Source organism: Rothia endophytica (genome assembly GCF_039543885.1).
Lineage (GTDB): Bacteria > Actinomycetota > Actinomycetes > Actinomycetales > Micrococcaceae > Rothia > Rothia endophytica.
Genome location: NZ_BAABKP010000001.1, coordinates 1,321,763 through 1,379,433 on the forward strand (window position 1 = coordinate 1,321,763; position 57,671 = coordinate 1,379,433).

Annotated in this window: 45 protein-coding genes, 6 tRNA genes, 1 pseudogene and 1 riboswitch (2 of these 53 running past the window's edge); of the genes and pseudogenes, 16 read left to right on the top strand and 36 right to left on the bottom strand. The window is 54.4% G+C overall.

What is annotated here, in order from left to right:
• The 5 genes from ABD982_RS05930 to ABD982_RS05950 form a co-directional block, all read left to right on the top strand.
• A protein-coding gene (locus ABD982_RS05930; RefSeq protein WP_345445543.1) for a restriction endonuclease subunit S crosses the window boundary here: on the top strand, nucleotides 1–585 show its 3' portion. 576 nt of this gene lie to the left of the window's left edge; the window shows 585 of its 1,161 coding nt (coding positions 577–1,161); its start codon lies beyond the left edge, outside the window; it ends in the stop codon at nucleotides 583–585.
• Between the two features lie 4 nt (nucleotides 586–589).
• Nucleotides 590–2,338 (top strand): AAA family ATPase, encoded by a 1,749-nt coding sequence (locus tag ABD982_RS05935; RefSeq protein ID WP_345445545.1) that lies wholly within the window; start codon nucleotides 590–592, stop codon nucleotides 2,336–2,338.
• Nucleotides 2,339–2,615: 277 nt separating this feature from the next.
• Nucleotides 2,616–3,368, top strand: coding sequence for an HNH endonuclease (locus ABD982_RS05940; protein ID WP_345445547.1), 753 nt, complete (start codon nucleotides 2,616–2,618; stop codon nucleotides 3,366–3,368).
• Nucleotide 3,369: 1 nt separating this feature from the next.
• On the top strand, nucleotides 3,370–6,516 hold the full coding sequence (locus ABD982_RS05945) for a type I restriction endonuclease subunit R (RefSeq protein WP_345445549.1): 3,147 nt from the start codon (nucleotides 3,370–3,372) through the stop codon (nucleotides 6,514–6,516).
• Between the two features lie 138 nt (nucleotides 6,517–6,654).
• On the top strand, nucleotides 6,655–7,656 hold the full coding sequence (locus ABD982_RS05950; RefSeq protein ID WP_345445551.1) for an Abi family protein: 1,002 nt from the start codon (nucleotides 6,655–6,657) through the stop codon (nucleotides 7,654–7,656).
• Between the two features lie 858 nt (nucleotides 7,657–8,514).
• Here the strand turns inward: ABD982_RS05950 and ABD982_RS05955 are convergent.
• From ABD982_RS05955 to pnuC, 11 genes are all read right to left on the bottom strand, one after another.
• Nucleotides 8,515–8,649, bottom strand: a complete 135-nt coding sequence (locus tag ABD982_RS05955) for a hypothetical protein (protein ID WP_345445553.1) — start codon at nucleotides 8,647–8,649, stop codon at nucleotides 8,515–8,517.
• 12 nt (nucleotides 8,650–8,661) lie between these two features.
• The gene (gene hisF, locus ABD982_RS05960) at nucleotides 8,662–9,423 is read right to left on the bottom strand and encodes an imidazole glycerol phosphate synthase subunit HisF (protein WP_345445555.1); all 762 of its coding nucleotides are present in this window, start codon (nucleotides 9,421–9,423) and stop codon (nucleotides 8,662–8,664) included.
• A 75-nt stretch (nucleotides 9,424–9,498) separates the two neighbouring features.
• Nucleotides 9,499–10,344: an ATP phosphoribosyltransferase gene (gene hisG, locus ABD982_RS05965; protein ID WP_251379911.1), complete on the bottom strand. Its 846-nt coding sequence runs from the start codon at nucleotides 10,342–10,344 to the stop codon at nucleotides 9,499–9,501.
• A 17-nt stretch (nucleotides 10,345–10,361) separates the two neighbouring features.
• Entirely contained in the window at nucleotides 10,362–10,625 is a 264-nt protein-coding gene (locus tag ABD982_RS05970; protein WP_251379910.1) for a phosphoribosyl-ATP diphosphatase, read from the bottom strand.
• Nucleotides 10,626–10,712: 87 nt separating this feature from the next.
• Complete coding sequence (locus ABD982_RS05975) at nucleotides 10,713–12,086, bottom strand: threonine/serine exporter family protein (protein WP_345445558.1); 1,374 nt, start codon at nucleotides 12,084–12,086, stop codon at nucleotides 10,713–10,715.
• A 157-nt stretch (nucleotides 12,087–12,243) separates the two neighbouring features.
• Nucleotides 12,244–13,407 carry a thermonuclease family protein gene (locus tag ABD982_RS05980; RefSeq protein ID WP_345445560.1) on the bottom strand — a complete coding sequence of 388 codons (1,164 nt, stop codon included), beginning with the start codon at nucleotides 13,405–13,407 and terminating at the stop codon, nucleotides 12,244–12,246.
• Nucleotides 13,408–13,654: 247 nt separating this feature from the next.
• Nucleotides 13,655–14,128: a 6,7-dimethyl-8-ribityllumazine synthase gene (gene ribH, locus ABD982_RS05985; protein ID WP_345445562.1), complete on the bottom strand. Its 474-nt coding sequence runs from the start codon at nucleotides 14,126–14,128 to the stop codon at nucleotides 13,655–13,657.
• A gap of 33 nt (nucleotides 14,129–14,161) precedes the next feature.
• Nucleotides 14,162–14,788, bottom strand: a complete 627-nt coding sequence (locus tag ABD982_RS05990) for a GTP cyclohydrolase II (RefSeq protein WP_345445564.1) — start codon at nucleotides 14,786–14,788, stop codon at nucleotides 14,162–14,164.
• Nucleotides 14,781–16,094, bottom strand: coding sequence for a 3,4-dihydroxy-2-butanone-4-phosphate synthase (ribB, locus tag ABD982_RS05995; protein WP_345445566.1), 1,314 nt, complete (start codon nucleotides 16,092–16,094; stop codon nucleotides 14,781–14,783). The genes ABD982_RS05990 and ribB overlap by 8 nt, the downstream gene beginning before the upstream one ends.
• Nucleotides 16,095–16,099: 5 nt before the next feature.
• Nucleotides 16,100–17,179 carry a bifunctional diaminohydroxyphosphoribosylaminopyrimidine deaminase/5-amino-6-(5-phosphoribosylamino)uracil reductase RibD gene (gene ribD, locus ABD982_RS06000; RefSeq protein ID WP_345445568.1) on the bottom strand — a complete coding sequence of 360 codons (1,080 nt, stop codon included), beginning with the start codon at nucleotides 17,177–17,179 and terminating at the stop codon, nucleotides 16,100–16,102.
• Nucleotides 17,179–17,886, bottom strand: a complete 708-nt coding sequence (pnuC, locus tag ABD982_RS06005) for a nicotinamide riboside transporter PnuC (protein ID WP_345445570.1) — start codon at nucleotides 17,884–17,886, stop codon at nucleotides 17,179–17,181. The genes ribD and pnuC overlap by 1 nt, the downstream gene beginning before the upstream one ends.
• A gap of 144 nt (nucleotides 17,887–18,030) precedes the next feature.
• A riboswitch (FMN riboswitch) is annotated at nucleotides 18,031–18,164 on the bottom strand.
• A gap of 206 nt (nucleotides 18,165–18,370) precedes the next feature.
• Here pnuC and ABD982_RS06010 point away from each other — a divergent pair.
• From ABD982_RS06010 to ABD982_RS06020, 3 genes are all read left to right on the top strand, one after another.
• Nucleotides 18,371–19,732 (top strand): MFS transporter, encoded by a 1,362-nt coding sequence (locus ABD982_RS06010; RefSeq protein ID WP_345445572.1) that lies wholly within the window; start codon nucleotides 18,371–18,373, stop codon nucleotides 19,730–19,732.
• A 115-nt stretch (nucleotides 19,733–19,847) separates the two neighbouring features.
• Nucleotides 19,848–24,650, top strand: coding sequence for a DEAD/DEAH box helicase (locus ABD982_RS06015; protein WP_345445573.1), 4,803 nt, complete (start codon nucleotides 19,848–19,850; stop codon nucleotides 24,648–24,650).
• A gap of 348 nt (nucleotides 24,651–24,998) precedes the next feature.
• Nucleotides 24,999–25,691, top strand: coding sequence for a DUF6318 family protein (locus ABD982_RS06020; protein WP_345445575.1), 693 nt, complete (start codon nucleotides 24,999–25,001; stop codon nucleotides 25,689–25,691).
• A gap of 4 nt (nucleotides 25,692–25,695) precedes the next feature.
• Here ABD982_RS06020 and ABD982_RS06025 read toward each other — a convergent pair whose 3' ends face one another.
• Together ABD982_RS06025 and rpe are read right to left on the bottom strand one after the other, a co-directional pair.
• Complete coding sequence (locus ABD982_RS06025; protein WP_345445577.1) at nucleotides 25,696–26,499, bottom strand: tetratricopeptide repeat protein; 804 nt, start codon at nucleotides 26,497–26,499, stop codon at nucleotides 25,696–25,698.
• A 70-nt stretch (nucleotides 26,500–26,569) separates the two neighbouring features.
• A complete protein-coding gene (gene rpe, locus ABD982_RS06030) occupies nucleotides 26,570–27,235 on the bottom strand; it encodes a ribulose-phosphate 3-epimerase (RefSeq protein WP_345445579.1) in 666 nt (221 codons plus the stop codon).
• A 163-nt stretch (nucleotides 27,236–27,398) separates the two neighbouring features.
• Here rpe and ABD982_RS06035 point away from each other — a divergent pair, with 163 nt between their 5' ends.
• Nucleotides 27,399–28,751, top strand: a complete 1,353-nt coding sequence (locus tag ABD982_RS06035; RefSeq protein WP_345445581.1) for a Na+/H+ antiporter family protein — start codon at nucleotides 27,399–27,401, stop codon at nucleotides 28,749–28,751.
• Nucleotides 28,752–28,985: 234 nt separating this feature from the next.
• Here ABD982_RS06035 and ABD982_RS06040 read toward each other — a convergent pair whose 3' ends face one another.
• The 18 genes and pseudogenes from ABD982_RS06040 to ABD982_RS06125 all read right to left on the bottom strand — a co-directional run bounded on the left by ABD982_RS06040 (nucleotide 28,986) and on the right by ABD982_RS06125 (nucleotide 42,908).
• The gene (locus ABD982_RS06040) at nucleotides 28,986–30,674 is read right to left on the bottom strand and encodes an RsmB/NOP family class I SAM-dependent RNA methyltransferase (RefSeq protein WP_345445787.1); all 1,689 of its coding nucleotides are present in this window, start codon (nucleotides 30,672–30,674) and stop codon (nucleotides 28,986–28,988) included.
• A gap of 2 nt (nucleotides 30,675–30,676) precedes the next feature.
• A complete protein-coding gene (locus ABD982_RS06045) occupies nucleotides 30,677–31,603 on the bottom strand; it encodes a methionyl-tRNA formyltransferase (protein ID WP_251380160.1) in 927 nt (308 codons plus the stop codon).
• A gap of 18 nt (nucleotides 31,604–31,621) precedes the next feature.
• Nucleotides 31,622–32,248 (bottom strand): peptide deformylase, encoded by a 627-nt coding sequence (gene def / locus ABD982_RS06050; RefSeq protein WP_345445583.1) that lies wholly within the window; start codon nucleotides 32,246–32,248, stop codon nucleotides 31,622–31,624.
• Between the two features lie 39 nt (nucleotides 32,249–32,287).
• Nucleotides 32,288–33,202, bottom strand: coding sequence for a cytochrome (locus ABD982_RS06055; protein WP_345445585.1), 915 nt, complete (start codon nucleotides 33,200–33,202; stop codon nucleotides 32,288–32,290).
• Nucleotides 33,203–33,323: 121 nt separating this feature from the next.
• Complete coding sequence (locus ABD982_RS06060; RefSeq protein WP_345445587.1) at nucleotides 33,324–34,709, bottom strand: glycoside hydrolase family 1 protein; 1,386 nt, start codon at nucleotides 34,707–34,709, stop codon at nucleotides 33,324–33,326.
• 159 nt (nucleotides 34,710–34,868) lie between these two features.
• Nucleotides 34,869–35,342: pseudogene (locus ABD982_RS06065) on the bottom strand (CapA family protein); the annotation flags it as partial.
• A 138-nt stretch (nucleotides 35,343–35,480) separates the two neighbouring features.
• Entirely contained in the window at nucleotides 35,481–35,933 is a 453-nt protein-coding gene (locus ABD982_RS06070) for a CapA family protein (RefSeq protein ID WP_345445589.1), read from the bottom strand.
• A gap of 71 nt (nucleotides 35,934–36,004) precedes the next feature.
• Nucleotides 36,005–36,811: an MOSC N-terminal beta barrel domain-containing protein gene (locus ABD982_RS06075; RefSeq protein ID WP_345445591.1), complete on the bottom strand. Its 807-nt coding sequence runs from the start codon at nucleotides 36,809–36,811 to the stop codon at nucleotides 36,005–36,007.
• 37 nt (nucleotides 36,812–36,848) lie between these two features.
• Nucleotides 36,849–38,315 carry a DASS family sodium-coupled anion symporter gene (locus ABD982_RS06080; protein WP_345445593.1) on the bottom strand — a complete coding sequence of 489 codons (1,467 nt, stop codon included), beginning with the start codon at nucleotides 38,313–38,315 and terminating at the stop codon, nucleotides 36,849–36,851.
• Between the two features lie 100 nt (nucleotides 38,316–38,415).
• Nucleotides 38,416–39,168 (bottom strand): succinate dehydrogenase/fumarate reductase iron-sulfur subunit, encoded by a 753-nt coding sequence (locus ABD982_RS06085; RefSeq protein WP_345445595.1) that lies wholly within the window; start codon nucleotides 39,166–39,168, stop codon nucleotides 38,416–38,418.
• Nucleotides 39,165–41,105, bottom strand: a complete 1,941-nt coding sequence (locus ABD982_RS06090; protein WP_345445597.1) for a fumarate reductase/succinate dehydrogenase flavoprotein subunit — start codon at nucleotides 41,103–41,105, stop codon at nucleotides 39,165–39,167. Before ABD982_RS06090 ends, ABD982_RS06085 begins: the two co-directional genes overlap by 4 nt.
• A 14-nt stretch (nucleotides 41,106–41,119) precedes the next feature.
• The gene (locus tag ABD982_RS06095; RefSeq protein WP_345445599.1) at nucleotides 41,120–41,833 is read right to left on the bottom strand and encodes a succinate dehydrogenase cytochrome b subunit; all 714 of its coding nucleotides are present in this window, start codon (nucleotides 41,831–41,833) and stop codon (nucleotides 41,120–41,122) included.
• Between the two features lie 313 nt (nucleotides 41,834–42,146).
• Nucleotides 42,147–42,218, bottom strand: a tRNA-Val gene (locus ABD982_RS06100).
• A gap of 1 nt (nucleotide 42,219) precedes the next feature.
• A tRNA-Cys gene (locus tag ABD982_RS06105) sits at nucleotides 42,220–42,293 on the bottom strand.
• Nucleotides 42,294–42,343: 50 nt separating this feature from the next.
• Nucleotides 42,344–42,416: transfer RNA gene (locus tag ABD982_RS06110), tRNA-Gly, on the bottom strand.
• A 201-nt stretch (nucleotides 42,417–42,617) separates the two neighbouring features.
• Nucleotides 42,618–42,693, bottom strand: a tRNA-Gly gene (locus ABD982_RS06115).
• 47 nt (nucleotides 42,694–42,740) lie between these two features.
• Nucleotides 42,741–42,812 (bottom strand) — tRNA-Val (locus ABD982_RS06120).
• 23 nt (nucleotides 42,813–42,835) lie between these two features.
• Nucleotides 42,836–42,908 (bottom strand) — tRNA-Gly (locus ABD982_RS06125).
• A gap of 219 nt (nucleotides 42,909–43,127) precedes the next feature.
• Here ABD982_RS06125 and ABD982_RS06130 point away from each other — a divergent pair.
• The gene (locus tag ABD982_RS06130; RefSeq protein WP_345445601.1) at nucleotides 43,128–43,697 is read left to right on the top strand and encodes a GNAT family N-acetyltransferase; all 570 of its coding nucleotides are present in this window, start codon (nucleotides 43,128–43,130) and stop codon (nucleotides 43,695–43,697) included.
• Nucleotides 43,698–43,934: 237 nt separating this feature from the next.
• On the opposite strand, the gene zapE is transcribed toward ABD982_RS06130, so the two are convergent.
• On the bottom strand, nucleotides 43,935–44,987 hold the full coding sequence (gene zapE, locus ABD982_RS06135; protein WP_345445603.1) for a cell division protein ZapE: 1,053 nt from the start codon (nucleotides 44,985–44,987) through the stop codon (nucleotides 43,935–43,937).
• 134 nt (nucleotides 44,988–45,121) lie between these two features.
• Here zapE and ybaK point away from each other — a divergent pair, with 134 nt between their 5' ends.
• Entirely contained in the window at nucleotides 45,122–45,616 is a 495-nt protein-coding gene (gene ybaK / locus ABD982_RS06140) for a Cys-tRNA(Pro) deacylase (protein ID WP_345445605.1), read from the top strand.
• Here the strand turns inward: ybaK and ABD982_RS06145 are convergent, their stop codons facing one another.
• Complete coding sequence (locus ABD982_RS06145) at nucleotides 45,617–46,849, bottom strand: alpha/beta hydrolase family protein (RefSeq protein WP_345445607.1); 1,233 nt, start codon at nucleotides 46,847–46,849, stop codon at nucleotides 45,617–45,619.
• 208 nt (nucleotides 46,850–47,057) lie between these two features.
• Between ABD982_RS06145 and msrB the strand changes: the two genes are divergently transcribed.
• The 3 genes from msrB to ABD982_RS06160 all read left to right on the top strand — a co-directional run bounded on the left by msrB (nucleotide 47,058) and on the right by ABD982_RS06160 (nucleotide 49,352).
• Nucleotides 47,058–47,480: a peptide-methionine (R)-S-oxide reductase MsrB gene (msrB, locus tag ABD982_RS06150; protein WP_251379869.1), complete on the top strand. Its 423-nt coding sequence runs from the start codon at nucleotides 47,058–47,060 to the stop codon at nucleotides 47,478–47,480.
• Between the two features lie 87 nt (nucleotides 47,481–47,567).
• Nucleotides 47,568–48,875 (top strand): HRDC domain-containing protein, encoded by a 1,308-nt coding sequence (locus tag ABD982_RS06155; protein WP_345445610.1) that lies wholly within the window; start codon nucleotides 47,568–47,570, stop codon nucleotides 48,873–48,875.
• Between the two features lie 3 nt (nucleotides 48,876–48,878).
• The gene (locus ABD982_RS06160; RefSeq protein ID WP_345445612.1) at nucleotides 48,879–49,352 is read left to right on the top strand and encodes a QcrA and Rieske domain-containing protein; all 474 of its coding nucleotides are present in this window, start codon (nucleotides 48,879–48,881) and stop codon (nucleotides 49,350–49,352) included.
• A 78-nt stretch (nucleotides 49,353–49,430) separates the two neighbouring features.
• Here the strand turns inward: ABD982_RS06160 and dxs are convergent, their stop codons facing one another.
• A complete protein-coding gene (gene dxs / locus ABD982_RS06165; protein WP_345445614.1) occupies nucleotides 49,431–51,407 on the bottom strand; it encodes a 1-deoxy-D-xylulose-5-phosphate synthase in 1,977 nt (658 codons plus the stop codon).
• A gap of 324 nt (nucleotides 51,408–51,731) precedes the next feature.
• On the opposite strand from dxs, the gene ABD982_RS06170 reads away from it, so the two are divergent.
• Nucleotides 51,732–53,261, top strand: a complete 1,530-nt coding sequence (locus tag ABD982_RS06170; RefSeq protein WP_345445616.1) for an alanine/glycine:cation symporter family protein — start codon at nucleotides 51,732–51,734, stop codon at nucleotides 53,259–53,261.
• An 82-nt stretch (nucleotides 53,262–53,343) separates the two neighbouring features.
• A complete protein-coding gene (locus ABD982_RS06175; protein ID WP_345445617.1) occupies nucleotides 53,344–53,961 on the top strand; it encodes a mismatch-specific DNA-glycosylase in 618 nt (205 codons plus the stop codon).
• A gap of 87 nt (nucleotides 53,962–54,048) precedes the next feature.
• Here the strand turns inward: ABD982_RS06175 and acnA are convergent, their stop codons facing one another.
• Both acnA and ABD982_RS06185 read right to left on the bottom strand, forming a co-directional pair.
• The gene (acnA, locus tag ABD982_RS06180; RefSeq protein WP_345445619.1) at nucleotides 54,049–56,724 is read right to left on the bottom strand and encodes an aconitate hydratase AcnA; all 2,676 of its coding nucleotides are present in this window, start codon (nucleotides 56,722–56,724) and stop codon (nucleotides 54,049–54,051) included.
• 380 nt (nucleotides 56,725–57,104) lie between these two features.
• A protein-coding gene (locus ABD982_RS06185; protein WP_345445621.1) for a class I SAM-dependent RNA methyltransferase crosses the window boundary here: on the bottom strand, nucleotides 57,105–57,671 show its end. 924 nt of this gene lie beyond the right edge of the window; the window shows 567 of its 1,491 coding nt (coding positions 925–1,491); the start codon falls outside the window, past its right edge — the gene reads right to left on this strand; its stop codon occupies nucleotides 57,105–57,107.

Consider the following 57,671-nt stretch of genomic DNA (forward strand, 5'->3'; position numbering starts at 1 on the left):
TGGGCTTTTGAACAGTCTGAAACTTCAGTTCCATTGAGATACATAGCTCAGTTCATTACAAGTGGGTCTCGTGGTTGGGGTGATTACGTTGGCAGCGTAGGTAGCCCATTCATGCGGATAACTAATTTGCGGCGTGATTCCGTTGAACCTGATTTATCGAATTTGTTGTATGTAGATACGGCCAGACTACCTAATAATGAGGGAAAGCGGTCCCAACTTCAGGTTGGAGATATCATAATTTCCATCACAGCCGATTTAGGGTCGGTGACAGTTGTAGATGAACGTATCGCAGGTGGCTACGTTAGCCAACATCTTGCTTTGGTTCGCATTGATGCTGAAAAGTACGACCCACATCAGATTGCTGAAGCAATTTTGAGCAGTAAGATAAAAAATCAAATCGCTCAAAAATCTTACGGTGGAACAAAAATGCAATTAAGCCTCATGGATATTAATGATTTAATAATTCCAATATCTAATAACCACCATTCAAATAATACACCTTCATTCAAAAAAATATATAAAGTTATTTTCGAAAAAAGAAAATCGATTTTAAATAAAATCTATTCCCAAACACTAGGAAAATAGAGCAGTGACAAATATAAATTTTGAAAATGTTTTTGACATTCGCGATTTAACTACGAAACATGAGGGAGAACTTATAGGAAATACATTCTATTACGAATATGATAACTGGAATGATTTTGGATATCATTGCTTATATAGAATAGCTTACTGCTTTCCTGACAATTATAAGCACGTTGGGTACGATAAGATTTTTAACATTGGAGTGGTAAGAATAGCATTTAAAGACCAGTTGAAACATAAAAAAAATGATTTGATTAGAGAAATGATAAACGGCGAAAAAGAAGGCTTGTTATCATACGGTTCTAAAACCTACTATGAAAACATTATCAAGCTAGAAAATATGGGGCTAATAAATTCAAATGATTTTTTTGATTTTATGCATGATATCGCCTATAATATTAATTTTGCCACAGAAAGTTTTCCAGAGTACAATTCCCCCGAAGACATGTACTGGTCACGTCCTTATGGCAGAACAAATCAACCATTCGAAAACCCACTTAATAATTCACTGTTACGCGATGAAAGTGCCGCCGATGAATATATAAGAAATAGCAAAATTGCAAACCGTAAATCATATTTTCCCGACTACATTATCAAGATTAATAATGACTTAGTTGAGGATGACATTGAACTTCGCCCTAGAAAGTCTCTTGCCGATGAAGTTCTAAACAAAAGTGTCTACTGCATTATAGGAAAAAATGGTGTAGGGAAATCTACACTTCTAAAGAAAATTTATAACGATTTCAATAAATCGAATATTATATTTTCAAACCAGGATGGGGTAATACAACAAAGCAAAATTTATTTTGTATCATTGTCTCCTTTTGAAGCTGCACTCGCTGAATCGGAAAATAAAAAATACTTTGGCCTCCAGATGCAGCAAGAAGCTCTTAGCCAAGATATCTATAATTTACTATCAGATAACTTGAAGAAAAAATTTGGCCCAGATTTTCAAATATCTGAAGATTCTTCTTATGTCTCAAAGGATATTTTTTTCAACCGATTCATAACGTCTATTACTGATATTTGCTTCAAAAACAACTCTGACAGATGGATAATTTTACTGAATAAAATTGTTCCATCTTGGGCTAGGTATGAAGATGTTTTTGACAAGTCTCAACGTGTATTTTTAAAGGCTAAGGAAAATGAATATAATAGTATTGGTGAATATTTTAGTAGGCAGCCTGCCGGAATAAATTTGGAAAATGATAAAAAGGCGATTAAAGATTTTTACGATAACCTTTATTCCTTGATGTATAGCCAGAGTAGCGGAATATCCTTCATAATTTTGGTACTAACATTTATATTCTCAACTATTTCTGAAAACTCAATCATCCTATTCGATGAGCCCGAAAATCATCTTCACCCACCTATGCTATCTAGTTTAATTGATGCTGTTTCTTGGGTCTGTAATGATACTAATTCCGTTGCGCTCATAGCAACTCATTCGCCTGTTGTTGTTCAGCAACTAACAAGACAAAATGTTTTTATCCTAGAAAACAACTCAGACAACGAATTCAAAATATCCCACACTAATCCAACAATCAATACATTTGGTGAAAATATAGGAAAATTAAATAGAATTATTTTTGCATATGAAATTGATAAATCTGGATACTATGGCAGGATTAAAGAATATTATACACAGCTAGATAGGAACCAAGAAATAATTAATGTGCTCCTTGAGAATTCAGGAATTGAAGGGAAGGCATTGATATCTGAGAGGGAAGTATTTTTTGATAAAGATAAATAAGTTAATCCCAGATTGGGACTTGAAATACTTCATTAGTTTAAATGGTTACTCTATCGATAATTTTACATATAATTTCAATGTCTCCGACTTGAAAAAAACCAGGTCAAATAGAAAGTATTATATAGAACCAGCATATCTCAAGTCACTATATACATTAATTAAGTTCCAGGAAAAGTGGTACCTTCAATTTTTTAAAGATTTTCCCAGCAATATTTCGACTCCGATGAAATCCTGTGGCATTGATATTGAGTATACAGAGATGGTGAAGAAACACGGAGTGAAAACAGGAAAATTAGTTAAATGCAATACTTCGTCTGATGAAAACGATTTCTCGGATTTTATGGAGTATCTATACAATAGATTTAAAGGTGATTATTTAAGAAAGCTTCACCAATACACTCGAAATGGAAAATGCAGCTACTGTCAGATTTCCCGAGCAAACACGCTAGATCATTTTTTACCAAAAAATGACTTTCCGTTACTCTCTGTCTCTCCTTGGAATCTAATTCCTGCTTGTTCTGAATGTAATTCAAAAATATTGAGTAGGAATAATAATTTATCCAATTTGATGCTTATTCACCCGTTTTTTATTGATACTGATTGGTCAGACTGCCTAAGTTTTACCCCGTCAGAGCATTTCTTTGAGCTAACAGGTTATACCTCGAACAACTACTTAAAAAATCATATATCAACCTGTGGCCTGCAAGAAAAATGGAATAACCTAGCCCTTTCTGAAATATCAGAGCTTAGAGAAATTTACCAAAGTTTTATTTCAGTAGATAAATCTAGTATTGCATATAAACAAATTATGAACTACATTGATCATCAAAAATCTTCGCGGAAGATTGTTGAAAAATTACTTTTTTCAAGCATTGACGAGCATATTAAACATTTCTTCGGCATGATAACCGGAGTTAATTTTATGACAGAAATCGATGTAGCTACCAGTAATGCGGACCTCGAAATTATCAAAATTAAAAGTATCATAAATGATGTTGACCCTTCATTGAGAGAATTTATTGATTTTTAAAATGTATTATCAGTATCTCGAACGTCCTCTCCAGCAAGACATCTGCGCCTACCTGGCCGCTCACGGGTGGGTGCACTCCCCCAACTCCGCAGGCTACGACGCTAGGCGCGCCCTCTACCCCGCCGACGTCCTCACCTGGCTACAAACCAGCGACCCCAAAAACTACGCCACCCTCATGAAACCCGGCACAGACCCCACTATCCGGCAAGCCCAAGAAAACCGCCTGCTCGACCGGCTCGTCACCAAACTCGCAGCCCCAGAAGAACAAGGCGGCGGAACCCTCAACGTCCTACGCAAAGGCTTCAGCGTACCCGGCGCACGCCGCCCCTTCCACCTGCTCGCCTACCCGCCCCAAGACAGCCGCAACCCCGAACTCACCGCCCTCTACCACAAGAACATCCTGCGCGTCGTCGAAGAAGTCCGCTACAACCCAACAGACGAAACCGCCCGCATCGACCTCGTCCTCTTCATCAACGGCTTACCCGTAGCCACCATCGAAATCAAAAGCGAATACACCCAAACCCTCCAAGACGCCATCAACCAATACCGCACCGACCGCACCCCCACTACCTCGCCCCTGCTCCAAGAACACCGCGGCGCCCTCGTCCACTTCGCCCTCTCCCAAGACGAAATCGCCATGACCACCAAACTGGCAGGAAAAGCAACCAACTTCCTCCCCTTCAACCGCGGAGCCAACGGCGGCGCAGGCAACCCCATCATCGACGGCAAACTCGCCACCAGCTACTTCTGGGAAGAAATCCTCGAGCCCAACACCTGGATCACCATCCTTACCAAATTCATCTACACCAACCACCAAAAAATTACCGACCCCCTCACAGGCAAAACCACCTCACTCAGCCACATCAGATTTCCCCGCTACCACCAGTGGCGAGCCGTCACCAAACTCGTCCAAGCAGCCCGCACCGAAGGCGCAGGGCACAAATACCTGGTGCAACACTCAGCAGGCTCCGGTAAAACCGACTCCATCGCCTGGACGGCCCACCGGCTCTCCAACCTGCACACCCCAGACGGCGAGCGTGTCTTCGACTCCGTCATCGTCATCGCCGACCGGCAGGTACTCGACCAGCAGCTCCAGGACGCCATCGACCAGCTCGTCACCACCGCCGGCACCTTCCAGCCCATTACGCGCGGCAGCGGCGACTCAAAATCTAAACAGCTCGTCGAAGCGCTAACCACCGGCGTGCCCATCATCGGCGTCACTCTGCAAACCTTCCCCTTCGCCCTGGCAGAAATGACGAAGGAGGGCGGTCAGCTCGCCGGTAAGCACTTTGCCATTATTGCTGACGAAGCCCACTCTTCTCAGTCGGGTAAGGCCACTGACTCTATCAAGGAAATGCTAAACACCGAGATTGACGCCGGTATCGAAGAGTCAGACCCCGAAGCTGACCAGGTGGCTCTGACCAAGATGGCCCAGCGTGTGGTGGGTGAGGGCCACCAGGTGTCCTTCTTTGCCTTCACCGCAACACCCAAGGCTAAAACCCTTGAGGTCTTTGGGCGACGGGCCGACGGCACCGGCCCTCACCAGCCCTTCGACCTCTACCCCATGAAGCAGGCCATTGAAGAGGGCTTCATTCTTGACGTGCTCAAGAACTACACCACCTACCAGATGGCAGCCAAAATCGCCCAGAAGAACGAGGACAGCGGGGCAGACGAAGAAATCGACATCCGCAAGGGCACTAAGAGTCTCATCAACTTTGTGGAGCTGCACCCCACCAATGTTGCCTCCAAGGTAGCGGTGATTCTTGAGCACTTTGAGGGCCGAGTCAAGCAGGAACTCGGCGGTAAAGCCAAAGCCATGGTGGTGACGTCCTCGCGCGCTGCTGCCGTACGCTACCAGCGGGCTTTTGAAAAAGCTATCGCCGAGAAAGCCCTGCCGCTCAAGACCCTGGTTGCTTTCTCCGGTGAACTGCCCGACCCCGACGTTGAGGTAGTGCCCGGGGTGGATACACCCACCGTGACGGAAGCGTCCATGAACCCTGACCTCAAAGGCAGGAACCTGGCTGAGGTCTTCAACCAGGACGGCCAGCATATCCTGATCGTGGCCAACAAGTACCAGACGGGCTTTGACCAGCCCCTCTTGGTTGCCATGTACGTTGATAAGAAACTATCTGGTATCACCGCAGTGCAGACCCTCTCCCGCCTCAACCGCCGCGCTGACGGTAAAGAGAACACCTTCATTCTGGACTTCGTCAACGACCCCGAACAGATACGCGCCGCCTTCGTCGAGTACTACGAGGACGCCCGCATCGAGACCGAATCAGACCTCGACCTGGTTGCCAAACAGGTCGACAAGCTCGACGCGGCCGGTATCTACAACCGGGCAGATGTGGAACAGTTCTGGGAAAAGTGGGTTGCCCCCGGTGCCCGGCAGGCGTCCTTTGACTCCCTCATCTCCATACCCGTGCAGCGGTTTGTGACGCGCTGGCGGGCAGCGCAGGAAGGGGTTGATGGTTCTGCTGACCGAGCCGCCCTTGAGGTACTGCTGGAGTTCCGCTCAACCCTCGCCCAGTACGTGAAGTCCTACGCCTTCTTCTCGCAAATTTTCAACTTCGGCGACCCCTACTACGAGAAACTCTCTGCCTTCGCTGACCTGCTCGCGCGCAAGCTGCGCCGCTTCACCCTCGATGAGGTGTCACCCGAGGTAGTGAACGTGGACGACATCGTGCTCACCCACTACCGCCTCGAAAAGCTACGTGAAGAGGAAGACTTGAAACTCTCGTCCTCCCAGGCGGCTGGGTTGCAGGGCATGACGGAGGCCGGCCTCGCCAGCATTCAGGAGCGCGAGCGCAAAGCCCGCTCTGAGCTGATTGAGAAGATTAATAAGTACTTCCACGGCCTTGATTTGAGTGACGAGCACCAGGTGGGCTTTGCTACCACCTTTGTGGCTGAGGCGGCCAAGGACGCCGGGCTCAAGCAAAGCGCCATGGCCAACACCAAGGTGGACTTCTACCACTCGAAGAATGTGCGCGTTGGCCTGGCGAATAAGCTCTGGGACTACAGCTCAGACACGGCTGACCTGATTGACCACGTGCGCAAGATGCCCGCGGAGCAGTTCGTGGAGTTCATGCTCGACATGGGCCTGTACGAGCTGCTGCGGGGCGAGAAGGTGGAGGAGATGAGCCACTAAATCTGTAAGTTACTCTTGAGAGACAATGGAACATTTCATGTGATATGGTGAAGATATCAGACACCGCCCACCTCTGTTACATGGAACCCCAAAGTTCTGCATGTATCATGTGGCGGTTTTCATTTTAAGTAGGTACTTATGGCTGAAAAAGGCTTCCTAGACCACCCAGATCTCATCGACAGACTTGAGCAACTGGGAATGCACATCAACGATAAGACTAAAGCTGAAGCAGAGCTCAGAAGACTCGGCTATCACAGCACGAGTGGCTACAGGTATCCCTTTAGAAAACTTCGAGAGCCCCTCACAGATGAGCTCATTAAACGCAGAGAGTTCCGTCATGACGAGTTTGAAGCTGGCTCAAGATTCGAAGACTCTATCGCGCTTGCCGATTTTGATACCAAGCTACGTGCCGTCATCTTGACTGGTATCTTTGACTTAGAGGTAAGACTAAGAACTGCTATTGCGCATGTGATCGCACAGAAAAATCCCAAAGGGCATCTAGATATTTCATGCCTAGATACTAACAGGTGCCTTGAACTTACTTCTTCCCAAAATGAAACATCCAAGTTTGAGGCTTGGAAAGCTCAGTACGAGAGCGATAAAAAATCCAAAAATAATGACGATTTCATAGCGCACCATACTCTTGTCTACAAGACAGAAATTCCTGTGTGGGCAGCACTAGAAAGGGTGTCCTTTGGAACCCTAATTCACTTTTATCTTTTGATGAAGGTAGAAGACCAAAATGATGTGGCAAGAAAGTTCGGGGTTCGACAAGGCACCAAGTTTGGCTCCTGGCTACTTTCAATCATGGACTTAAGAAACGACTGCGCTCATGGCGCAAGAGTTTTCAATAAGAGCATGAAGAGAAATGTATCTGTTCCTCCGAACTCTTACTTCAAAAAATATCTAAAACATATTGATAAGACACTCACAGCCGACAAAGTTTACATGCCGTGTGTCTTACTTGCCCACATGCTTAGATGCCATGAATCTGGAACTAATTGGCACAACACGTTCAAAACACAGGTTAAAAAGCTACCCCAAATATATTTGAAAGAACTATCTGAACCGCTTATTACTGCCGAACGGAACATGGGTTTTCCTAGCAACTGGCAAGAATTAGAAATCTGGAATAACTAATATTCCACATGGACCTGCACGAACTGCTTCGGGGCAAGAAGGTGGAGGAGCTGAGCCACTAGATTCGTATTTTCTGAGAATCCAGAATAAGGCTAACGGCTGTGGTGTTCTCCCCTTCCTCATCACAGAAAAGAATAGGAGCGATAGGCTGAACGTCAGTGAAGAAATATATCATTTCTAGGATAGGAGTGTAGGAAATGACTATTAGCGCTGTGAGTTCTGCGATGTATAGAGCAGTAAGAAAAGCTAAAAAGGTACTGAAGACCAGTGGCAAAACTACAACTCGTCGCTCACACACCGAACATACGCGTGGCACAGATGGGCTAACAGACGCAAAACGGAGTCTCTATGCTCTACAGGCAAAGTCTCTGCACAACAGCCTGCCCATTAAAGACCTCGAAAAGGCATTTAGCCGTCTAGCTGCAGAGAAACACTAAAGCCCTGTAGGTTTTATTTTCGAAATTCCGCTGGGAGAGGTAAGGCAAGCCTGGCTCACAGCGAAGCTGCTGGCTCGATGAAGTGAGCGAGTGCGAACGCGCGAGCACACAAGAGCGAACGAAATCCGCCGTCAGGCGGGGCGTGAGGGTCAGGCTTGCGCCTATTCCGCCCGCAGATTTATTTCCTCGCGCGCTCGGAATCTGCTGGGCTCCATCCAGCGTGAACCTGGTGCTCCTTACTCGTCGTCTCCTACCGTACTTCGTACCCCACCGCCCAGATTACTAGACCGGCCTTATATTGCGTTTATGTAGGCTCAAATGAATCTTTACATAGACTCGAAGTTAAACTTGTACATCCTCTGTACAAAATTTTGTACAGAGGATGTACAAGTTGTTAAAAGTACTAGGTGGTTTCGCTAGTTTACCAAGGGAGCTCAGCGCTTCCTTCGTCTAAAGGTTCTAGCCGAGCTTGCACAATGCTCTCACGTACTTCAGCGATAGAACTAAGGTAAAGAGTTTCCTGAGTTGCTAGCCAATCATCTTCAGTAGTCATCATCAAGATGCTTTCCTACCGCACCTCGTACCCAGCGGCGCGGATTGCGTCCTTGACTTCCCCAATGCTGACCTCGCCGAAGTGGAAAATGGACGCTGCCAGCACGGCGTTCGCACCAGCCTCAACAGCAGGTGGGAAATGTTCGGGAGCGCCAGCGCCACCCGAGGCAATCAGCGGAATAGAGACAACATCGCGCACCGCGCGAATCATGGGCAGGTCAAAACCAGCCTTAGTTCCGTCAGCGTCGATCGAGTTCAGAAGAATCTCACCCATCCCGCGCTCCTGAGCTTCAGCAGCCCATTCCAGCAGGTCAAGACCGGTATCCTTGCGCCCACCGTGGGTAGTTACTTCCCAGCCAGATGCAGTGTTACCGGTCTTCTTAGCGTCAAGGGACAGTACCAAAACCTGAGAGCCAAACCGCTCGGTAATCTCATTGATTACTTCGGGGCGATGAATGGCAGCAGTATTAATGGACGCCTTATCGGCACCGGTGCGCAGCAGACGGTCAACGTCCTCAGCGGTACGCACTCCGCCACCAACAGTCAGAGGAATAAAGACCTGCTCAGCGGTCTGCCCTACCACCTCAAAAGTAGTGGCTCGGTCGGAGGAAGACGCCGTGACATCCAGGAAGGTCAGTTCATCAGCGCCCGCCTCGTTATAGCGCTTCGCTAGCTCAACCGGGTCACCGGCATCCCGTAAGCCTTCAAATTTAACGCCCTTCACCACGCGGCCAGCGTCCACATCCAGGCAAGGAATCACACGAATAGCAACGCCCACAGCGCCACCTCACTTTCACACGAGAAATTAAGTAAAAAGGCGGCGCCCCTCAGTGAGGACGCCGCCGCAAGAGTTTTACAGGCGAGCAGCCTGGATGGCGGTCACTAGAATGCCCCTCCCACCGATGTGGTAGAGAGAATCCATCACTCGGTTAGCTGACTTGCGCGGAACCATAGAGCGCACCGCAACCCAGCCTTCACGAGACAGAGGAGAAATCGTGGGTGATTCTAGGCCCGGGGTGAGAGTAGTCGCCTGAGGGAGCAAGGATTCTTCAATGTTGTAGTCAATCATCACATACTGGCGTGCAATCAGCACACCTTCTAGACGACGCTGCAGGCGCTCCAGTCCCGCGTGGTCTTCAACGCCGGGGCGCTTAATCAGCAGAGCTTCGCTGCGCATAATAGGGTCACCAAAAGGCTCCAGACCGGCTGCGCGCATAGTGTTGCCAGTTTCAACTACGTCAGCGATCGCGTCCGCTACGCCCAGACGGATGGAGGACTCGATGGCGCCGTCCAGACGGATAACTTCAGCGTCGATACCTGAGCGTTCCAGGTAGTTAGTCAGCAGTTTCTTGTAGGAGGTCGCAATGCGCTTGCCCTTGAGTTGGGCGGGGTCAGAGAAGACTCCAGCCGGGCCAGCGAAACGGAAGGTTGATTTAGCGAAATCTAGATTGAGAGCTTCTTCTGCGTGGGTCCCAGAATCCTGTAGCAGGTCGCGGCCGGTGATTCCGACGTCGAGAGTTCCTTCGCCTACATAAACCGCAATATCACGGGGGCGCAGGTAAAAGAACTCAATCTCATTCTCTTGGTCCACGAGCACTAGTTCGCGGGAATCACGGCGCTGGAGGTAGCCAGCTTCGGTGAGCATGGTGGCAGCTGCCTGTGAGAGCATGCCTTTATTGGGGACTGCAACGCGCAGCATATTGGTTTTCCTTTTGCTTAGAGGTACGTGTAGATATCTTCGGGAGTCAGTCCCTTGGCGATCATCATGACCTGCAAATGGTAAATCAATTGTGAAGCTTCCTCAGCGAACTCAGCGTCCGACTGGAACTCAGCAGCCATCCAGACCTCGGCGGCCTCTTCAACAATTTTCTTGCCGATGAAATGGACGCCCTGATCCAGCTCTGCAACGGTGCCAGAGCCTTCGGGGCGGGTTTCTGCTTTTTCGGTTAGTTCTGCGAATAGCGATTCAAAGTTCTTCACCGTCTAACTCTAACCCCTGGCCTTAGCATGGCTCAAAGTTTGAACGGTTTGTTTCTCACATGCCGAGGTGTTCTCTTCGTTTGAAGGTTAGCGTTGCCCGCCACCATCACTCTCAACCTTAGAAAATGGCTTACTAAATACGGGCAAAATAATGTCCTGCGCATTGTACTCATCGACCATCACCTTGCTATAGGTTTGCCCTGGGTGGCTATGTTTAAACTGGGCGCGTCTGAGGGCCCACATCATTTCTGATACCAGGTACTGTCCAGCAGTGCCGCCTGCCGATAGACAGTAGGTAATCAGCAGCGCCTGCCCCAGCGTCCCCAGTGCACCTTCTACGCTAAAGAGGGTTCCCAGCATGCCTTGATAAATCATCATCCCCGGAAAAAGAGGCAAAAAGCTGACAGTCATAATAGCGTTAGAGGTTAGTTTCATCGGCTTTGCTAAGAGGACGCAGGCGCCACCTACTATGAGGGCGGCTAGAGCTGTGGCGGCGTGAGGGCTTAACCCTAGGTTAGTGATGAGAAGGTAGGTTGCCTGTGCAGCTACACCCGTTGCGGCTAAGACCAGCAACTGCCATTTTCTTCCGCCGCAGGAAATCGCAAAACCCAGACTAACGAGGGCAGCTCCCACGATGGGGTCAGTGGAAACCTCGGTTTCAGCATCCAAAAGTTTGATGAAGATAAGGTTGTCGGGGACGAACAGGCGAGAAACACCGATACCAACGCTAACGCCTGTCACCAGACCCGCTGTACAGATAATTGCATCCATTAGTCGGCCAAGAGCCGAAAGGTACCACCCTGTAATGGAGTCCTGCGCCGCTGCGTAAGCTGCGATTCCCGCCAGGTAAGCGGCTAGGGACGACACCACGATGATCGCTACGTCTGTGGTTGCCGTCAGCATGCTGAAAACCGTGGCGCTGAGCACCGCTGTAAAGCCTGCACCAGCAAACCTAAACAGGCCCGGGGCACGAGCAAAATTAACCCAGCTGTAGACCAATGAAACCAGAAGAGAAGAAATCAGAGCACCGAGAGCAGTAATCCAGGTAGCTCCAATGATTTGGCTGAAACCTATGCCAAGTAGACCAAATCCTAACATCGACCACGTCCATGAAAGCGAGTGTAACGAGCTCTGCTCTTGTTCAAGAAGTTCGATACCCTCAGCTGCACTAATTTGGTGAGTGAGAAACCGTTGCACTGTATCTTCGGTCTTTGACCGCCATTGAATGTCTAGGCCGGCGGGGGTGACTTCAAAAATCTCTGTATAGGGCAGCTGGTTCTCGCCGCGTGAATCGCTAATGATGAGTTGCCCCATCGTGACGCTCACAGTCACGCTCGTAAGACCCGCTGCTGTACTGATACCCAGGAGGGTTTTGGTGGTTGAGGCAGAGCTTGCCCCACTGCGGATGAGTGAATCGCCCACTAAAGATAAGAATTTATAGGTTTCAACGTAGTGGGTCATATTATCGAGGCTATCGCTTCTAACGCCCGATCATCAAGCAGGCTTAACCTAAGTACCACCACGGCAAGATCTACGGCTTTTATCGAGGTCAGGTAACATCAACCGGCGGTTCGAAGGTATCTAACTGGCTGAAAAACAAATATTTTCACTTTTGAGCTTAGGGACAAGGTTTCCATGTCTTACCGCCAGGGGCGTAACAGCGCGGCCCAGTGTAGTTAGGATAAGGTTCTTGAACCGGAGCTGGCTCCTGATAAGTAGGTTGAGGAGCAGGCTGGGCAGGTTCCGGGTTCGGGTTATCTGGAGCTGGAGCAGGTGCATACTCCGGCTGAACAACCTGTTCTGCTGCTACTCTGTCAGCTTCCGCTTGAGCTGCTTCGGCCTGTTCTGATGCTACTCTGTCAGCTTCCGCTTGAGCTGCTTCGGCTTGTTCTTCTGCGATTCTCTGGGCGGCGGCTTGCTGTTCAGCGGCTACTTGCTCCATTTCTGCGGCATCGTGCTGTGTATTGGTCTCACCAGCACTTCCATCATCTACAGCGGACTGAGCCGGAATTGTTTGCGCATACTTAGATTTCAGATCTTTTAACTGAATTAGTTGTTTTTGGGCAGCGAATGTAGCGCCGTAAGAAGCTAAGTGCGTAAATGCTTCGTCGGTGGGTACTTTTTCAAGAATCTCAATGAGCAGGTCTGCCTCTGATAGTAAAGAATCGAGTTCTTCCTGAGTTTGGGCACTCTCCATTCGAGACTGTAGAGCATTAATTTGTGCAGGAATCGAACATGAAATATCAGGGCTGAATAACCCAGTCTTAGTATTGATAGCCATATTTTGGGCATTAAGAACCCTGGCATAGAATTTGCTGTTGGGTTCGAATACTACCGCAGTACCAAAACCGGATCGAGCTATTTCTTCATTGACAAATTCGCCATCGAGTAAGAATACACCGGCAAGTGTTCTGTCGTATTTGTCCTTTTTCTGGACATCATATTCAAGGTGAACCTGAGTACCAGCAGGTAATTTACGCTCTAAGAACTCCGTTGCTTCAGGCCCGAGACATTGAACGGTCTTATTAGGGTGCTTTGTCTCAGGAGTATCGATGTTCAGCAGGCGGATAACTGTTGCTTTGCCTGAATCATCAACTTCAATAGTATCGCCGTCTATCACCCGTTTTACGGTAGCTGACGCAGATAAAGCCTGCGTTGTTGTTGCTGCTTGCGATGTTGCCGAAGGTTCCGGTTTTGGCTGAACCTCATCTGTAGACGAACAACCGACCAGGAGTAGTAGCGCTGGAATTACCAGTATTGCACGGCGAATACCTATTTTCATATTTCCTCTGTGACATGTGTGCTTATGTATGAAGGTTTCTGCTCAGCTAGCAGAGTAAAGCAGGCCACAATAAGCCTTCATCTACTTTAAGCCATTGCAAACAGGCTTTGTTACCAATCAGTAATATGGACAGAATATTTACACAAAATAGTGACCCGTTAACTATGTCAACCGAAACTTTACTGGCATGTTCTTCCTCCATGCCAGTAAAGTTTCGGCTTACATCCAGGGATACGTCCTGCGTCAGCTAACTGATGTTACGCAAGGCCAGCACTGTCTCTACTGCAGCGGCGAAAGCCTCGTAACCTTTATCCTCTGAGGAGCCGGGTAGTCCAGCCCTGTCGATTCCCTGTTGCTCTGTATCGCAGGTCAAGACGCCGAAGCCCACGGGAGTCTTGCTCTGCACTGAAACGGTGGTCAGTCCTGTGGTCGCAGCATCACACACATAATCAAAGTGAGGGGTGCCACCACGTACCACTACGCCCAGGGCGACCACAGCATCAAAAGATTCAGCCAGGGTAGCTGCGGCCACCGGCAGTTCAAAGGTGCCAGGTACACGCACCACGGTCGGTTCGATACCCGCGTCGGCTGCCGCACGGCGAGCGCCGTCCAGCAGTCCGTCCATAATTTGGGTATGCCAGGACGCCGCCACAACGGCGACCTTTAGTCCTTTGGCTTCTTCGGGGTTAAGGGTGGGGGCGGGTGCTCCTGCTCCGCTCATGGGGTTCTCCTTAGGGTAGTGAACAGAAAAAAGTTAGAAGGTCAGGCGGTGACGCATGCGGTCACGTTTGGTGGCTAGATAGCGAGCATTTTCGGCCCGCGGGGTGATTTCATCGGGGACCAGTTCGGTGATGGTCAGCCCCAGCTCTTCCAGTGCCTCTGCTTTGGCAGGGTTATTGGTGAGTAACCGCAACTGCCTGATACCCAGTTCCTTGATCATCACCACTGCCTGGGTGTAGTCTCTGGCATCTGCTGGCAGCCCTAGGGAGAGGTTGGCGTCCAGGGTGTCTAGCCCGGCGTCCTGTAGGGCGTAGGCCCGCAGTTTGTTAACCAGGCCAATTCCGCGGCCCTCGTGGTTACGCATGTAGATGAGAACACCGCCTTGTTCGGCCATCATTTCTAGGGCCTGTTCGAGTTGCGGGCCGCAGTCACAGCGGTAGGAGCCAAAGATGTCGCCGGTAGCGCATTCGGAGTGAATACGCACCAGTGGCGCTTGGTTTGCCTGCGAGCGGATCTGGGGCTGCCCTTCAGTGGGTAAGGCCGTGAGAGCTAGGTGCTCGCTGCCATCGGCAAAACCAAATGCCTGCATCAAGAAAACCCCGTGAGGGGTGGGAACGGTGACGGGTTCACTGGTTTGGGTGAGACCTGTTGGGTTAGTCATGCTGACTCTCCAGGTAGCTGACTAGGTCAGCAATAGAAATCATGGGCAGGTGGTGTTCGGTGGCAAAGGTACGCAGGGCATCAAAGCGCATCATGAGGCCAGTGTCGTGCACTAGCTCGGCGATGACTCCTACTCCGGATAGTCCCGCAAGCTGAGTGAGTTCAACCGCGGCTTCGGTGTGGCCGGGGCGCTGGCGCACCCCGCCGTCTACTGCGCGGAGGGGCAGGATGTGCCCGGGGCGGGTGAGATCAGCCGGGCCGGACGCCGCGTGGGCCAGTACCTGCACGGTGCGGGCGCGGTCAGCGGCCGAAATGCCGGTGGTTACTCCCTCTCGGGCATCGCAGGTGAGGGTGTAGGCCGTGCCCTTGGAATCCTCATTGTGCTGGACCATGGGCGGTAGGTTGAGGGTGTCAGCTCGCTGGTTACTCATGGGAGCGCAGATGACACCTGAGGTGTAGCGCACGGTGAAACCCATGAGATCAGCGGTGGCGTGTTCAGCGGCGAAGATGATATCGCCCTCGTTCTCGCGGTCCGCGTCATCGACCACCACGACCGCTCCCCCACGTCCAATCTGTTCGATGGCGTCTTGGATGGTATCTAGGGCGGACGGCGTTTGAGTTTCGGTCTCGGGGCTAGCCGGTAGGGTGGCGTCTATACCCAAACCCGCAATTGCACCGGATACTTCCAGTAACCGCTGAACGTATTTGGCGAGGGCGTCGGTTTCAAGATTGACGGTGTCCCCCACCTGAACGTGGCCCAAGGTGGTGGCTTCTAGGGTGGCAGGAATCAGCCCCACCTCGAACCATGGATTCGCCTCCCCGGCCGGTGAAACCGCGGTGATGGTGAGGGAGACACCAGAAATAGTAATGGAGCCCTTGTGTGCCAGCTGGCCTGCCAACTCACGGGGCACGTGCACGCGCAGGGTCCGCCAGCTGGCGTGGTCTTCAACCCGAGCAATGGTGCCCAGCCCATCTACGTGACCTTGCACCACGTGCCCATCAAACCGCCCACCGGCGGGCATGCAGCGTTCTAGATTGACGCGGGAAGCCGGAGTTAACGTGCCCAGGTTAGTACGAGCCAGGGTTTCACCCATCATGTCAGCGGCAAAAACGCCCTCACCCAGTTCCTGGGTGCGGGTAGCGGTTAGGCATACCCCATTAATGGCAAGCGAGCCGCCGTGGGCAAGGTCAGAGATAATCTCCCCGGCATCGACGGTTAGTACAGCTGACTCCACCTCGCCGCTGGCAGAGGTGACAGGTTCGAGCGAGAGGACGGTGCCGGTTGCAGCAACAATTCCTGTAAACATGTGGGTTACCTTTCGGACGGCGCAGGGGTACCCTGCTGATCGGTAAGAAGTAAATGGGTGGCAGTATCAGCCCCCAACTGGCGGAGGGCAGGCTGTAACCCCAAATCATCGAGTTGCCAGTGGTGGGCTTGGCTGAGGGTATCGACCCCAAGGTCGGTCACGGCAGCGCGTCCTGCTCCTAGAAGCAGCGGGGCTCGATACCAATTCAGTTCATCGACCAGATTTGCTGCCAAAAAAGCCGATAGCACCGTGGGGCCACCTTCAATCATCAGGTGGCGCACTCCCCTGCTATAGAGTTCAGCAGCAGCGATTCGCGGGTCACGAGTAGCCAAGTGAAGTGCTTTACCTGCGAGAGTTTCAGCAGCAAGGTGAGAGTGGGGCGGCAGGGTATGGCCCATAACAGCGCGCAGGGGCTGGCGGGGTGCCAGTTGCCCATCGATTCGTGCGGTGAGCTGGGGATTATCGGCTTTAACTGTGCCGGTACCCACCAAAATGGCATCCGCCCGCGCTCGGAGAGTGTGCCCATCAGCGCGAGCTTCTGGGCCGGTAATCCACTTGCTGCTACCATCAGCCGCCGCTATGAAGCCGTCTAAGCTTGAGGCAATTTTGGCGGTGATGAAAGGACGCCGACCGGCGGCGGCAAACCATCGTGCGTTTAGCTCATAGGCTTCTTGTTCCAGCAGCCCGTGGCTTACCTGAACTCCGCGGCTCCGCAGATAGTCGGCGCCGCCGCTGGCTTCAGCGGTGGTATCGGCGTAAGCGTAGATCAGCTCCCTGATTCCGGCTTCCGCCACTGCATGAGAGCAGGGGCCGGTGCGGCCGGTATGGTTGCAGGGCTCAAGCGTGACTAGCATGCGGGCACCGCGCAGATCTGTGCCTGCCTGGTGAGCGCGGGCGAGGGCGTCCGCTTCAGCATGAGGGGTGCCAGCACCTCGGTGCCAGCCAACGCTCAGCACTCGGTTCTCAGGGGAGAGAACTACCGCACCCACCAGGGGGTTAGCACCACGCTGCCCACACCGGGCAGCATGTAGAGCAAGAGCCATAGCCTGAGAGTCGGTGAGTTCTTGCCCGATATTCCCTAGCATTAGCGGACATCTACCGTGGGATCAGGGAAGGCTGTTTCGACCTGAACACGGGCAGCTTCCTGGTTGCGGGTGCGCCACCATACAAAGAAGCCAATGAGGGTAAAGATACCGTAGAAGATGTACATAAAAGCACTGGCGTAGTAGCCGGCGCTCCACAGCAGGGGCACACCGACGATATCAACGGCTACCCAGACCAGCCAGAACTCTACCCAGCCTTTAGCCATGCCGTAGGTTGCCAGCAGGGAGCCAGCGAAGATCCAAGCGTCAGACCACACCGGCTCATAGGAGCCGAGGGCACGGAAGATTGGGGTCAGCACGCCAGTACCAATCAGCATGAAAGCGACCATGAAGAGGCGTTCTTTCCAACTAGCCCACTGGGGAATGACGGCGGCTTGGGTACTGCCGCTATGACGCGTTTGGTTCCAGCGGTACCAGCCCCAGATTGAAACGGCAATGAACATGATTTGACGCCCGGCTTGCCCCAGCAGGTTAGAGGTGCCGTAGCTCGTGCCAAAGAGGGTACCCAAGAAAACGGTGAGGAGCAGAAGATTACCGATAATGCCCACCGGCCATGCCCACACCTTGCGGCGCATACCGCCCAGGGCCGAAAGCAGACCAAAAATGTTGCCAAGGACTTCGCGCACCAACAGGGATTGGTTATCACCAATCGTTATTTGAGCGTCGAAGAGCCACCGTAGAAAATCCATATGTTTCCCTTATGCTGGTGGCTCCGGGAGAACAAACGGACTACGGGCAGAGGCTAAAACTGAGGACGCCGCTGCGCGGCGCACTGGGTTTTGGCCGGTGCAGGTACCCCACCCCACCGGGTGTAACAGTGGGACGATTGTTTGTTCGTGCTACCTTCCATCCAGACTGTACTGTCTGCCAAGGAATTTCACCTTGCAGGTATCGGGCACTCAAGAGTGCCGTCAATTAGCGGGCTGTCACCGCAGGTTCGGATTTTCACCGGGTCCCGGAGCACGATTTTTTATTTATGTTTCAGTTATAGCACAGCAGCACCCCTTTCTATTCCCTTGTCGACCGCCACCAATTATCGTTGAGGGATTCCCTACTGTTTGGCGGGGTTAAAAGCCATGAAATATACTGTCTTATAGAGGCGGTCCGCTAGGTTTTAACCGCCGCTCTGGGATAAAGTCATGGTGACTTTATTACCTTTGAGAAATGTTTCCTATGCCCTCCCACAACCTCCCACCGGGTACACTAGCCAGCATCCCGGCGTCCACCGATGACCTCAATGACCGCCTAGATCAACTGCCCGTCACCCGGCGTCATGCTCGCCTCTTAGGAGTAACCGGTATTGGGTGGGCTCTTGACGCCATGGATATCGGGCTCATTTCTTTTGTCATGGCTGCCCTGATAGCACACTGGCAGATTAGCCCTGGGCAAGCCTCCTTGCTTGCCTCTCTCGGTTTTCTGGGGATGGCACTGGGGGCAACTTTCGGCGGAAAACTCTCTGATAAGTACGGCAGACGGCACATTTTTGCCATCACCCTTCTGGTCTATGGGGTGGCTACAGGGTTATCAGCTCTGGCCCTCACCTTTACCACCTTGCTGGTACTGCGTTTCATCGTAGGTCTGGGTCTAGGCGCTGAGCTTCCGGTTGCCTCCACCTATATTTCTGAATTTTCACCCAGCAGAGTGCGCGGCCGCATGGTGGTCATTCTTGAAGCATTCTGGGCTCTAGGGTGGATTGCTGCCGCCCTCATCGGGACCTTCGTCGTAGGCAGTTCTGAAAACGGCTGGCGATTTGCCCTCGCTTTTGGCTGCATCCCGGCTGCGTATGCAGCGGTGGTACGGCTAGGTTTGCCAGAGTCAGTGCGCTATTTGGTGTCCCGCGGACGCCGCGAAGAAGCCCAACAGGTTGTTGAAAGTTTTGAGCGGTCGCGGCCTCTGCGTGCTTCTTCTGAAACCACTCAAGCCATCATCGAGGAGACTCCAGATCTTGGGGCTCAAGCAGCAACCTCCATCTGGTCGCCCGCACTCAAACGTCGTACCGGTGCCCTGTGGGTGATTTGGTTCTGCGTCAACCTGGCCTATTACGGGGCCTTTATCTGGATACCCTCACTACTGGTGGCAGCAGGTTTTGATTTGGTGAAGTCGTTTACCTTTACCCTCATCATGACCCTGGCTCAGCTACCCGGTTATGCGGTGAGCGCCTGGCTAATTGAAGCGTGGGGGCGCCGCGCCACCCTCGCCACCTTCTTGGCAGGTTCAGCGCTATCTGCCGTGGCGTACGGTCTAGCCACTGAGCCCTGGATGATTATTACCGCTGGCTGTTTCCTCTCCTTCTTTAACCTGGGTGCCTGGGGTGCTCTCTACGCGGTGGGTCCGGAGCTTTACCCGGTTCAGTTGCGTGGAGCTGGGACCGGTGCAGCTGCTGGCTTCGGACGCCTAGCCTCAATTGCCGCCCCGCTAATCGTCCCGGTGCTCGTCGGTTTGGTAGGGGTCACCGGTCTCTTTGCAGTCTTTGCCGCCGCCTTCTGCACAGCTGCAACCGCAACTTTTCTGCTACCTGAAACAAAAAGTAATTAGTATACCGCCGAGTAATCACAAGAATAAGAATTAATACTCTCTGCGTAATTTTGTAGCTAGATACCGGTCCAGTGATAAACTGCAAAAAATAGTGATAATCAACACAAGGATTGCAATGATGCCTCTTTCAGCTGAATGGCTTAAGAATACAGGAGCTAACGCAGAGTTTCTTCGAAAAGAAAGAGAAAGCGTTCTTGCTTCCTACGAGGCAAGACCAGAGCTTCTAGAAGAACATTTCAACCTTGAAGACCACATTCGTACTGGTGCCTACGCCACAAAACAAATTAATGAGCTGGTACAAAACGCATCTGATCCCATGGAGGGTCTTGAAGGGAAAATAGAAATTCTATTGACCCCAAATTATCTGTACTGTGCAAATGAAGGCATGCCTTTTAACGTCAAAAACATACAGGCCTTGCAGACCGCTTACTCTTCCAGCAAATCAGGTAATGACATCGGCAGGTTTGGTCTCGGTTTCAAGTCCTTGCTTGCCATTTCAGATTCACCTGAGATCTTTACCTCATCCGGTAGCTTCGCCTTTGATAATGAGCGGTTTGAAGCTGATTTAGCTGCCCGTGGGCTCTCCACCGAGAAAACACCGAAGCTGCGCCTCGCCTACGCCATAAATGCCGAACAAGCGATCGCAGAAGACGCAGATCTTGCCCGTATGGTGCAGTGGGCAAGTACCGTCATCCGAGTTCCTCTCACCAAGAGCTTTGACTTCCTACACAAGGAAATTGAGGACTTCAAAGCCCAGTTTCTTCTCTTCAGCGATAAGGTGGGCTCACTCGATCTAAAAGTCACGGTTCCAGGCCATGAAAATCATCGGACTTTCACCCGCACGCCCCACCCCGTTCGGGACTATGAATTCACTATCAATATCGATGGGGACGATACAGTTTGGAGGGTCTTCACAGCAGAGCACCGGCCATCAGCTAAGGCACTTGCAGGAGTCTCTGGTAACACTGCCAAAAGCACCCTTCCCGTCACCTGGGCTGTGCAGGTAGGTGGAAAACGTGCAGGCGGTAGAACCCTAGGTGAGTTCTGGCAGTACTTCCCCACCGCCCAAAAGACCGGTGTACCTGGCATCTTTAACGCCGCCTTCGATATGAGCCCCGACCGCGCCAACATTGGCGAAGGTAGCCTCTTTAACGAAGAAATCATTCAGCGCACGATTCCTCAACTGGTTGCTGCCAACCTTCCCCTCGTGCATAACGAAGACGAACCGGGCAAGACACTTGACTTATATCCTTCAGCTGAGGACGGTGGTGGACGTAGCTGGGCAGAAAAGCTACTGCGAGCCCCGTTATATGCAGCTCTAGCGCAGGTGCCGTCCGTCCCCGCCCAGGACGGAAAATTGTACACACCACAACAGCTCAATCTCCCCTTATCGCCTAAAGCCTTACGGGAACCAGAAAACGAAACGCTACTGCAGTCCTTCTACGAAGAGGTTCAAAAACATCCCGACATCCATTCCTCCTGGGTTCATGCGAGTGCAGCAACTAACTCTACGCGACACAGAATTCTGACTGAGATATTTTCACTCGCAAACAATAAGGTATCTAGCATCAGAGAAATGCTTTCTACATTCGCGCAGAAAGACAGCATTGACATGACCATTTCTGCTATAAAATTCTCCCATACCATTAACCACAACGGAACTGCTGATCAGATAGCGGAAATGCGTAACACCAAATTCTTATGGGATGGTTATAAAAATATTCGCCCACCAAAAGTCAGTGAACTATCAATCACCAACTCTTTGGAAAATATCGAAGGCAACCCCGGCCAATATATTCACCCAGATTTATGCAACAACAAAGAGTGCTCCGTTCTACTTAAAGATTTAGGCTTTAGAATCCAGAGCGGTCTGGTCAAATTTTCCCGCGCCCTCAAGGCACTTCAGAAAAATACCACGGACCCCAATCTTGTAGCCGACGCTTGGCGTGCAACCATTTTTCTTGAAGAACCTGTCGATGAATTAATAAGGGAAATACACCACTATTTCCCAGATGGAACTTTCCCCGCGCTGTGCATGGATGGATCCATCAAACCTGTTAATAAAACCTGGCTACATGGTGGCCTAATCCAAGGCGAGCGGGAGGAAGACTTACATCTTCTTCTGAATCTCAACAGGTTGGGAAATGTAGCAAAACTCGCTGCAACGCTAGGGGCGCACCGCAACCTCAATAACCCCGTCTTACAAAACAAGAATGATGAAACCTACAAGTGGTGGGCTTCTCAAGGTTTCAAAGACTACTGCCGAACACTAAATAATCTAGACGGACTACCCGGAGTATTCCCACATAACCTGAAGGTACCCAATCAATTCCTTACCCCGGGTTTACAGTTGCTCAACTCTGCGTCACAGCCTACCCGAGCCAAGGTAACGCTTAAAGCGCTTGAAGGAAGCATAGATGGCCTTACTCCAGGCCATCCCGTTGAAGATCTTTCCACCTGTACACAATTGCCGACTCCCAACCTGTATTGGATTCTCAAGTACGGGGTTGCAGAAACAAATAAGGGCATCCGAGATGCCTCAGAAATCATTAAGCCACCAGCCGGGTTTCCAGAAGAGCTGCTTGCTATTCCACTGGATGGAGATTTGCGTGAAGCTTTGTACTCTCACAATAATCAAAAATTTACTTTAGAAACCGTCATGAGGGAACTGCACAGGAACGATGACCTAGCAATCATTCATAGGGGGTACAGCCTCCTTGCAGAGCTCACCGAGCTGTCTGCTTCAGGCAGTATCTATTTCAGCGCTATAACACTGCAGGGCGCTAAACCAATGCCTGCATCCAAAATTTACGTGGTTCTGAATGAAGACGCAAAAAACCATATCTTGACTCACCATTCAGGCTACGGGGTGATTATTTCACATTCAGCAGGTGCAGCTAGAATAATGCAAAATCGATTCGGCATGCAATTTGCTGACATAGATTTTGTCACCACTATTGAAACTCACGGAATTAAACCAAAGGGGAAAATAAAGGATTACTACCCACATTTGAGCGATATCAAAGAATTCACTAAAACCTGGTCTCTTTCAAAAATTCGCGTTTCAGAGTGTTCACTTATCAGCAAATCTGTCCAGAACACTTTTGATCAACACACCGAAAAAAAGAATGTTAATTGTATTTATGATACAGAAAGAAAAACAGTTTATTACACGCCTGGAATTAGTTCCTTTCAGATTCTTCAAGTTGCCCTTAAAGGTCTCAAGCTAGAATACAATGCCGCCGATCTATTTAAACGACATCAACAGCTAGCTAAAAGCAAGAATCATGAAAAGCGCATCAATGATGTCAAAAATGCCGCGGATATCAACGAAAAGCTAACCGAGATGCTTGGCGAGGAAAAGCTTCGAAACATAATGCCCGATGAAATATTGGACATAATTGAAAGCGTTACTGGCGAAACTCTCAGCACCGACCAATACGGAACTATCCTAGAAAGCATCCACGGTGTAGACCTGCTGAAAGCGTTGAAACCATACCTCCAGGAAGTTTTCCGCGATAACACACCCATGCAATTTGCCGGTGGCGCCAAGGCACGCAAATTTGTTGACGAGTTAAATCTGGATAAAGCGTTTGCGGGTGAGCGCAACATACGTATGCCTGACCAGGAGTTTTTCACTGGCCCCGTCCGTCTGCCCCCACTCCATGACTACCAGCTGGATGTCAGTAGCAAGATTATTGAGATGCTCAGTCAAGCTACACCCCAGAAAGGCTTTATCTCTTTACCTACCGGATCTGGTAAAACCCGAGTCGCGACAGAATCAATTGTACGGTTCTGTGAAGTCTCAGATAAACCCCATCTGATTGTCTGGATTGCAGGCAGTAACGAACTCTGCGAGCAGGCAGTACAATCCTGGCAAACCGTATGGCAGTGTTTTGGCAAAACTAACGGACAATTAGCTATCAGCCGTTTGTGGGATTCAAGGCGTCCTGTAGAGGCAAAAGATGCTGATTTACAAGTCGTCGTAGCAACTTTCCAAACTCTTAGCCGTTTGGTTGAAGAGGAAATTTACGAGTGGCTCTTTGATGCCCAGATACTAGTAGTCGACGAAGCGCATGGAGCTGTGGCTAAATCATTCACTTCTATATTCCAAAAATTTGGTCGTAGCCCTAGGGATAAAACCCCCCGTGGCCATCTTTTGGGACTTTCAGCCACCCCTTATCGCGGCTACAACGCCGAAGAAACCGAGCAGCTAGCAACTAGGTTTGATCGTAATCTCTATGAACCAATACAGTTTGCTGAATCTGGCGCTCACGAATATCTGCAAGAGATCGAAGTGCTTTCCGAGGTTGATTATGACGTGATTGACGGTATTAAACTAGAGAAAAAAGCGCTAAGTGAAACACAGAAACGTGCGGCAACTGACGAAGATTTACACAATCGTATGAATCGAATGGCGGAGATGAGTCTGGATTTAGAGCAAATTGCATCAAGTCAAGAACGCAATGTCCAACTTGTGGAGCATATTAAAGGGTTAGTTGCTAAGAAGCCGGAAAGTAGCATTATTCTTTTTGCGGCTTCGGTCAAGCATGCGGTTGCCCTGGCTGCTGTACTTAACTTTATGCAAATCTCAGCTGCCAGCGTTTCCGGGTCATCATCTCCAGCTGCCCGAAAGCGAGCAATCGCTGGCTTCAAGTCCGGAGAGTACAAGGTTCTTACAAACTATGGAGTCCTCTCCGAAGGCTTCGATGCCCCGAAATGCGATGCAGTGTATATTGCTCGTCCGGTCTTCTCCCCTAATCGTTATCTGCAGATGATTGGACGTGGCCTTCGGGGCCCTAAGAACGGCGGTAGCAAGACTACCCTAATCGTCAATGTTAGAGACAATACCGATAACTTCGAGCAGAAACTTGCTTTTGATGAGCTGAAAGAAGCTTGGCTGGAACCCAAGAAATAAAGAAATGAACTGCAGTTCCGGAGACTCCTGACCTAACCATAAATGTATGCGGCTTGGTCAGGAGTCTTTAGCTATTGCTACCCGCCTTATTCATTATTTTCTCTTCTAAGCTCAGGTAAGGTTTCGACCAGCCCATATGTAGACGCTCAGACTCTTGGATAAGAAATGTCGTGAACGAGGGCTGTGGATGGTCTCGCGATATGAGAGAAAAACGTGTCACAGTTCAGTTTATTCTCTGAGTTTCCTTGTGGATGAGGTGCTTTGTTAGCCGTGGCACTTTTCCGCCGGTAATACTGGTGCACACAAGAAGCCCAGTTTCGGGCAGACCTCAACCCCGGAGGAAACATCATGTTTCGTTCTACCGCACCCAAAATTATCCCCGCTGTTGTTACTTTTGCACTGCTGTTCAGCGGCTGCGGAGTGCTCAACTTGCCCCCAGCGTCCACCGAGACTAACGCCGAGGGGACGCCGGTAACCAGCGCCCCACCCACCTCAAGCTCGCCTCCCTCTTCAACCGCTGCAACAGAACCAACCGGCAACACTTCTCACCATGAAGATAGCGTCTACACTCCGGCAACGAATAAGGCTCCAGCGCAGAACCCACCACAACCCAAAATCTACGATGAATCCACCGAGTTAACTGCCCGGGGCCTCAGCTACGCCACAATGGATTGGATGGTCAGCCACAACTACGCCGTAACCACCGGCGATAGCACGGTAGCCAGAGCAGCTATCGATAGCAAGACGCTGCCAGCCTTCATAGAAATGTATGACACCTACGATGAGGTCTATCTGCAGGACAGCTGGATTGTAGGAGGGATTATGTATCTCGAACCTGCCCCAAAAAGTTTTGCTGAAACCGAGCAACCCGGTGTTTACAGTATGAACGTTCGCTACGGCCGAGAGTGCGGATCCTGGACAATAGACCACACTGAAACATACGAATGTACGGAAGGCTCCAGGGATATACCAGCGACTATCTTTGCACGTTTTACCGGTGAGCGATGGGTAATTGAGGACCTGCTTTTCGCCCCAGCCTAGCTTCTCACCACCCGCTCTCCTGGCTTTTTTGCAGGGAGAATAGAAGCTCATCTGTAAAAGAAGCATCTTCCCACAGCCCCACAGTTGCAAAGATTTTTTTAGCCTGAATCAGGTGTTCACCAGCCTGATCGGTGTTACCTAGTCGAGCCTGCACTAGGGCAAGCTGTTGGTGAATAGCCCCCAGCAGTTCTTGCTCCCCCAGCTCCTCTGCGCTGTGGTGTGCCTGGGTGAGATAGAGCAGAGCAGTTTCTGTGTTCCCTTGAGCCACCAGCCCCTGAGCCATAGATAGACGGATCTGAATCATCTGGTCGACTTTCTGCTCTGCCTCATAAAGGTCATAGGCGGCCGCCAGCATCTCCTGCGCTTTGTCCTCAGCCCCTTCAGCCCGGTCAAGGCCAGCGATACAGGTCAGGTTATGGGCTGCGTCCAGCGTCCGCCCGCTCCCCTCATAGCCGTAAAGCCCCTGCACATACCAGATGCGCGCAGCAACCAGCTGCCCCATCTGGGCGTAAATTGACCCGACCTCCGTGGCAAAATCTGCCACCTGCTCAGCGTCAGGTTTAATGTCGGTCAGGACGCCGTGCGCACGCTTGACCTGTTCAAGGGAAGTCTCAAGATGACCTAAGTCCCTGTTAGTTTCTGAAGCTACCTTCAGAGCGATAATCAACCCGTAGCTCTCCCCCACTCTTTCAAACCCTGCAATCGCAGTTTCAAGATGGGTCAGGGCCTCTGCCAGCTGCCCTGCCTCCTCAATAAGCTGTTGGGCTGCGCTGAGCGCGCTGTCTGCTTGCTCTAAAGCGATATTCATAGTCCCTGTGTTTTCGGTTCTTGTGCCACGCGAGGCGGTCAAAGGCTGGTGGTTGGTTGGGTCAAATGATCTAGTGACGGTGGGCGAACGCGGCAGCTTGGCGCAAACCGGCAATAGCTACTTCTACATCATCGGTTCCATAGACCGATGAACCCGCCACAAAACACGTAGCCCCTGCCTCTGCAGCGCGCACAATAGTTTCTTCGGTGATGCCGCCGTCCACCTGCACCATGACCGGAGCATCAGAGCCCTCAAGAGCTGCGGCAGCACGGCGAATCTTGGGCAGGGTGACATCAAGAAATTTTTGGCCGCCAAAGCCAGGCTCAACGGTCATAATCAGGAGCATATCTAGCTCTATCAACATATCCAGGTAGGGTTCAACGGCTGTTGCAGGCCTCAGTGCCATGCCCGCCTTAGCACCGCTCTCACGCAGAGTGCGGGCCAGTTTGATGGGCGCAATGGCAGCCTCAGCGTGGAAAGTCACCGATTCGCACCCCACCTCAGCGTAATCCGGCGCCCAGCGGTCGGCGTCCTCAATCATCAGGTGCACATCAAAAGGCACCGGGGAAACTTCTTTGAGCCGCTTAACCACCGGCAGGCCCCACGTCAGGTTGGGCACGAAGTGGCCGTCCATCACGTCAATATGGGCGGCATCAGCTGTTGAAATCGCAGTCAGTTCCTCACCCAGTCGAGAGAAATCTGCACTCAGAATGGAGGGGTTAATGTGGCAGGTCATGTGGTGCTCCCTTGTACTAGCGGCAGGTCTTCTCTCTATCTTATCGGCTAGAGCAACGCTGAACATAAGCGCCGTCACAGGTCATATGACGGTATTACAGGGTTCTGCCCCCCGCGGCGAGGGGTAAACTCTTAGGGTCTTTTACACACAACAAAGGTATCTCATGAACGCAGTTTTGCTTGCGGTAATCATTATGCTGGCGCTTTCAGCAGCGCGCGTGCACGTGGTCCTGGCGCTCTTTATCGGGGCCCTGGTGGGCGGTCTAGCCGGGGGCCTGGGCTTGGATGGCACCATGGTTGCCTACCAAGATGGGCTCTCTGGCGGTGCCATGCTGGCCCTCTCTTATGCTCTGCTGGGTGCGTTCGCTATGGCCGTCTCTAGTTCTGGTCTGCCTCAGCTCCTGGCTAACAGTCTCATTAGCAAGGTCGGCAGCGAATCAAACGAGGCCAACACCCGCATCGAGTTCACTGTGCGCTGGCTGCTATTGGTCGGAATCCTTGCCATGGCGATTATGAGCCAGAACCTAATCCCCGTTCACATTGCCTTTATCCCGCTGATTATTCCGCCGCTGCTTGCTGTATTCAACCGACTGAAAGTTGACCGCCGCGTCATTGCTTGCGTGCTGACTTTCGGCCTGGTCACCACCTACATGTTCATCCCGGTCGGTTTCGGTTCAATCTTCCTCAACGATATTCTGCTCGGCAACATCGAGCTTGCAGGCATGAGCGTAGCCGGCATCAACGTCATGAAGGCAATGAGCATCCCTGCTTTGGGCATGGTCATTGGTCTGCTCATCGCGGTCTTTTTCACCTACCGCAAACCCCGCAATTATCGTTCTATCGACCTTGCCCCCACCGACTATGAGACTAAAGAGCCTTCCCGATTCAATGTCATCGTAGCAATCATCGCGATCATCGCTACCTTTACGGTTCAGGTCATCATGCAAAGCATGGGCACCGAAGCCAACTCCCTTCTGGTAGGTGCCCTGGTTGGTCTCATGATTTTCATGCTGACCGGTGCCGTAAAATGGCGTGAAGCTGACGATGTGTTCACTGCCGGTATGCGCATGATGGCGCTCATCGGCTTCATCATGATTTCAGCCCAGGGTTTCGCAGCGGTCATGGATGCCACCGGTGCCGTGGACCCCCTGGTGACCGTGGTAGCTGACCTCTTTGCAGGAAACAAGGGCGCAGCGGCAATAGCGATGCTGGTGGTTGGTCTTATCGTCACCATGGGTATCGGTTCTTCGTTCTCCACCCTGCCCATCATTGCCACTATCTACGTGCCCCTCTGCCTGGCGCTGGGTTTCTCCCCTCTAGCAACGGTTTCCATCATCGGCACCGCTGGCGCTCTGGGTGATGCTGGATCCCCTGCCTCCGATTCGACGCTGGGCCCCACCGCAGGTCTGAACGTAGATGGGCAGCACGACCATATCCGCGACTCAGTGATTCCCACCTTCTTACACTTCAACCTGCCCCTTCTGGCGGCCGGCTGGGTAGCTGCCATGGTTCTCTAGCCAGCCAGTAGGTAGACAAAAATAACTCCCGGCATGCTCTGCCGGGAGTTATTTATATGCTTCAGGGCGGGCTTAACCCCCAGGAAAATAGCGGACGGTGCAGTGCGCGGCAAAGCTGGCTCAGGCTGGCGTGAATCGCCCTAGTGAGCGAAGCGAACCGGGCGAGAGAGTCAGCTTGCCGCCGCTGTGAACATCCGCGGTAGTAAATCCTAGTGAATAGCCGGTAAGTTCTCGCTACTTCTTGCGGAAGAGGGCGAAGAACATGGCATCCGTGCCGTGCACGTGAGGCCAGAGCTGGCCGGTGGTGGCGGCCGGGTTCTTGTCATCCGGGGTGAAGCCCGGGTCAAGATCACCGGTCAGGACGCTGGTGCCCGCTTCATTGGTGAGAGCAGCTGCTCGCAGAGCGGCAGCTGAATCAAGCAGTTCAACCTGCCCGGTACGAAGAATGTCGTGCACGATGTTCTGGGTTTCAGCCATGTGCGGTGAGCAGGTCACGTAGGCAATGAGACCGCCGGGACGGGTGACTGAGGCGGCAGCTTTAAAGAGGTCCAGTTGTAGGGGCAGCAACTCGGCGATATCTCGCGGGGTTTTACGCCAGCGAGCCTCGGGGCGGCGGCGCAGGGCACCCAGACCCGAGCAGGGAACATCCACCATCACGCGGTCAAACATCTGACCAGTTGCGGTCTTTTCGATCTGGCGTCCATCGCCGGTCACTACGCTATAGGAACCAGCGGGCAAGGGTTGCAGTGATTGCTCAACCAGGCGAGCGCGGTGCTCAGCCGACTCATTAGCCAGCAGTCGGGCACCGCGCTGAGCACCCAGGGCGCCCAATAGGGCAGCCTTACCGCCGGGGCCGGCGCAGAGATCGAGCCAATTGGAGTCCTCACCCTGAAGCTCAGCGTGAGCCAGCGCACGAGCCACCAGCTGGGATCCGGCGTCCTGGGCGCGCACGGTACCTTCACGCACCGAATCTAGGCGGGCAAGGTCGCCTGATGAATAGAGAGCTGAACCTGCAACCAGAGTGCCGTCTTCAGCGCCCTTGGAGCGGGCCTCATCTAAGGACCCCAGACCGGGAAGTTCCACCAGGTTGACCGTGGGAGCCGCGTTATCAGCGTCCAACAGTGCCTCAATTTCTGCGGGCTTCCTGCCGTGGGCAGCCAGTGACTGGCGGAAGGCGCGCACAATCCAAGCTGGATGGGACTTATCCAGTGCCATGCGCTGAAGATCATCGGTGGCCTCGTCGCTAATGAGCTGATGCCACTCTTCGGAGCTACGTTCTGAGACCCTGCGGAGCACTGCGTTCACAAAGTTGGCTGGGCCGGTGCCGATCTCGGCACGGGCCAGGGCAACGGTCTGGTTGAGGGCGGCGTGATCGGGCACGCGCATAGCCAGCAGCTGGTGGACACCCAGACGCAGAACCAGCAGAATCTTGGTGCCAATTCTGGCTACTTCACGGTCCACGCAGTGCGCCAGAATGGCATCATAGGTGCCCTGGTTACGCAGGGTGCCGTAGGTAAGTTCGGTAGCGAAACCGGCGTCTCGCTGGTCCAGATGATAGGCACGGATGGTTTTGGGTAGAACCAGGTTAGCGTAGGCATCCTCAGTAGCTACAGCTACCAGAACCTCAAAAGCTGCGGTACGAGCCGCATCACCGCTGCGGGTACGCTGGGAAGGGGCAGAGGCACTGAAGTCACGCTCATGCTGACCGCGACGGTTACGTTCCCGGCCCTGCACATTACGGCGGGTTTCTCCCCCTCCATCTCGCTTAAACTCTTGACGCTCCCCCTGGTTATCTCGGTTGCCACCGCGGGAATCCGGGCGGCCCTCGCCACCGCGTCGGTTACCGCCGCGGGCACCAAAGCCCCCGCGGCCCTGGTTGCCGTCTCGGTTCTGGTGGTTGCGGCTACCGCCGCCTGCGTTCATGCTCATGCCAGCACTACTTTCTGTTCGGTGAGTGCTGAGCCAAGGCCTCGTGCCCAGTCAGCTGCGTTCATCATTTTCTTGCCCGAAGGCTGTACCTGAGTTAGTTCTAGGCTGCCATCTGCACAGGTGACCACGGGTTTTTTGGCGACTAGACGGACGGTACCGGGCGCACCCTCTGCTGGCGCGTCGCTGGGCAAAAGGAGGCCCAGCTTCAAGCGGGCACCAGCGTATTCACACCAGGCACCGGGTTCGGGGGTTACACCTCGTACCTGTGCAATGATGTCTGCCCGGTTGCGTGTGAAGTCAACTTTGCCGTCTGCAATGGTGAGCTTCGCGGCGTGGGTAGGATCGCCGGTCTGGGGTATTCCCGTAGCACCAGCTTTAATCTCAGCAAAGGTTGAAGCAAGCAGTGCACCGCCAGTGGACGCCAGTTTCTCTAGCATGCTGCCAGCACTATCTTCAGGCCCCACCAGCGCCGATTCGGTGGCGAAAACAGGGCCGGTATCCAGCCCGGTTTCGATGCGGAAGGTGTTAGAGAAAATCTCGGTCTCCCCCGCCATAAGTGCTCGCTGCACCGGTGCAGCACCGCGCCAGGCAGGAAGAGCAGAAAAGTGCAGGTTGATCCAGCCGTGAGGCAGAAGATCCAGGGCGCGGGCGGGCAGGATAGCGCCGTAGGCAACGACTGCGGCGATATCGGCACCCACCGCCGCAACAGCGTCCTGGGTTTCGTCATCCCAGCGGTTGGCCTTAATGACGGGGATGCCTAGCTCAGTCGCTCGGGCAGCAACGGGTGAGGGGGTGAGCACGCGCTTGCGCCCTACCGGAGCGTCCTCGCGGGTCAGTACAGCTACGACCTCGTAGCCTGCCTCCAGCAGACCATCGAGCGGGGCCACCGCGATCTGCGGCGTTCCAGCGTAAATAACTTTCATCATCTTCTCTGTCTCTGCCTAGATACCGAAAGAACCGGGTTGAGCGCTACCGCTCTGCGTGGTTCCTGGCTGAGCTGTGCCAAAAGAACCACCGGTTGCTCCGAAGACGGAGCTTAAGTGAGCGGCGCGCTCCCCCTGCACGGCAGCGGCGACGTCGTTGTAGTTGTTCTGGCGGATTTTGCGCCAGACATTTTTCTTATCTTCGCCCACCAGTCGGTCGATGAACATGGTCCCGCTCAGGTGGTCAGTTTCGTGCTGGAGCATGCGGGCAAACAACCCCTCACCGTCGTACATCACCGGTTCACCGTAGCAGTCCACGCCAGTCACCCGTGCCCAATTTTTACGGGGTGTCTCGGCAGATATGCCGGGTACCGACAGGCAACCTTCACCGCCTTCTTGCGGCTCTTGCCCGGTCTCTAGCACGGGGTTAATAATGTGTCCCTCGCGGTCATCAATGCCACCAAAGGTAAAGATGCGCTTAGAAATACCAACCTGCGGGCCTGCCAGACCTACCCCTCCCACGTCGTACATGGTTTCGAGCATGTCAGCAATCAGCTTCTCTAGGTCAGCGTCAAAGACGGTGACCTCATCGCAGGCGGTGCGCAGCACCGGGTCGCCAACGGTTCGAATGGACAGGATGGTCATGGGGCTCTTTTCTCTTATCTAGGGGTTCAGGGGCCAGGATCAGGACGCCGCGGCGTCCGGGGTCTCTTCAAGCTGGCTTGCAGCGACGTGGGCTGCTGCCAGCTCTTTGGGGGTGGGCGGTGGAATCACCGGCATGAGCGCCTCGTGATCGGCCTCGTTCAGCTCCCGGTTGTAGTCCCACACGCGCTTGAGGGCGCAGAACTTGAACCAGTTACTTTTCAGGAGGTGAGGGTTAGCCTGCTGAGGCACCACCTGGGTCTCGCCCAGGGCAACGCCCATCAGGATAGGGGCTTCACCGTGCTTCCAGGGCTCCCAGTCGCCCTGCTCGGCATCGACCAGCGCTTCTTCAGCTTTAAGACCGGCAACCAGCTGCATGACCACTTTGTCGTCCAACGGCTTGACCCGACCCTTGCGGTCGGTGCCCTTGGTTTTGTAGTCGATGATGCAGGTGTGCCCAGCAATCTCAGCAACCAAATCTAGGGTGCCGGCGTAACCTACGGTCTCATTCCAAATAGTTACTTCGGTGGCCAGGGGCTTGGGGCGGTACAGCTCCCACCACTCGTCAAAACGATCAGCAAAAGCCTGCTCCCCGTGAGCAATGAGGTTCTCGCGATGCCCCTCTACTTCGTGGGGCTGCCCCATGGTTCGCAGGGCAACTTGTTCGGCATAGTTGTGCACGCGGTCCCCGCGGGCTGCCGCGGCATCTCTAAAGCGTTCAGAGGCTGAGGCGGCGTCCCTAATGACCGCAAACTTAAGGCCAGCTGAACTGCTGGCTCTGTAGGAGCGCTGGTCTTCCAGCGCCGCCTTAGCAGCCATATAGCCGTGCCAACCACTCAGGTCGTTGGCTTGCTGCCCAATCACCGTAGTAATCGAAGGAACCAGTAGCTCACCGCCCACTTCGCGCGCGTACATGCGACCGTAATCGGTGGCGCTAGCGAGCATAGGAGTGGTCATGGTGTCCTGACAGGTTGGGAGCCGCGCCGGTTGGCGCTCTATCGATTATACGCGGCACGCTCGCACTTGCTAAGGGGGTGGCAGGGTTAGCTCAGCTACTCCCCCCGCCCCACCCCGGTGGCTAAGGTCGCAGGGAGGCGCCGTTGCTGGCAATGACCTGCTTGTACCAGTCAAAGGACTTCTTACGGTAGCGCTTCAAGCTACCCGAACCGTCGTCATTCCGGTCTACATAGATAAAGCCGTAACGCTTGGACATCTGAGCGGTACTGGCTGATACCAGGTCAATGGGGCCCCAGCTGGTGTACCCCAGCACTTTAACGCCGTCCTCAATCGCTTCACCTACCTGCACCAGGTGATCATTCAGGTAATCGATGCGATAGTCGTCCTCAACGGTCTCGTTGATTAACTTGTCTTTAGCGCCCAGCCCGTTTTCAACGATGAAGAGGGGTTTCTGCCAGCGGTCCCAGTAGTCATTCAGAATGATGCGCAGCCCCACCGGGTCAATCTGCCAGCCCCACTCTGAGGCTTTCAGGGTGGGGTTAGGGACGCCGCCAATAATGTTGCCCTCGCCACCAGCCTCCTGGTTGGCTGACTCACAGACCGACATGTAGTAAGAGAAGGAAACGTAATCGACGGTGTGCTTAAGGTCTTCCTTATCAGCATCGGTCATCTCTAATTCAACGCCTAGCTCCTTGAGCTTGCGTAGGAAGTAACCGGGGTAGCTACCGCGTACGTGCACATCCCCAAAAGTGTAATCCTCGTGGGAGGCAGCCATCGCGGCGAGCGCATCCTGGGGGTCAGGGGTCAGAGGGTAACGGGGAACCGCCAGAATCATGCAGCCAACCTTGTTGGCCGGGTCGATTTCGTGGGCAAGTTTGGTGGCACGGGCTGAAGCAACTAACTCGTGGTGGATGGCCTGGTAGAGCTTTTGAGGGCCGAGTTCCTCAGGTGTGCTTTCGATCCCCGAGAAGAAGGGGAAATGCAACACCGAATTGATCTCGTTGAAGGTGAGCCAGTAGCGCACACGCCCCTTGAAATGTTCTATAACGGTGCGGGCGTAGCGTTCAAAGAAGGTGATGAGCTCGCGGTTGGTCCAGCCACCATAGTGCCTTGCCAGGTGCAGGGGTGTTTCGTAGTGACTGAGGGTAACCAGCGGTTCGATGCCTTTTTCGAGCAAATAGTCAATCACCCGGTCGTAAAATTCAAGGCCCGCTGCGTTGGGTTCTGTTTCGTCCCCCTGAGGGAGGATACGGCTCCAGGCGAAGGAGAGTCGGAAGGTTTTGAAGCCCATTTCAGCGAAAAGATCGATGTCTTCACGGTAGCGGTGATAGAAGTCGATGGCTTCACGTTTGAGATTATCGTTCGTGGGTTCAGCGGTGGGTGGGGTGCGCAGGCCGTGAGGCATGACGTCCTGGACGCTGAGTCCCTTGCCGTCTGCCCGGTAGGCGCCTTCGATTTGGTTAGCTGCGGTTGCCCCGCCCCAGAGAAAATTGTGAGGAAACATCATCTAATCTGCCTTCCTGTACTGTGCAGACAGTGTCTGCCTGAAAAAGAAAAGACCCCGAGAATCACTGTATCAGCAGAAAAATATTTCTGGCAGGCAACAGGTTTTCCCTGAGGTTGCCCTCCCCTGTGCCCAGCGTCCTTTGCGCTCTCTGGTTTATAGTTAAGCACCCATTCCTGCAACCCCATCAGCAACTCCCCCGCGGGATTCTACTGCCTGTTTGACCCGCGCGGAAGAAGCTGCTGCACGTGCCGGCGCAGCGCAGGAGCTTGCTGCTGAGCTGGGTGAGGTAATGCAGAAGCGGTAGCTAGGGTCATCGACCATCATGCTCGGTGCCCAGCGCAGGGCCTTAACCGACCAGTCCCCTGCATCATCGCGGGTCATGACGGCGTTGACCATAATGCCCTCGTTGTTACCGACGATGGACGGTGAGAGCTCCGTGACGTTATTGCCCATGCCGTAGACAACCCAGGTGTCCCCGTACTTTTCGATGGGCTGGACGGTGTGAGCGTGCTGACCCACGATCAGGTCAAATGCTTCGGAATCTGACAGTTCACGGGCGACTGTGATCTGTTGGTTGTTGGGCTCGGTGACGTATTCATCACCGGCGTGCATATGGGCGACGACGATATCAGCACCTTCTTCTCTAGCTCACTGCGCCTTAGCGATCATAGTCTTGGTGTCGAGCATATCTAACTGCCAGTTGTGCTCGGGAACCTGACCGTTAAGCCCGTAGGTACCTGTAACCACCGCAATCTTGACGCCGTTGGCGCTTTAAAAGATATCGGGTTGTTGGGATTCATCTTCGCTCAGATTGGTGCCGGTGACCCCCATACCAGCTTCCTCAACGGCTCTATAGGTTCGTTCGAGCCCGGCAGTCCCCTGATCAATGGAGTGATTACTCGCCGTCATGCAGGCGTCCCAGCCAATGTTAGCTGCCACCGTAAGAATCTGGGGAGGTACATTGAAGCTGGGGTAGCCGCTGTAGGGGCCGCTTTCAACGGCTACCGGGGTTTCCATTTGGCACACGGCCAGATCTGATTTCTCTAAGTAGGGCTTTTGAGATGCAATCATCGGCTCAAAATCCAGCAGCTCTTGCCCGGTCAAGCGGGCATCAGCACTGGCCTGAGCCCACAAGAGATTGTGCACCAAAAAATCACCGGTACAGCCGGAGAGAAGGAGGGTCACCGCGGCGGCTAAAGCCAAAACTATGTGGGGGCTCTTCATGCGTCATCTCGTTTCACCATGGGAAAGAACTATGCTTTCACTCTACTGGTGCCCCTCTTTGCTCCCGCTTATTACGTCACGTTGAAGTTGGCATAGACACCCGCCACCGGTTCTCCACGCTGATTGCGGGGCCGGTAGCCTGCCAGGTTCTTGAGCAGCTTCATGTCTCGGACGCCGGTGACCGGGTTGGTATCGATGACAGCGCACCTGCCGATGGGCTCACCGAGGGTGAGTTTTACCCCGTCTAAGTCGCCAGGAACCGGCTTCCCCTCTCGGTGGGCTAGCACGTGTAGCTGAACCTGTTGCCCTGTCCACGTGTCTTCAATAAAGGGTTCATCAGTCTGGACGACCAGGTTGCACCGCAGGCGGGCAGCGTCTACCGACACCACGCCGGTTTCGTGGTTGGAAGGTGGCTCTACCCTGCGTCCTAGCTCTTCTAAAGTGGCAGAACCTACCAGACTCAGCGGGGCGCCAAAAATCAGCGGGTCAAGGGCATAGGCCAGTACCACCTGCTCGTGGAGGAAATCAGAAAGAGCTCTATTGACCGGGTGGTCATAGAGGGACAGGCGCTTAGGCTGACCCCAAAAATCAAAAGTCTGGACTTCTCCCTTGGATAGTGGCTCAAGAGTGAAGCTGCCCTTCCCCGGGATACGCACCTCCAGTAGCGTCCCGCGATCACACTCGCTCAATGAATTCTCTACCTGCACCAGTTTCGGGTAGGCAACAGATCGCGCTACCTTACCCGTCTGGGGCAGAACAAGACCCCAGCGGCGATTAAAAACAATGCCACCGGGGCCACGTTCCGCCCTCGTGTGGGCGGTGTGCCGGGCGCCTTTGACCGGGCTGAAACCAAAGTGTGTGACCGTTAGCTGGAGCATACCCCCAGCTTAACAAGCCACACAGCACGGCAAAAGGCTAGTTCCACAGGCCGATCAGCATGAGCCAGAGCGTGCCAACGCTGCCCCATATGATGATGTTAACGACCGAGGCAATGAAGCTCTTCTTGAACCATTCGTTGGTGGGAACGTAGCCCGAACCAAAGATGACGCCTGCAGGGCCCGAGGCGTAGTGGGTCAGCCCGCCAATCAGGTTGCCGGCGAAACCGAACATCAGAGCAGCGAACATCGCCGGGGTGCCTGCGGCGACAGCTGCTGCCAGGAAGACCGCGTACATGGCGACAATTTGTGCGGTGTTGGACGCGAAGAGGTAGTGGACGTAGAAGTAGACCAGGAGGAGCACGGCGAAAGCGAGCGGCCAGGGCAAGTCTCCGACCAGTGAGCTCACAGAGTTACCAATCCAGGTAATAACACCCAGGGTGTCGAGGTGTTCTGCCATAGCCACCAGGACCGAGAAGAAGATGAGGGTGGACCAGGCACCGGAATTCTTCGCCATGTCGTTCCAGGTCAGCACCTTGCTGGCCAGCAGAATCGCGATGCCCAAGAAGGCAGCTGAGGTGGCATTGACCCCGATGGTTGAGCCTAGAATCCACAGCGCCAAAAGGAGCAGGAAGGTCACCAGCATAATGATTTCGGCTCGGGACATAGGCCCCGATTCCTTGAGTTGCACACGAGCGTGATCAGGAGCGTCCGGGGTCTGGCGCAGGGTGGGCGGGTAGATTTTCATCATGACCCAGGGCATGGCCAGCAAAGCGACCACACCGGGCACCAGTGCGCCCAGAGCCCAGGTGCCCCAGGTGATGTGAACGCCCTGCTGCTCAGCGAAGCCCACTGCCAGAGGGTTGCCCGCCATCGCCGTAATAAACATGGCTGAGGTGATGGTATTGACCTGAATCGCGGTCAGCAACAGGTAAGAGCCCAAACGTTTGCGGGATTCTGTGGTGGTCGGTTCAGAGTTATTCACCACTGCCAGCGATTTGATGATGGGGTAGACCACGCCACCGGCACGAGCCGTGTTAGAGGGCGTAGCTGGTGCAAGAACTAGGTCAGTCAGTGCCATACCGTAGGCAAGGCCCAGGGACGAGCGCCCCAGCTTGGATACAAACATCAGGGCGATACGGCGCCCCAGGCCGGTGATCAAGAAACCGTCGGCAATGAAGAAGGCGGCGACAATCAGCCAGATGGTGGGATTGCCAAAGCCGGTCAGTGCCTCATCTTTTGCAGCCATGGTGCCGGTCATCATCGCTGCAGCCAGACCAATCAGCGCCACTGACGCAGTGGGCAGGGGCTGCAGAATCAACCCCAGAATGGTACCGGCAAAAATACCCGCCATGTGCATACCGCGCGAGTCAACTCCCTCGGGGGCAGGCAGGAAGAAGAGAATCAGAGTAACCGCCAAAATCGCTATGATTTTGGCAATCATCACATTTCGTTCACGAGCTGGTGCCGGGGCTACAGGAACTCCTGGCTGTGGTGCAGATGTCATGGTTGCTTTCTTCGCGCAGCCCTCAAGCTACGCGCTCGAAGTGGGTATTTTTTTCTTCCTAGCCTACTCCCGTCCAAGGGTTTATTCCCCAGCGAGGAGGCTAGTCGTCCTTCCCCTTACGGAAGGCGGAGCGGGCGCGCTCACGGTTGACGGCGGCGATAGCTGAGAGCGGGATGCCCGCCGGGCAGGTAACAGCACATTCACCGTAAACCGAGCAGGGGCCAAAGTGGGTATCTGCTTCAGCCAGCAGGTTACGGGCGCGGGAGGACCGTTCAGCTTGCCCCTGGGGCAGCAGAGAAAGGCTTTGCAGTACTGAACCAGCATAGAGGTTAGCTGAACCGTTGGGGCAGGCTGCGATGCAGGCACCGCACCCAATGCAGGCTGAAAAGTCGAGTGCCTGTTCAGCCCGACCGTGACCGATTTGCATGGAGTCGGCATCTGCAGCAGTCCCAGCATCCACCGAGACAAAACCGCCGGCGCGGATGACGTCGTCTAGGGCGGTGCGGTCAACCACCAGGTCACGGACGACGGGGAATGCTTCGGACCGGAAGGGCTCTAGGCGGAGATTGTCCCCGTCCTTGAAGGAACGCAGATGCTGGCGGCAGGAGGGCGTGTTGGGCACCGGGCCGTGGGGCTGATCGTTGACGGTGATACCGCAGGTGCCGCAGATACCTTCACGGCAGTCAGACTCGTAGGCAATTGGCTCGCGCCCCTCCGAAACTAGCTGGTCGTTGAGGTAGTCAATGAGCTCTAACAGGGACATTTCTTCGTAGGCACCGGTAACAGTGTAGGTTTCAAATCGGCCTGCTGTAGCCGTGTTATCTTGGCGCCAGACTTCAATGGTGAGTTTCACTTGTAGTTCCTCGTTTCTAGGGTGATGTCTTTGAAGTCCAGCGGTTCAGCGTGGCGGATGTGGGCACCATCTGCGCCCTCCTCCCAGATGCTGACAAAGCACCAGTCCTCATCGTTGCGGGCTGCCTCGCCCTCTTCGGTTTGGTATTCCTCGCGGAAGTGGGCACCAGCTGATTCCTTGCGGTCCAGGGCATCGATGCACATGAGTTCTGCCATCTGCAGGTAGTCCTCCAGGCGGCCGGCGCGCTCGAGTTCCTGGTTGAAGCTCTGGGGGTTGCCCGGGATAAAGAGGTCGGTGTAGAAGATCTCTCTTAGAGCCCTGATTTTCTCGATGGCGGCGGTGAGTTTAGCTTCGCTACGGCTCACCCCGCAGCCCTCGTAGAGGATTTCACCCAGTTCAGCATGGATACGGTCTGCCGGAGTTTTACCGCCAATCTTCATCAGGCGGTTTACTCTCTCTGAAACGTCCTTCAGGACGCCCTGCACGGCGGGGTCAGTAGGTTCTAGCAGGGTTTCACCCAGGTGCTGGGCCAGGTAGTTGGGGACCGAGTAGGGCAGGGTGAACCAGCCGTCTACACAGGCAGAGAGCAGGGAGTTAGCTCCCAGCCGGTTAGCACCGTGGTAGCCCCAGCCGGCTTCACCGCCCACAAAAAGCCCGGGTATGTTGCTCATCTGGTCGTAGTCAGTCCACAACCCGCCCATGGCGAAGTGGGCGCCGGGGGCGATACGCATAGGCACCTCGTGGGGGTCCTCGCCGGTTGCGTCCCGGTACATCTCAAAGAGGTTGCCGTAACGTTCATCCAGCACTTTGACGCCCAGACGCTCCTTGGCGTCTCTAAAGTCTAGGTAAACCGAGTTCTTCAGCGGCCCAACGCCGTGGCCGCTTTCAATCTGTTCGCGGGCTGCACGTGAGGCAATATCGCGCGGGGTGAGGTTAGCAAAGGCGGGGTACTTGCGCTCCAGGTAGTAGTCCCGTTCGTCCTCGGGAATGGCGTTGGCGGGCCGGTCATCGCTTGCCAGTTTGGGCACCCAGATACGCCCGTCGTTGCGCAGGGACTCAGACATCAGCGTGGTCTTGGACTGCCACTTGTGGCTAATCGGTAAGGCGGTGGGGTGGAACTGAATGTAGGAGGGGGACGCAAAGTAGGCCCCCCGGCGCACTGCGCGCCAGGCAGCGGTCACGTTGGAGTTCTTTGCCAAAGTTGAGCGGTGAAAAACGTTGCCATAGCCGCCGGTTGCCAGCACGACGGCGTGGGCAGTTTCTGCTCGCACCTCACCGGTTTTCAGGTTGCGGGTGACGATGCCCCGGGCACGTCCGTCCTTGATGATGAGGTCCAGCATCTCCTCGTGGGTATGCAGAGTAACGGTACCGGCGGCAACCTGGCGTTGAAATGAACGGGACGCTGAAACCTGCAGCTGCTGCCCGGTCTGCCCGCGAGTGTAGTAGGTGCGGGAGACCTGCACGCCACCGAAGGAGCGGGTGGTCAGCTGGCCGCCGTACTCCCGGGCGAAGGGGGCGCCAATGGCGTTCATGTGGTCGATGACGCGCACCGATTCTTCGGCCAGACGGAAAACATCGGCCTCGCGTCCACGGAAGTCCCCGCCCTTGACGGTGTCTTTGACGAAGCGGTGGATGGAGTCATTATCAACCTTACGGGCACGGGCCGCGTTAATGCCGCCCTGGGCTGCTACCGAGTGGGCACGGCGGGCCGCGTCGTGAATGGTGTAGGCAGATACCTGGTAGCCCAGCTCCCCCAGTGCCGCGGCACAGCCGGCACCGGCTAGACCTGTCCCCACCACAATGACTTTGAACTTGCGGCGGTTAAGGGGCGAGACTAGTTTGTATTGGTCGCGGCGGCGAGCCCAGGCGGTCGAGGGAGGGCCGTCCGGCACTTTGCCGTCAACGGGGTCTGCGTAGGAAATATTGACGTTAACCATGATTGCTTATCTTTCTATTTCACTAGCCCGAAGAGCACAGCAAGGGGGATGCTGATGTTGCCCAGCATGATGATGAGCGCGTACACACCGGCAACGAGGATGACCCAGGAGCGGGCTTTTTCGCTGACGGTCACACCGAAGTCGTAGACCGCTGCCCAGAGCCCGTGGGCTAGGTGCAGGAAGAGAATGACCATGGCAAGAAGGTAGATGAGGGCTACTACAGGGCGTTGGAAACTGGCGACCAGGTTCTCGTAGGCGAAACTGCCTGCTTGGCTACCGTGCTGGAATTCGACGGGTGCCACACCCACGCCTGCGGTCAGGTCAAGAATGTGGAAGATGATAAAGAGCAAGAGGACGACGCCTGTGACAGGCATAGTGCGGGCGGTGAAGGATTTGAAGCCTTTAAGGCCCCTGCGTTTGTGGGATCCGCGGGCTTTTTTAGCACGTGCTGAGAGGAGGACAGCGCAACCTACGTGCCCGATGAGACAGACCAGCAGGGCGACACGGAAAATCCAGAGGAAACCCTCGTAGGGGAAGAGCGGCTCGAAGAGGGTTCGCAGGAAGAGGGCGTAGTCGTTGAAGGCTTCAGGGCCTTTATAGACTTTGAGGTTGCCGTACATGTGCACCATCACGAAGAGGGCGAAGACGATGCCGGTGATGGCCATAATGTACTTGGCGAGGACGTTGGAGATCAGTGGAGGCTTGGCGGCGGGGGTTCTCGAAGTCATGTGGTGTTCCTGTGCTGGTGGGGCCCTGTGAGGGGCTTTCAAACCGTTATTTCCAGCCTGGCACTTTCGGAGTGTGGTTTCTAGACCAGATGCCACCTTGAACCGTTTAAGTTCAATTTTTACGTTTGTTCGGTTTTCACCTTTAGGTTTTAAAGCGAAAACTCCCCAGCTAAAAGCTAGGGAGTTTTCTTTGTGCGCGATACTGGGATCGAACCAGACGGAAGGAAATTTTCCGAGCTAGCGAGGAAATAAAAATTTCCTGGAGTGGTCACTGTAATGAAACAGTGAGCACCAGATACCCATATATCATTTGTGCGCGATACTGGGATCGAACCAGTGACCCCTTCCATGTCAAGGAAGTGCGCTACCGCTGCGCCAATCGCGCGTGGAGGTGAGGACGGGACTCGAACCCGCGTACACGGTTTTGCAGACCGTTGCCTAACCACTCGACCACCTCACCACACGCTCAAACCTGGGGTTTGAGGGGCGAAAACTTTTGGTTTTCGTGAGAGCGGTTGACGAGACTTGAACTCGCGACATCCACCTTGGCAAGGTGGTGCTCTACCAACTGAGCTACAACCGCAACTCGAATTACTATACAGAGGTGTGGGGGTCTTGGCAAATGTGGTGTTGCCGTTCCCAGCCCCTGGATGTCTACCGTGTGAATGTGCGTCTCAGTAGCACCGAATGTACCATTTTAGAGCGGACGCTCGGCGCGAAGATGCACGCTCGCTTGCTGGGAGAGAGTAAAACAAAACCCCGGTCGCTGGGACCGGGGTTTTCTTGGAGCGGTTGACGAGACTTGAACTCGCGACATCCACCTTGGCAAGGTGGTGCTCTACCAACTGAGCTACAACCGCAGATGTGTTGAACCGAAGTTCTGTACGCGATACTTAAGTATCATGCGTGCGCGATACTGGGATCGAACCAGTGACCCCTTCCATGTCAAGGAAGTGCGCTACCGCTGCGCCAATCGCGCATAAACCTACAAAAGGTTTTGCGAGCGGTTGACGAGACTTGAACTCGCGACATCCACCTTGGCAAGGTGGTGCTCTACCAACTGAGCTACAACCGCAGATGTTTCGTTGCGTTTTCACGCTTCGAACCAACGTGTATATACATTACAGCCTTTTCGGCCGCTTGCCAAATTAGGTCACACTCCGCGGAAATTTTCATTTACACTAGTCAGAGCGAAATTTTTAACCTTCTCACTCTAGTCAAGAGATTTTTTTAGTCTATGCACTGCGCCACAGCCATTTAGGATTGAAGTGTTTACTGCATTGAGAGGTTAGCTATGTATCCAAGCTTGATTGCTGAACGTTTCACCCTGCGTCCTTTGCGAGATGCGGACGCTGCAGCTATTGCCGCTGCCTGCGTCGACCCTGAGATTGTGCGTTGGTGTAAGAGCATTCCCTTGAACTACACCCTGGATAATGCGCGTCTGTTCATTGACTATACTCGCGTTGCGGCGTCCAATGGCAGTGAGCTGGTATGGGCTATTGACTATAGCGGGGTTTTCGCGGGTGTGGTCACTTTGTTTGACATTGAGGAAGACTCTGCTGAGGTCGGCTTTTGGATGGCACCGCAGATGCGGGGCAAGGGAATCCTTAAAGAGGCTTTGGCAGTCATGATGGGTTTTGCCTTTGACCCTCAGGGTATAGGTCTGAATCAGCTGACGTGGACTGCTATTGAGGGCAACACAGCTTCTGAGAAAGCTGCCCTGGCGGTAGGTTTTGCCGATATCAGGACGGTGCCTGAGGGGACGTTTGACCGCCGGTTACCTGGCGGTGAGCAGCCTCGACTAACGGCGCGAACAGCTACCATGACTCGTGCTCAGTGGGCTGAGAAGGGATTCCCTGTTTAAGAAGAAGTGGTTTCGCGCCTCCTATTCCGGTTGGCCAGATCCTTCACGAGCCAGTGCGGTGAGACGGGACGGAGTGAGCGGGAGCGAGCGCGCGAGCTCACAAGAGCGAACGGAGTGGTTTCGCGCCTCCTATTCCGGTTGGCCAGCTCCTTCACGAGCCAGTGCGGTGAGACGGGACGGAGTGAGCGGGAGCGAGCGCGCGAGCTCACAAGAGCGAACGGAGTGGTTTCGCGCCTTCTATTCCGGTTGGCCAGATCCTTCACGAGCCAGTGCGGTGAGGCGTGAAACCGCGCGGAAGTACTTCTTCTGGTAGCCACCTTCCATCATTTCTTGGGTGAAGACGCGATTGAAGGGTACGCCGCTGGCGATGATGGGAAGGTCTTTGTCGTAGAGGCGGTCGGCGAGTACAACGAAGCGAAGGGCTACAGCTTGCTGGTCGATGGTTTGTACGTTTTTCCAGGCGACAGCGTCGAGACCGGTGATAAATTCGCGGTAGCGGGAGGGGTGCACGCGTGAAAGATGGTTGATGAGGTCTAGGAAGTTATCAACGGCGATGGTGCCGAGGTCACCGAAGTTTTGGGCGACGGTGGTGTCAAAGTCCGTGTCAGAGACGGGGGCGGGCGCTGCGGGTAGGCCGCGGTGGCGGAAGTCCTCACCGTCTACTCGGATGACGTCGAACTGTTCGGCCAGCACCTGGATTTCACGTTTGAAGTCAGCCGCAGCGAAACGGCCTTCGCCGAGTGATCCCGGCAGGGTGTTAGAGGTGGCGACCAGCTTGACGCCAGCCTCTGCTAGTTCGCGCATGAGTCGGGACATGAGCACGGTGTCACCGGGATCATCGAGTTCAAATTCGTCGATGCAGACCAACTTATAGGCAGAGAGGGCTTCTACGGTTTTGCGGAAGGTGAGGGCACCCACCAGGTTGGTGTATTCAACGAAGGTACCAAAGGCTTTGGGGCCTTCTACCGAGTGCCAGAGGGAGGCCAGCAGGTGGGTTTTGCCGACGCCAAAGCCGCCATCCAGGTAGAGCCCGGCCTTAGTCGCTGGTTTTTTCTTGGATCCACCGAAAAGCTTGCCGAAGAAGCCGCCTGTTGTTGCACTTCCCCTGTTGATGCTGGCACCAAAGGCTCGGAGGGCGTCCACCGCTTGTTGCTGTGATGGCTGGGCAGGGTCCGGGCGGTAGGTGTCAAAGGAGACCTCACCGAATCGTTCGGAGGGGCGGAAGCCCGCCAGCAGTTCGTCTGCTGAGACGTTGGGGGTGCGATCAGTGAGGTGGACGGTGGTGACCAAGGGTGTGACTCTTATCCCGTGTGCGTGTCGGTGATTCTTACAGGCTTAGTCTAGTGCTGTACCCCACTTTTACTCAATGTTGCGCTCTGCCGCGAGGGTACTAGGGTTGATGGGTAGTAGAGAAAGGTTGTCTCATGGCTAAAAAGAAGAAGACCGCTGCTGCTACTGCCGCGCTAGCTGTTGTGCAGGGCGCCGGGGTGCACTTTGAGGTGCGGGAGTATGAACACACTGCCGGGGAAACCAACTTTGGGGTTGAGGCTGCCCAGAAGCTGGGCCGCTCCCCCGAACAGGTTTTCAAGACCCTGATGATTAATCACGAACAGGATTTCGCGGTCTGTGTGGTGCCGGTGGGTGGCAAGCTTAACCTCAAAGCTGCCGCTGCGGCGCTGGGTTGGAAGAACGCGGTCATGGCTGACCCAGCGGTCGCTCAGAAACGCACGGGCTATGTGGTGGGAGGCATCTCACCGCTGGGGCAGAAGACTGCCCACCCGACGCTGGTCGATGAATCTGCCCAGCTTTTTGACACTGTGTTGGTCTCGGGAGGCAAAAGGGGGTTGGACGTAGAGCTAACCGGCGATGACCTGGTGGCGATCACCGCCGGTTCCTACGCTGATATCGCAGCTTCCTAGCTAGCCCAGATGGGGCCCTAGCCAGTCAATCAAAGTCCGCTCCCACTTGACGGGGTCCACGTTCCACTCGCGGGTGTGGGATGCCTCCTCGAAGGGGACGAAATCAACGAGGGCTGACTTTGTGGCGAGCTCCTGTGAAGGGCCAACCGGCACATAGGCATCATCGACTGAGTGCATGATGAGGGTAGGCACCTTAATATCTGAAGCCCGGTGTGGCCAGGAGATTTCCTCTAACCGGATGGGATCCTTGAGCCCGGTGAAGACCTTGAGCGCAGGGTGGGTAATCATCGAAACACCCAGTTGCCCAATACGCAGGGGCATTTTGTTGAGTTGAGAGTGGTATTGAATGAGTTCAATCCAGTTAAGGGCGGGGCCGTCCAATACGAGTGCCCTAACGTGCTGTCGGTTGCGCGCCTTATCGGCAGCCTGTAGTGAAATAGACCCACCCATAGACCACCCAAAAAGTACCACATCGTCCGCGCCGTGCTCTAAGGCGTAGTCGATGGCAACCTCAACATCACGCCATTCCGTGAACCCTAAACCGTACCTACCGTCTTCTGAGGCGGGAGCTTCGCGGTCATTGCGGTAGCTCATATGCAAAGAGGTGAGACCTAGGGCCTGCGTTGCACTCAGGGCACGCAGAGTTTCAGCCCTGGTCGCGCCCATACCGTGCACCATGATGGCCCAGGTAGAGCTACGGGTAGCAGGGCTACTTTCAGCCTTCTGAGCTGGCAGCGCAGTGAGGGACGCACCGGGCCGAATCAGCCAGGCAGGGGCGGGCCCAACCGGTAGATTAAGCTCAATATCTTCAAAAGCATAGCCAGCATCCCTAGGGTGGGGTGCTACCACTCCACTCAGCCGCCCCCGCTCGATGTCTGAGATATCGCCACGCATAATTTTTAGAATCTGACGGGTGACGGTCTGGTCTTTGGGTGAGTAACTGGTGATCTCCCCCAGCACCGCAAAGCCCGCTCCACCCGAAAAGTAGAAGCCGTAATTGCCGCGAGCACGAGTTCGGTCTGTGGCGTCTATTCTGATACTGCTCGGTTCTTGCCCCTCGGCGATATCAACGGAGTCATACCCCAGAGAGTGTACCCGCACGTCCTCTCCCGGGGTTTTGGGAGGGACCACTACGCGCCGAGCGAAATAGGTTGCTAGACCGGCTGAGCCTGCCAGACCAACGGTAGCCAAGGTCGCACCAGACACCAGGCCAAAGGTCAGCGGTTTCCACATTTTCGCGGGTTTTTCTTCAGGGCTTAGTTGAACCATAGTGACCAGTTTAGAACACTGGAGTTACGTGGCCGAGATTGGTGTGCTCAACCTCATCGCTTGGGCAGGGCAGCTGCCCTGGGTGGGTATAAAGCGGGAATAAGAAGGTGTGCCGGCACGCTACTAGAGGTAGGGTAAAAGATACCCTCTACTGAAAAAGAAAGGCACTATCGTGAACGATTTTAAGCCCGGCGTTGGCTCTGTGGTTAAGAACTGGAAATCTGTGCTGAATCCCACCGAGTATGCTGTGTTGCGCGAGGGCGGCACCGAGCGTCCCTATACCGGCGAATACTGGGACACCACCACTGAAGGTGTCTACTCGTGCCGAGCCTGCGGGGTTGAGCTCTTTCGCTCTAGCGAGAAATTTGAGAGCCACTGCGGTTGGCCCTCTTTTTATGAACCTGCAGCCGAGTCAAGCGTGCGTTACATCCAGGACCGTAGCATGGGTATGGTGCGTACCGAGGTGCGCTGTGCAGCTTGCGATTCCCATCTGGGGCACGTTTTCGAGGGTGAAGGCTACGCTACGCCCACCGATCTGCGCTACTGCATCAACTCTATTTGTCTTACTCTCGAAGAGAAGCCTGTACAGAAGTAAACCGCGCTTAACTCAGACTGAGGAGCCGTTTTCTACAAAGTGGCATAATAGTTGAGTATGTCTACTGCCGTGAAAGAGAGTTGGCCCATGCCCGCATCTACTCCCCCCGGTGCTTCGGCGGCACCCACCGGGCCCGTGAGCAGCGACTTTGGGCTACCCAGTAGCCTTCAGATTCCTGAGCTAGTCAAGCTTGAGGCTCCCGCTGGTGGCACACCCAGCGTGATTAATACCGAGCGTGGGCTCAGAAGAGTTGCTCAGATTTTATCAGAGCAAAGCGGCCCGGTCGCCGTCGACACCGAACGTGCCTCGGGGATTAGATACGGGCAACGTGCCTTCCTGGTGCAACTCAAGCGCGGCGAGTCGGGCGTCATCATCATTGATCCCGAAGCCTTTGAGGATCTCTCCCCCGTCAATGATGCTCTCTCAGGTGTGGAATGGGTATTGCATGCTGCCACCCAGGATCTCCCGTGCCTGGCTGAACTGGGGATGTACCCAGACGCTCTTTTTGATACCGAAATGGGCGGACGTCTGGCCGGCTTCGAGCGCGTTGGTCTGGGGTTCATGGTAGAAAACCTTTTAGGTTTCAAACTGGCCAAGGAGCACTCATCGGTTGACTGGTCCAAGCGGCCCCTCCCCGAAGAGTGGCTCAACTACGCCGCCTTGGACGTCGAGATTCTGCTGGACCTGCGCGAAGCTGTTGAAGAGGTGCTGCGAGAGCAAGATAAGCTCGGGTACGCCCTTGAAGAGTTTAGGTATGAGTGCGAGGTCTGGGAAAGGGAGCCCAAAAAGGACCCCTGGCGTAAAACTAAGGGAATCAGAGAGCTAAAGAACCGCCGTCAGCTGACCGCGTTGCGCAACCTCTGGTACGAGCGTGAACGTCTTGCCCAAACAAAAGACGTAGCGCCTAAGCGTCTGCTGCCCGATCCCGCTTTGATTCAAGCAGCACGGCTCATGCCCCGTTCGGTCCCCGCCATTTTACAGGTTCCGGGTTTCCAGACGCGTGCCCTCAAGCGAGAAGCTCCGCGCTGGGTTCGGGCAATCGCCGACGCTAAAAATGATGCCCAACCGGTTCCCTTCACCACCCCGGCAGAGGGGCCACCACCGCTCAAGGCGTGGGAGACTAAGCGCCCTCTATCAGCCCAGCTCTTTGCTGAGGCTAAACCTGCCATAGTCGCCCTGGCAGAGGAACTTACCCTGCCCCAGGAAAACCTCTTGTCGCCTGATACTCTGCGCCGTCTCTGCTGGGACCCTCCCGCCGAGCCAACCGCCGCGCGACTTAGGTCAGCCCTGCTTGAATTGGGAGCCCGAGAGTGGCAAATTGAAGTGGTAGTAGGCTCTCTTGCTGAGATTTTTGGTGAGATTCTGGGGTCTGCCCCCTCTACCTCTAAGGAGTAAACCGTGTGCAATACCTGTGGTTGTTCATCAGCCAAAGAAATCACTGAAAACCCTGGAATGACGCGCCGCGCAGCAGTTGGTGCTGTTAGCGCTGGTGCAGGAGCTCTAGCTCTTACCGCATGCGGCTCCTCCATGGATTCCGATGCCACCGCTGCCTCCATCGACCCCGGTGCCCCTGCAGAGCCCACTGACATGGCGGCTGTAGCAGATGTGCCGGTGGGCGGCGTTATTAAAGCTACCGCTCAGGGAACCAGCGTGATGATTACTCAGCCTACCGAAGGCACCTTCCATGCGTTCTCGTCCGTCTGCACCCACCAGGGTTGCCAGGTTAACGCGCAGAAAGAAAAGACCATAAACTGCCCCTGTCACGCTTCTGTCTTTTCCACTGAGGACGGCGCGCCCCAGGGTGGTCCGGCTGAAACAGCTTTGCCAGAATTCCCCCTTGAAATTAAGGGCGACCGTATCTGGGTAGGCTAAAGCCTTCCAGTCGACTCAAAAGGCCGGGGATAACTATCCCCGGCCTTTTCTGTATCTGTTACCCACCGCTAGGGTAGTTTAGAGAGTATGTTTGGGCTTTTCACCTTCACCTCGAGCAAAGGGAACCATGGTGCCAGAAAGCTGGGCCAGGATATCAGAGCTAATCTTCTGGGGTGTCAGTCCAACTTCTTCAAGAATTTCGTGACGCTCAGCATGCTTGATGAATTCAGCGGGCAGACCCAACTCGTTGAGTGCGGTATCGATACCTGCTGCTCGCATTTCCTGACGGATGCGAGAACCCACACCACCTGCCCGCACGCCATCCTCCATTGACACCACGATGCGGTGTTGCCCGGCAAGATCAACCACGGAAGACGGCACAGGCATGACCCAGCGGGGGTCGATCACGGTAAGGGTAACACCCCGGTCTTCAAGGAGTTCGGCCACCTGCAGAGCCAGGCGCGCAAAGGCTCCCACACCAATCAACAAGACATCGCGTTGACCGGTTTCGGTGTGCGGTTCGCCGGTACGTGCGAGGATATCAGTGCCATCTGCCAGTCGCTCAAGAGCAGGGATGTCTGCACCAACCGAACCCTTGGGGTAGCGCACCACGCTGGGGGCGTCCTCGATAGCGACTGCTTCACGCAGTTCTTCGCGCAGTGTTACAGCGTCGCGCGGCGCTGCCAGGTGCAGACCCGGGATGAATTGCAGCAGGGCCAGATCCCACATACCGTGGTGGCTGGCGCCGTCGGGGCCTGTAACACCTGAACGGTCCAGCACAATGGTCACACCCGCCTTGTGGAGCGCAACGTCCATGAGCAACTGGTCAAAGCCGCGGTTGAGAAAGGTCGCGTATAGGGCAATGACCGGGTGCTGCCCGCCATAGGCCAAACCGGCGCTCATGGCAATCGCGTGCTGTTCGGCGATTCCCACATCAATAACTCGGTCAGGGTGGGCTGCGGCCATAGGCTTGAGGCCCACCGGAATCAGCATGGCTCCGGTGATACCCACGATATCTTTGCGTTCGTCGGCAATCTCTTTGATTTCCTGCGCAAAGACCGAGGTCCAGGACTTATCCGAGGGCTTAGCTAGCGCTTCACCCGTTTCGGGGTCAATCACGCCCACGGCGTGGAACATGTCGTCCTTATCACTGACGGCAGGCGCGTAACCGTGCCCCTTCTCAGTGATTGCGTGAACAATCACGGGGCCACCAAAGTTCTTGGCAGATTCAAGGGCTGATTCGACGGCTTCAAGATCATGCCCGTCAATCGGGCCCACATACTTCATGCCCAGGTCCTCGAAGATACCGCCGGGCACCATCACGTCCTTGATCCCGGCTTTCATACCGTGCAGGCCCTGGTAAACCATGCGACCGAGTGGCCCGCCCTGCTGAAGTTTCTCCCGGGCGGTGGTCAAGGTGCGCTCGTAACGACTATCAAGGCGAACCTTATCCAGCTTGTTTTGCAGTTCGTGTTGTAGGGCTGCCAGCTGGTTGGCAAAGCCGCCCACTGTAGGTGCGTAGGATCGGCCGTTATCATTGACCACGATAACTACCTTACGGTTCTTGTCTGCCGCAATGTTATTGATAGCTTCCCAGGCCATGCCACCGGTCAATGCTCCATCCCCAATGACAGCAACGGTGTAGCGGTCGGTTTCTCCCTCCAGTTGGCGAGCGCGAGAGACCCCGTCGGCCCAGGAGAGCGATGAGGACGCGTGAGATGACTCGACGATATCGTGTTCAGATTCAGCTCGCTCAGGGTAACCCGCTAGGCCATCTTTTTGGCGCAAAGTTTCAAAATTTTGCCGTCCGGTCAGCAGTTTGTGAACGTAGGACTGGTGCCCGGTGTCAAAGATGAGAGAGTCATGTGGTGAGCTAAAGACACGGTGAATACCCACAGTTAGCTCTACGACCCCAAGGTTAGGGCCCAGGTGCCCACCGGTCTGAGAAACAGTTTTCACCAGAAATTCCCGAATCTCCTGCGCCAACTCAGTGAGCTGTAAGGCAGTTAGGCTATTGAGGTCGCCCGGTTCGCGGATTGTTTCAAGTAGTCCCACGGTTGCTCCCTAAAGGACCGGATCTACCCAAGCATCTCTGGTAGCTCAGCACTGCTCACCGGTCATTAAACTATGTCGTACAGGAAAGTAACTTTACCCGCTCACCGAACGATTAGCGATTTTACCGGGCAAACATTAGGCCGCCCTTTTGTGTTTCGTTTAGGTTTCAGGGCGCGTGGCTGCTTCCATAAGTTTGACCCAGCGTTTATTATCAGTGTTCAACAGCTCACATTAAGCGGTATGACACAGTTTTATACGCCGCAGAGACTGGCATCATTACACAGCTAGCATTATCAGCTAGCCCCACACGAACGGATACAAATCATGACTGCAGTCATTGACTGGGTGAACGGAATAATCTGGTCTCCCGTACTTGTCTATCTCTGCCTAGCAGTAGGTGTGTATTTCACCATTCGCACCCGGTTGTTGCAGATCCGGCAAATCCCCACCATGATTCGCTGCACTTTCAAAGGCGAATCCTCCAAAGACGGAGTCTCCTCCTTCCAGGCTCTAGCCCTGTCACTTGCAGGTCGCGTGGGCACCGGCAATATCGCTGGCGTTGCAACCGCTATTGCTTTTGGTGGCCCCGGTGCAGTCTTCTGGATGTGGACGGTTGCTTTCCTAGGTTCATCTACATCCTTTATCGAATCTACCCTGGGTCAGGTTTTCAAAGAACGCGACAAGATTACCGGTGAATACCGTGGTGGTCCCGCCTACTACTTTGAGAAGGCCTACAAGCACACCAAGTACGCCGGTCTCTTTAAGGTCTACGCATCAATCTTTGCTTTCGCCACGGTTCTTGCCTGTGGTTTCTTCCTCCCCGGTGTGCAGGCTAACGGCATTGCAACTTCTATGGAAGGTGCCTTCCCGTCCGTTCATCCCTGGATGGCAGCTACTGGCATCACCATCCTGCTGGCGTTCATTGTGGTCGGTGGCGTCAAGCGTATTGCTACCTTTGCCTCGGTAGTAGTGCCCATCATGGCTATCGTTTACATCATTCTCGCTGTGATTGTGGCCTTCATCAATATCGGTATGCTCGGTGATGTCATCAACCTGATTTTCACCTCAGCATTTGGTCTAAACGCTACCTTCGGCGCCATCGTCGGCACCGCTATTGAGTGGGGCGTCAAGCGCGGCATCTACTCCAACGAAGCTGGCCAGGGCACCGGCCCTCACGCAGCTGCAGCAGCTGAGGTCAAACACCCCGCCGCTCAGGGCTTCGTTCAGGCTATGGCGGTCTACATTGACACTCTCTTTGTTTGTTCAGCAACAGCATTCCTCATTCTGTCGACCGGTATGTACCGCGTCTACGAGGGTGGCTCAATTGAATCACCGGTACTAGCTGAAGGCTCGGGCGGCCTGGCAGAAAACGTTACCGTTGGTCCCGCTTTCGCACAGAACGCTTTTGACACTTTCATCCCTGGCGCTGGCCCCATCTTCATTGCTATCTCACTGGCTTTCTTCGCCTTCACCACAATTATTGCCTATTACTACATGGCAGAAACCAACCTGCGTTACCTCACCCGCAACCTCAACAACCAGGTTGCATCCAACGTCCTGCTCCGTTGCTTGCAACTTCTCATTCTTGTAGCAACTGTACTGGGTTGTGTGTCCTCCTCAGGCTCTGCCTGGGCGTTAGGCGACATCGGGGTGGGTCTCATGGCTTGGCTCAACATTTTGGGCATCCTGGTGATTCAGAAGCCTGCCCTGCAGGTTCTGCGTGACTACGAACAGCAGAAGAAGCAGGGTCTGGACCCCATGTTTGACCCCCGTCCCCTGGGCATCAAGAACGCAGACTTCTGGGAGAACTACTACGACGTGAAGACCGGAGCAATCCCGGTTCAAAACAAGTAGCGCTCACTCCTTAGCACGTTCCTTATATCAGCGCCCCCGCTCACTTTCTGTGAGCGGGGGCGCTGTGGTTTAGGGTGAGTATATGAGCACAGAACACCCCTCACCTCTTAATGGCGAACGTCCCACCCGTGATCAACTAGCAGGATTTATCAACGGTAGCCTTGATGACAGGCTTCCGTTGCCCGGCACTGCCCTGCGCCTGCTGATTGTGGGCATCAACCCGGGCCTATGGACGGCGGCAGTCAATGCACCTTTTGCATTTCCCGGTAACAGGTTCTGGCCTTCATTGGACCGTGCTGGCATCGTGACCCCTAGGGTGGACGCTTCCCGCGGGCTCAGTGATGAGGTTGAAGCTCAGCTTGCCGCGCTGGGCATCGGCATCACCAACCTGATCGGTCGAGCTACAGCGCGAGCCGATGAGTTGACCCGCCAGGAGCTTCAGGATGCCCTCCCCCGGCTGATAAAGCTCACCCACACCTACACGCCCCAAACAGTAGCCGTCGTCGGTATCACCGCCTACAGGGAGGCTTTCAGCGACAGGAAGGCGAAGGTGGGGCAGCAAGATACTTCTCAGATTGAGGGGTGGAACCCGGCTACTCAGCTGTGGGTGGTGCCTCAGCCCAGCGGGCTCAACGCCCACGAAACCGTTGATTCATTGGCTGATACATGGCGCCGTGTGTGGGAGACTACCCGGAGCTAAAACCGGTGGTCCTGACCCTGAAAACATAGACCGGTGGCCCCCATCAGATGATGGGGGCCACCGGTCTATGAGCTAATCAGCGAGCTACTAGGAGCCGCGGACCAGGTTGCGCAGTACGTACTGCAGGATGCCGCCGTTGCGGTAGTAGTCAGCTTCACCCGGGGTGTCGATGCGTACTACAGCGTCGAACTCGGTGACCTTGCCGTCTTCTGCGGTGGCAGTGACCTTCAGGGTCTTGGGGGTGGTGCCCTCATTGAGTTCGGTCAGACCGGCGATATCGAAGGTTTCGGTACCGGTCAGGCCCAGTGATTCATGTGATTCACCGGCGGGGAACTGCAGGGGAACAACACCCATACCGATCAGGTTTGAACGGTGGATGCGCTCGAAGCTCTCAGCAATAACAGCCTTGACGCCCAATAGGGTGGTGCCCTTCGCTGCCCAGTCACGGGATGAGCCGGTGCCGTATTCCTTACCGCCCAAAACGACCAGCGGGATGCCAGCAGCCTGGTAGTTCTGAGATGCATCGTAAACAGTTGCCTGCTCGCCGCCAGCGGTAAAGTCGCGGGTGTAACCGCCCTCAACGCCGTCCAGCAACTGGTTTTTGATGCGGATGTTCGCGAAGGTACCGCGAATCATGACCTCGTGGTTACCACGACGTGAGCCGTAGGAGTTGAAGTCCTTGCGCTGCACACCGTTCTCAATCAGGTACTTACCAGCAGGGGTGTCTGACTTGAAAGAACCAGCAGGTGAAATGTGGTCAGTGGTCACCGAATCGCCCAGCTTGAGCAGTACGCGAGCACCCTTGATGTCTTCCACGGGGGTGATGTCCATGCTCATACCCTCGAAGTAAGGAGGCTTGCGCACGTAGGTGGACTGAGCATCCCACTCGAAGGTGTTGCCGGTGGGGGTGTCCAGGGCCTTCCAGCGCTCGTCACCGTCAAAGATGGTGCTGTATTCCTTGTTGTACATCGCGGTGTCCAGGGACTCGTCGATGATCTTCTGAACCTCAGCGGGATCGGGCCAGATGTCGCGCAGGTAAACGTCGTTACCATCGGCATCGGTGCCCAGGGCGTCCTTCTCGAAGTCGAAGTCCATGGTGCCGGCCAAAGCGTAGGCGATGACCAGGGGCGGGGAGGCCAGGTAGTTCATCTTGACGTCCGGTGAGATACGGCCTTCGAAGTTACGGTTGCCGGAGAGAACGGCGGTAACAGAGAGGTCGTTGTCCTGGATAGCATCTGAAATCTCGGGCTCCAGCGGGCCGGAGTTACCGATACAGGTAGCGCAACCGTAGCCTACGACGTAGAAGCCTAAGGCTTCGAGGTCAGGCAGTAGCCCCGCCTTTTCGTAGTAGTCGGTAACAACCTTTGAACCCGGTGCGATGGAGGTCTTGACCCAGGGCTTAGAGGTGAGACCCTTGGCCGCTGCGTTGCGTGCCAGCACGCCCGCTGCCATCATCACGGAAGGGTTGGAGGTGTTGGTGCAGGAGGTGATGGATGCGATGGAGACCGCGCCATTCTTCAACTCAAACTCGCGACCATCTGCCATGGAGACGGATGCGGACTTGCCGGCTTCGCCGTAGTTCTTGATGTCTGAAGCGAACTGCTTCTTGGCGTCAGATACCTGGATGCGGTCCTGAGGACGCTTGGGACCAGCAATGGAGGGAACCACGGTGGACAGGTCGAGTTCTAGGTACTCGGAGTACTCAACCTCGGCCTTGGGGTCGTGCCAGAGACCCTGTTCCTTGGTGTAAGCCTCCACCAGAGCAACCTGATCTTCGCTACGGCCGGTCAGGCGCAGGTATTCAAGGGTGTTTTCGTCGATGGGGAACATGGCAGCGGTTGAGCCGAATTCGGGGCTCATGTTACCGATGGTTGCGCGGTTTGCCAGGGGCACCTGGCCTACACCCTCGCCGTAGAATTCAACGAACTTGCCCACAACGCCGTGTTCGCGCAACATTTCGGTGATGGTGAGCACCACGTCGGTTGCGGTAGCGCCGGAGGGGATGGTGCCGGTGAGCTTGAAGCCAACCACGCGGGGAATCAGCATGGAAACGGGCTGGCCCAGCATAGCTGCCTCGGCCTCAATGCCGCCAACGCCCCAGCCCAGAACACCCAGGCCATTAACCATGGTGGTGTGGGAGTCGGTACCTACCACGGTATCGGGGTAGGCGCGCAGCACGCCGTCAACCTCGCGGGCCATGATGGTGCGTGCCAAGTATTCAATGTTGACCTGGTGCACGATGCCCATGCCCGGGGGAACCACTTTGAAGTCGTCAAAGGCGGTCTGACCCCAGCGCAGGAACTTGTAGCGTTCGCCATTGCGCTGGTATTCGATGTCCATGTTGCGGGTGATCGCATCTGAGGTACCGAAGCTATCAATCTGAACGGAGTGGTCAATGACCAGTTCAGCAGGTGCCAGGGGGTTAATCTTTGAGGGATCGCCGCCCAGTTCCTTCACGGCCTCACGCATGGTAGCAAGGTCAACCACACAGGGAACACCGGTGAAGTCCTGCATAATAACGCGGGCAGGGGTGAACTGGATTTCAGTATCGGGTTCAGACGATGCGTCCCAGTTAGCAAGTGCCTTAATGTGGCCCTCGGTAATGTTGGCACCGTCTTCGGTGCGCAGTAGGTTCTCAAGCAAAACCTTGAGTGAATAAGGCAGCTTCTGCGAGCCGTCAACTGCCTTTAGACGGAAAATTTCATACTCGGTTCCGTTGACGTTCAAAACGCCCTTTGAACCGAAGCTATCCACAGTGCTCATATGTGGGACTCCTCTCGACACTGTCTTCATCTTCGCCTACCGCCCGGTGCCAACCGGCTGCGATGCCGGCCCGCGTGTGATGCACACTTAAGGGACACTCTGACGCTAAGCTATCGAAACCAGTGTACCCCGTGTCACCTTATTCACATATTTTCAGGTCAGGACACAGTCTTTATTTCAGATAGCTAAGACCAGCATTCGATATAGTATGCACTCCCGCCGCACGATTGCAGCTTCGGAAAGAAAAACATGACCTAATTATGTTGCAATTTTATGACGTGCGCGCGTCCATTCCTCAGTAACAAGTTCAGAGGAAGTGGGGAGGGAGCGCCGGTAGGCAACTTATTGGTAGCCGGTGAGCAAACCCTTGCGGGTTTGTTCTACCGCTGGCTGCCTGAGTACTTGGTGAAGACTGCCAGGGTTTCCACGTGGTGGGTGTTCGGGTACATATCGAAGGCTTCCACCCGCATGAGGCGGTAGCCAGATGCCCGCAGATAAGCAGTATCTCTACCCAGGGCTGCCGGGTCGCAGGCAACGTAGACCACGGTGGGTGGGTTCAGATCAGCAATTTGTTGCATCACGGTTTTGCCGCAACCTTCGCGTGAGGGGTCAGCGATGACGACATCAGGGGCAGGGAACCTGCCGGCTTTTACCTCTGCTGTGACCCCGGTAAGGACGCGGGAAACATCACCGCGCTCAACACGCACGGTGGTGCGTTCGGAGCGGTGGGTGCGTGAGGGCCCGTCCTCCGCAAAGTTATCAGCGGCATTTTTGCTGGTGAGCGGGGAGCCTTCCACCGACAGGACGGTGCCGCGGTCCCCCACAGCGTCGGCTGCGATTGCGGTGAAAAGACCGGCGCCGGAGTAGAGGTCGTAGACAGTCTGGCTCTTGCGCAAACGCGCCATATCAAGCACGGCGTTGCCCAGAATCTCGGGGGCAAAGCGGTG

Excerpts from the sequence above, each read along its gene's own strand:
- ABD982_RS05945 (WP_345445549.1), top strand. The coding sequence starts at position 3,370 with ATGTATTATCAGTATCTCGAACGTCCTCTCCAGCAAGACATCTGCGCC.
- ABD982_RS05950 (WP_345445551.1), top strand. The coding sequence starts at position 6,655 with ATGGCTGAAAAAGGCTTCCTAGACCACCCAGATCTCATCGACAGACTT.
- ABD982_RS05955 (WP_345445553.1), bottom strand. The coding sequence starts at position 8,649 with ATGATGACTACTGAAGATGATTGGCTAGCAACTCAGGAAACTCTTTAC.
- hisG (WP_251379911.1), bottom strand. The coding sequence starts at position 10,344 with ATGCTGCGCGTTGCAGTCCCCAATAAAGGCATGCTCTCACAGGCAGCT.
- ABD982_RS05975 (WP_345445558.1), bottom strand. The coding sequence starts at position 12,086 with ATGACCCACTACGTTGAAACCTATAAATTCTTATCTTTAGTGGGCGAT.
- ABD982_RS05980 (WP_345445560.1), bottom strand. The coding sequence starts at position 13,407 with ATGAAAATAGGTATTCGCCGTGCAATACTGGTAATTCCAGCGCTACTA.
- ribH (WP_345445562.1), bottom strand. The coding sequence starts at position 14,128 with ATGAGCGGAGCAGGAGCACCCGCCCCCACCCTTAACCCCGAAGAAGCC.
- ABD982_RS05990 (WP_345445564.1), bottom strand. The coding sequence starts at position 14,788 with ATGACTAACCCAACAGGTCTCACCCAAACCAGTGAACCCGTCACCGTT.
- ribB (WP_345445566.1), bottom strand. The coding sequence starts at position 16,094 with ATGTTTACAGGAATTGTTGCTGCAACCGGCACCGTCCTCTCGCTCGAA.
- ribD (WP_345445568.1), bottom strand. The coding sequence starts at position 17,179 with ATGCTAGGGAATATCGGGCAAGAACTCACCGACTCTCAGGCTATGGCT.
- pnuC (WP_345445570.1), bottom strand. The coding sequence starts at position 17,886 with ATGGATTTTCTACGGTGGCTCTTCGACGCTCAAATAACGATTGGTGAT.
- ABD982_RS06010 (WP_345445572.1), top strand. The coding sequence starts at position 18,371 with ATGCCCTCCCACAACCTCCCACCGGGTACACTAGCCAGCATCCCGGCG.
- ABD982_RS06015 (WP_345445573.1), top strand. The coding sequence starts at position 19,848 with ATGATGCCTCTTTCAGCTGAATGGCTTAAGAATACAGGAGCTAACGCA.
- ABD982_RS06020 (WP_345445575.1), top strand. The coding sequence starts at position 24,999 with ATGTTTCGTTCTACCGCACCCAAAATTATCCCCGCTGTTGTTACTTTT.
- ABD982_RS06025 (WP_345445577.1), bottom strand. The coding sequence starts at position 26,499 with ATGAATATCGCTTTAGAGCAAGCAGACAGCGCGCTCAGCGCAGCCCAA.
- rpe (WP_345445579.1), bottom strand. The coding sequence starts at position 27,235 with ATGACCTGCCACATTAACCCCTCCATTCTGAGTGCAGATTTCTCTCGA.
- ABD982_RS06035 (WP_345445581.1), top strand. The coding sequence starts at position 27,399 with ATGAACGCAGTTTTGCTTGCGGTAATCATTATGCTGGCGCTTTCAGCA.
- ABD982_RS06040 (WP_345445787.1), bottom strand. The coding sequence starts at position 30,674 with ATGAACGCAGGCGGCGGTAGCCGCAACCACCAGAACCGAGACGGCAAC.
- ABD982_RS06045 (WP_251380160.1), bottom strand. The coding sequence starts at position 31,603 with ATGAAAGTTATTTACGCTGGAACGCCGCAGATCGCGGTGGCCCCGCTC.
- def (WP_345445583.1), bottom strand. The coding sequence starts at position 32,248 with ATGACCATCCTGTCCATTCGAACCGTTGGCGACCCGGTGCTGCGCACC.
- ABD982_RS06055 (WP_345445585.1), bottom strand. The coding sequence starts at position 33,202 with ATGACCACTCCTATGCTCGCTAGCGCCACCGATTACGGTCGCATGTAC.
- ABD982_RS06060 (WP_345445587.1), bottom strand. The coding sequence starts at position 34,709 with ATGATGTTTCCTCACAATTTTCTCTGGGGCGGGGCAACCGCAGCTAAC.
- ABD982_RS06070 (WP_345445589.1), bottom strand. The coding sequence starts at position 35,933 with ATGAAGAGCCCCCACATAGTTTTGGCTTTAGCCGCCGCGGTGACCCTC.
- ABD982_RS06075 (WP_345445591.1), bottom strand. The coding sequence starts at position 36,811 with ATGCTCCAGCTAACGGTCACACACTTTGGTTTCAGCCCGGTCAAAGGC.
- ABD982_RS06080 (WP_345445593.1), bottom strand. The coding sequence starts at position 38,315 with ATGACATCTGCACCACAGCCAGGAGTTCCTGTAGCCCCGGCACCAGCT.
- ABD982_RS06090 (WP_345445597.1), bottom strand. The coding sequence starts at position 41,105 with ATGGTTAACGTCAATATTTCCTACGCAGACCCCGTTGACGGCAAAGTG.
- ABD982_RS06095 (WP_345445599.1), bottom strand. The coding sequence starts at position 41,833 with ATGACTTCGAGAACCCCCGCCGCCAAGCCTCCACTGATCTCCAACGTC.
- ABD982_RS06130 (WP_345445601.1), top strand. The coding sequence starts at position 43,128 with ATGTATCCAAGCTTGATTGCTGAACGTTTCACCCTGCGTCCTTTGCGA.
- ybaK (WP_345445605.1), top strand. The coding sequence starts at position 45,122 with ATGGCTAAAAAGAAGAAGACCGCTGCTGCTACTGCCGCGCTAGCTGTT.
- ABD982_RS06145 (WP_345445607.1), bottom strand. The coding sequence starts at position 46,849 with ATGTGGAAACCGCTGACCTTTGGCCTGGTGTCTGGTGCGACCTTGGCT.
- ABD982_RS06155 (WP_345445610.1), top strand. The coding sequence starts at position 47,568 with ATGCCCGCATCTACTCCCCCCGGTGCTTCGGCGGCACCCACCGGGCCC.
- ABD982_RS06170 (WP_345445616.1), top strand. The coding sequence starts at position 51,732 with ATGACTGCAGTCATTGACTGGGTGAACGGAATAATCTGGTCTCCCGTA.
- ABD982_RS06175 (WP_345445617.1), top strand. The coding sequence starts at position 53,344 with ATGAGCACAGAACACCCCTCACCTCTTAATGGCGAACGTCCCACCCGT.
- acnA (WP_345445619.1), bottom strand. The coding sequence starts at position 56,724 with ATGAGCACTGTGGATAGCTTCGGTTCAAAGGGCGTTTTGAACGTCAAC.